This is a genomic window from Sphingobacterium sp. NPDC055431, assembly GCF_053644255.1.
Window position 1 is genome coordinate 1 of sequence record NZ_JBSHLH010000025.1, and the last position, 55744, is coordinate 55744.

The 55744-nt window shown below is 41.4% G+C and carries 50 protein-coding genes; 27 read left to right on the plus strand and 23 right to left on the minus strand.

All coding sequences use genetic code 11. From position 1 onward, the window contains the following. Positions 1 to 593: 593 nt before the first annotated feature. The gene (locus tag ACWIB3_RS16845; protein WP_454292196.1) at positions 594 to 1871 is read left to right on the plus strand and encodes a hypothetical protein; all 1278 of its coding nucleotides are present in this window, start codon (positions 594 to 596) and stop codon (positions 1869 to 1871) included. Here ACWIB3_RS16845 and ACWIB3_RS16850 read toward each other — a convergent pair whose 3' ends face one another. After that, entirely contained in the window at positions 1872 to 3023 is a 1152-nt protein-coding gene (locus ACWIB3_RS16850; RefSeq protein WP_454292197.1) for an acyl-CoA dehydrogenase family protein, read from the minus strand. A gap of 281 nt (positions 3024 to 3304) precedes the next feature. Here ACWIB3_RS16850 and amaB point away from each other — a divergent pair, with 281 nt between their 5' ends. The 6 genes from amaB to ACWIB3_RS16880 all read left to right on the plus strand — a co-directional run bounded on the left by amaB (position 3305) and on the right by ACWIB3_RS16880 (position 11873). After that, entirely contained in the window at positions 3305 to 4834 is a 1530-nt protein-coding gene (amaB, locus tag ACWIB3_RS16855; protein ID WP_454292198.1) for an L-piperidine-6-carboxylate dehydrogenase, read from the plus strand. Positions 4835 to 4854: 20 nt separating this feature from the next. After that, the gene (lat, locus tag ACWIB3_RS16860) at positions 4855 to 6147 is read left to right on the plus strand and encodes an L-lysine 6-transaminase (RefSeq protein WP_185217303.1); all 1293 of its coding nucleotides are present in this window, start codon (positions 4855 to 4857) and stop codon (positions 6145 to 6147) included. A 1136-nt stretch (positions 6148 to 7283) separates the two neighbouring features. After that, positions 7284 to 9149, plus strand: a complete 1866-nt coding sequence (mutL, locus tag ACWIB3_RS16865) for a DNA mismatch repair endonuclease MutL (RefSeq protein ID WP_185217305.1) — start codon at positions 7284 to 7286, stop codon at positions 9147 to 9149. Between the two features lie 15 nt (positions 9150 to 9164). Continuing rightward, positions 9165 to 9881 carry a rhomboid family intramembrane serine protease gene (locus ACWIB3_RS16870; protein ID WP_185213989.1) on the plus strand — a complete coding sequence of 239 codons (717 nt, stop codon included), beginning with the start codon at positions 9165 to 9167 and terminating at the stop codon, positions 9879 to 9881. A 16-nt stretch (positions 9882 to 9897) separates the two neighbouring features. Continuing rightward, positions 9898 to 10773 carry a rhomboid family intramembrane serine protease gene (locus ACWIB3_RS16875; protein ID WP_185213988.1) on the plus strand — a complete coding sequence of 292 codons (876 nt, stop codon included), beginning with the start codon at positions 9898 to 9900 and terminating at the stop codon, positions 10771 to 10773. After that, positions 10773 to 11873 (plus strand): endonuclease/exonuclease/phosphatase family protein, encoded by a 1101-nt coding sequence (locus ACWIB3_RS16880; protein ID WP_185213987.1) that lies wholly within the window; start codon positions 10773 to 10775, stop codon positions 11871 to 11873. Before ACWIB3_RS16875 ends, ACWIB3_RS16880 begins: the two co-directional genes overlap by 1 nt. On the opposite strand, the gene ACWIB3_RS16885 is transcribed toward ACWIB3_RS16880, so the two are convergent. After that, positions 11870 to 13474 carry a S41 family peptidase gene (locus ACWIB3_RS16885; RefSeq protein WP_185217307.1) on the minus strand — a complete coding sequence of 535 codons (1605 nt, stop codon included), beginning with the start codon at positions 13472 to 13474 and terminating at the stop codon, positions 11870 to 11872. The two genes, ACWIB3_RS16880 and ACWIB3_RS16885, sit on opposite strands and share 4 nt — an antisense overlap. A 137-nt stretch (positions 13475 to 13611) precedes the next feature. Between ACWIB3_RS16885 and ACWIB3_RS16890 the strand changes: the two genes are divergently transcribed. The 3 genes from ACWIB3_RS16890 (at position 13612) to ACWIB3_RS16900 (ending at position 16192) form a co-directional block, all read left to right on the plus strand. Then, complete coding sequence (locus ACWIB3_RS16890; protein ID WP_185213985.1) at positions 13612 to 14178, plus strand: hypothetical protein; 567 nt, start codon at positions 13612 to 13614, stop codon at positions 14176 to 14178. Between the two features lie 78 nt (positions 14179 to 14256). Beyond that, on the plus strand, positions 14257 to 15654 hold the full coding sequence (gene fumC, locus ACWIB3_RS16895) for a class II fumarate hydratase (RefSeq protein WP_454292199.1): 1398 nt from the start codon (positions 14257 to 14259) through the stop codon (positions 15652 to 15654). A gap of 4 nt (positions 15655 to 15658) precedes the next feature. After that, a complete protein-coding gene (locus ACWIB3_RS16900) occupies positions 15659 to 16192 on the plus strand; it encodes a fumarate hydratase (protein ID WP_454292200.1) in 534 nt (177 codons plus the stop codon). 52 nt (positions 16193 to 16244) lie between these two features. Here ACWIB3_RS16900 and ACWIB3_RS16905 read toward each other — a convergent pair whose 3' ends face one another. From ACWIB3_RS16905 to ACWIB3_RS16915, 3 genes are all read right to left on the minus strand, one after another. After that, positions 16245 to 17351 (minus strand): toxic anion resistance protein, encoded by a 1107-nt coding sequence (locus ACWIB3_RS16905; protein WP_185213983.1) that lies wholly within the window; start codon positions 17349 to 17351, stop codon positions 16245 to 16247. Between the two features lies 1 nt (position 17352). Then, positions 17353 to 18138: a hypothetical protein gene (locus ACWIB3_RS16910; RefSeq protein ID WP_185217309.1), complete on the minus strand. Its 786-nt coding sequence runs from the start codon at positions 18136 to 18138 to the stop codon at positions 17353 to 17355. Between the two features lie 99 nt (positions 18139 to 18237). Further along, a complete protein-coding gene (locus ACWIB3_RS16915; protein ID WP_454292201.1) occupies positions 18238 to 19755 on the minus strand; it encodes a hypothetical protein in 1518 nt (505 codons plus the stop codon). Between the two features lie 132 nt (positions 19756 to 19887). Between ACWIB3_RS16915 and yiaA the strand changes: the two genes are divergently transcribed. The 4 genes from yiaA to ACWIB3_RS16935 all read left to right on the plus strand — a co-directional run bounded on the left by yiaA (position 19888) and on the right by ACWIB3_RS16935 (position 22927). Then, the gene (gene yiaA, locus ACWIB3_RS16920) at positions 19888 to 20355 is read left to right on the plus strand and encodes an inner membrane protein YiaA (protein WP_185213980.1); all 468 of its coding nucleotides are present in this window, start codon (positions 19888 to 19890) and stop codon (positions 20353 to 20355) included. A gap of 89 nt (positions 20356 to 20444) precedes the next feature. Beyond that, entirely contained in the window at positions 20445 to 21395 is a 951-nt protein-coding gene (locus tag ACWIB3_RS16925) for a DUF2157 domain-containing protein (RefSeq protein WP_454292202.1), read from the plus strand. After that, positions 21385 to 22455 carry a DUF4401 domain-containing protein gene (locus tag ACWIB3_RS16930; RefSeq protein WP_454292203.1) on the plus strand — a complete coding sequence of 357 codons (1071 nt, stop codon included), beginning with the start codon at positions 21385 to 21387 and terminating at the stop codon, positions 22453 to 22455. The genes ACWIB3_RS16925 and ACWIB3_RS16930 overlap by 11 nt, the downstream gene beginning before the upstream one ends. After that, entirely contained in the window at positions 22442 to 22927 is a 486-nt protein-coding gene (locus ACWIB3_RS16935) for a GDYXXLXY domain-containing protein (protein WP_454292204.1), read from the plus strand. The genes ACWIB3_RS16930 and ACWIB3_RS16935 overlap by 14 nt, the downstream gene beginning before the upstream one ends. A gap of 206 nt (positions 22928 to 23133) precedes the next feature. Here the strand turns inward: ACWIB3_RS16935 and ACWIB3_RS16940 are convergent, their stop codons facing one another. Then, positions 23134 to 23508, minus strand: a complete 375-nt coding sequence (locus tag ACWIB3_RS16940; RefSeq protein WP_093101488.1) for a DUF3127 domain-containing protein — start codon at positions 23506 to 23508, stop codon at positions 23134 to 23136. Between the two features lie 65 nt (positions 23509 to 23573). On the opposite strand from ACWIB3_RS16940, the gene ACWIB3_RS16945 reads away from it, so the two are divergent. The 8 genes from ACWIB3_RS16945 (at position 23574) to ACWIB3_RS16980 (ending at position 32073) form a co-directional block, all read left to right on the plus strand. Continuing rightward, positions 23574 to 24737 carry a THUMP domain-containing class I SAM-dependent RNA methyltransferase gene (locus tag ACWIB3_RS16945; protein ID WP_454292205.1) on the plus strand — a complete coding sequence of 388 codons (1164 nt, stop codon included), beginning with the start codon at positions 23574 to 23576 and terminating at the stop codon, positions 24735 to 24737. Further along, entirely contained in the window at positions 24718 to 25386 is a 669-nt protein-coding gene (locus tag ACWIB3_RS16950) for an HD domain-containing protein (RefSeq protein WP_454292206.1), read from the plus strand. The genes ACWIB3_RS16945 and ACWIB3_RS16950 overlap by 20 nt, the downstream gene beginning before the upstream one ends. Positions 25387 to 25449: 63 nt before the next feature. Beyond that, positions 25450 to 26295, plus strand: a complete 846-nt coding sequence (locus tag ACWIB3_RS16955) for a phosphodiester glycosidase family protein (protein WP_313260363.1) — start codon at positions 25450 to 25452, stop codon at positions 26293 to 26295. A gap of 16 nt (positions 26296 to 26311) precedes the next feature. Then, positions 26312 to 27073, plus strand: coding sequence for a glycerophosphodiester phosphodiesterase (locus tag ACWIB3_RS16960; protein WP_185213973.1), 762 nt, complete (start codon positions 26312 to 26314; stop codon positions 27071 to 27073). A 1-nt stretch (position 27074) separates the two neighbouring features. Beyond that, positions 27075 to 27911 carry an endonuclease/exonuclease/phosphatase family protein gene (locus ACWIB3_RS16965; RefSeq protein WP_185217317.1) on the plus strand — a complete coding sequence of 279 codons (837 nt, stop codon included), beginning with the start codon at positions 27075 to 27077 and terminating at the stop codon, positions 27909 to 27911. Between the two features lie 194 nt (positions 27912 to 28105). Further along, the gene (locus tag ACWIB3_RS16970; protein WP_454292207.1) at positions 28106 to 28891 is read left to right on the plus strand and encodes a DUF4197 domain-containing protein; all 786 of its coding nucleotides are present in this window, start codon (positions 28106 to 28108) and stop codon (positions 28889 to 28891) included. Between the two features lie 1331 nt (positions 28892 to 30222). Continuing rightward, on the plus strand, positions 30223 to 31476 hold the full coding sequence (pepT, locus tag ACWIB3_RS16975; RefSeq protein WP_454292208.1) for a peptidase T: 1254 nt from the start codon (positions 30223 to 30225) through the stop codon (positions 31474 to 31476). A gap of 30 nt (positions 31477 to 31506) precedes the next feature. Then, complete coding sequence (locus ACWIB3_RS16980; protein WP_185213969.1) at positions 31507 to 32073, plus strand: nitroreductase family protein; 567 nt, start codon at positions 31507 to 31509, stop codon at positions 32071 to 32073. Between the two features lie 57 nt (positions 32074 to 32130). Here ACWIB3_RS16980 and ACWIB3_RS16985 read toward each other — a convergent pair whose 3' ends face one another. The 10 genes from ACWIB3_RS16985 to ACWIB3_RS17030 form a co-directional block, all read right to left on the minus strand. Next, positions 32131 to 32712 carry an energy transducer TonB gene (locus ACWIB3_RS16985; protein WP_185213968.1) on the minus strand — a complete coding sequence of 194 codons (582 nt, stop codon included), beginning with the start codon at positions 32710 to 32712 and terminating at the stop codon, positions 32131 to 32133. A 50-nt stretch (positions 32713 to 32762) separates the two neighbouring features. Beyond that, positions 32763 to 33299 (minus strand): RNA polymerase sigma factor, encoded by a 537-nt coding sequence (locus ACWIB3_RS16990; protein WP_454292209.1) that lies wholly within the window; start codon positions 33297 to 33299, stop codon positions 32763 to 32765. 136 nt (positions 33300 to 33435) lie between these two features. Then, positions 33436 to 34689: a YeiH family protein gene (locus ACWIB3_RS16995; RefSeq protein ID WP_185213966.1), complete on the minus strand. Its 1254-nt coding sequence runs from the start codon at positions 34687 to 34689 to the stop codon at positions 33436 to 33438. A 7-nt stretch (positions 34690 to 34696) separates the two neighbouring features. After that, positions 34697 to 35617, minus strand: coding sequence for an epimerase (locus tag ACWIB3_RS17000; protein WP_454292210.1), 921 nt, complete (start codon positions 35615 to 35617; stop codon positions 34697 to 34699). Between the two features lie 2 nt (positions 35618 to 35619). Then, the gene (locus ACWIB3_RS17005; RefSeq protein ID WP_454292211.1) at positions 35620 to 37053 is read right to left on the minus strand and encodes a phytoene desaturase family protein; all 1434 of its coding nucleotides are present in this window, start codon (positions 37051 to 37053) and stop codon (positions 35620 to 35622) included. Positions 37054 to 37168: 115 nt separating this feature from the next. After that, entirely contained in the window at positions 37169 to 38962 is a 1794-nt protein-coding gene (locus ACWIB3_RS17010; RefSeq protein ID WP_254529066.1) for an acyl-CoA dehydrogenase family protein, read from the minus strand. A gap of 70 nt (positions 38963 to 39032) precedes the next feature. Further along, positions 39033 to 40205, minus strand: coding sequence for an acetyl-CoA C-acyltransferase (locus tag ACWIB3_RS17015; RefSeq protein ID WP_185213962.1), 1173 nt, complete (start codon positions 40203 to 40205; stop codon positions 39033 to 39035). Between the two features lie 37 nt (positions 40206 to 40242). Then, positions 40243 to 40599: a four helix bundle protein gene (locus ACWIB3_RS17020; RefSeq protein ID WP_313260377.1), complete on the minus strand. Its 357-nt coding sequence runs from the start codon at positions 40597 to 40599 to the stop codon at positions 40243 to 40245. 137 nt (positions 40600 to 40736) lie between these two features. Continuing rightward, on the minus strand, positions 40737 to 43163 hold the full coding sequence (locus ACWIB3_RS17025) for a 3-hydroxyacyl-CoA dehydrogenase NAD-binding domain-containing protein (RefSeq protein WP_454292212.1): 2427 nt from the start codon (positions 43161 to 43163) through the stop codon (positions 40737 to 40739). Between the two features lie 22 nt (positions 43164 to 43185). Next, the gene (locus tag ACWIB3_RS17030) at positions 43186 to 43632 is read right to left on the minus strand and encodes a MarR family winged helix-turn-helix transcriptional regulator (RefSeq protein WP_185213959.1); all 447 of its coding nucleotides are present in this window, start codon (positions 43630 to 43632) and stop codon (positions 43186 to 43188) included. A gap of 268 nt (positions 43633 to 43900) precedes the next feature. Between ACWIB3_RS17030 and ACWIB3_RS17035 the strand changes: the two genes are divergently transcribed. Beyond that, positions 43901 to 44863 carry an isopenicillin N synthase family dioxygenase gene (locus tag ACWIB3_RS17035; RefSeq protein WP_454292213.1) on the plus strand — a complete coding sequence of 321 codons (963 nt, stop codon included), beginning with the start codon at positions 43901 to 43903 and terminating at the stop codon, positions 44861 to 44863. A 98-nt stretch (positions 44864 to 44961) separates the two neighbouring features. Here the strand turns inward: ACWIB3_RS17035 and ACWIB3_RS17040 are convergent, their stop codons facing one another. Both ACWIB3_RS17040 and ACWIB3_RS17045 read right to left on the minus strand, forming a co-directional pair. Beyond that, positions 44962 to 45693 carry a porin family protein gene (locus tag ACWIB3_RS17040; protein ID WP_313260381.1) on the minus strand — a complete coding sequence of 244 codons (732 nt, stop codon included), beginning with the start codon at positions 45691 to 45693 and terminating at the stop codon, positions 44962 to 44964. Between the two features lie 35 nt (positions 45694 to 45728). Then, positions 45729 to 46859, minus strand: coding sequence for a PCMD domain-containing protein (locus ACWIB3_RS17045; protein WP_454292214.1), 1131 nt, complete (start codon positions 46857 to 46859; stop codon positions 45729 to 45731). A gap of 240 nt (positions 46860 to 47099) precedes the next feature. Here ACWIB3_RS17045 and ACWIB3_RS17050 point away from each other — a divergent pair, with 240 nt between their 5' ends. Genes ACWIB3_RS17050 through ACWIB3_RS17060 form a run of 3 tightly spaced genes read left to right on the plus strand, consistent with a single transcriptional unit; the run spans position 47100 to position 49124 of the window. Then, positions 47100 to 47342 carry a hypothetical protein gene (locus tag ACWIB3_RS17050; protein WP_254529060.1) on the plus strand — a complete coding sequence of 81 codons (243 nt, stop codon included), beginning with the start codon at positions 47100 to 47102 and terminating at the stop codon, positions 47340 to 47342. Positions 47343 to 47377: 35 nt separating this feature from the next. After that, a complete protein-coding gene (locus tag ACWIB3_RS17055) occupies positions 47378 to 48448 on the plus strand; it encodes a sensor histidine kinase (RefSeq protein ID WP_185213954.1) in 1071 nt (356 codons plus the stop codon). Beyond that, entirely contained in the window at positions 48441 to 49124 is a 684-nt protein-coding gene (locus ACWIB3_RS17060; protein WP_185217328.1) for a LytR/AlgR family response regulator transcription factor, read from the plus strand. Before ACWIB3_RS17055 ends, ACWIB3_RS17060 begins: the two co-directional genes overlap by 8 nt. Here ACWIB3_RS17060 and ACWIB3_RS17065 read toward each other — a convergent pair. Both ACWIB3_RS17065 and dnaK read right to left on the minus strand, forming a co-directional pair. Beyond that, positions 49121 to 49477 carry an MmcQ/YjbR family DNA-binding protein gene (locus tag ACWIB3_RS17065; protein WP_254529058.1) on the minus strand — a complete coding sequence of 119 codons (357 nt, stop codon included), beginning with the start codon at positions 49475 to 49477 and terminating at the stop codon, positions 49121 to 49123. The genes ACWIB3_RS17060 and ACWIB3_RS17065 overlap by 4 nt on opposite strands. Positions 49478 to 49666: 189 nt before the next feature. Continuing rightward, positions 49667 to 51586, minus strand: coding sequence for a molecular chaperone DnaK (gene dnaK, locus ACWIB3_RS17070; RefSeq protein WP_313189466.1), 1920 nt, complete (start codon positions 51584 to 51586; stop codon positions 49667 to 49669). A 192-nt stretch (positions 51587 to 51778) separates the two neighbouring features. Between dnaK and ACWIB3_RS17075 the strand changes: the two genes are divergently transcribed. Continuing rightward, a complete protein-coding gene (locus ACWIB3_RS17075) occupies positions 51779 to 52336 on the plus strand; it encodes a thioredoxin family protein (protein WP_185213950.1) in 558 nt (185 codons plus the stop codon). A gap of 52 nt (positions 52337 to 52388) precedes the next feature. On the opposite strand, the gene ACWIB3_RS17080 is transcribed toward ACWIB3_RS17075, so the two are convergent. The 3 genes from ACWIB3_RS17080 to ACWIB3_RS17090 all read right to left on the minus strand — a co-directional run bounded on the left by ACWIB3_RS17080 (position 52389) and on the right by ACWIB3_RS17090 (position 55681). Further along, positions 52389 to 53075 carry a TIGR02117 family protein gene (locus ACWIB3_RS17080; RefSeq protein ID WP_237235641.1) on the minus strand — a complete coding sequence of 229 codons (687 nt, stop codon included), beginning with the start codon at positions 53073 to 53075 and terminating at the stop codon, positions 52389 to 52391. A 90-nt stretch (positions 53076 to 53165) separates the two neighbouring features. Then, a complete protein-coding gene (locus ACWIB3_RS17085) occupies positions 53166 to 54077 on the minus strand; it encodes a sugar phosphate nucleotidyltransferase (protein WP_313189469.1) in 912 nt (303 codons plus the stop codon). A 56-nt stretch (positions 54078 to 54133) separates the two neighbouring features. Continuing rightward, positions 54134 to 55681 (minus strand): helicase HerA-like domain-containing protein, encoded by a 1548-nt coding sequence (locus ACWIB3_RS17090; RefSeq protein ID WP_313189470.1) that lies wholly within the window; start codon positions 55679 to 55681, stop codon positions 54134 to 54136. Between the last annotated feature and the right edge of the window lie 63 nt (positions 55682 to 55744).

The following is a 55744-nucleotide window of genomic DNA, read 5'->3' on the forward strand; positions in this document are numbered from 1 at the left end:
AAGATAGGGACAAAATACGTTCACTTCCAAGGGGGAGGCCAAAGTATTTTTACCGCCGCCAGCTAACTCGCTGTAGCATTGCCAGATAATTTTTCGAAGGGAGGGTGAAAAAGGGGCAAAAGGGGGCAACCGGGAGGGTTCCCGGAACTTTCCATGGTCTTGGCCCATCCTCCAAACCTCCCCATCCCGGTTCGGCCCCAGATCTTGGCCCATCCTCCCATCCCCTTGATCCTGGTTCAAATACATGGGGCGGGCGAATTCAATTCGCCCCTGCCGTGGAAGGGAATCCTGGTTCCCCCCTCCTACCTTTCAGCCTGACCTCATTCGACCCACATTCCGAAAATTCGCAACGCAAGCAACCAAATCCCCCATGCGTCCTCGGGTACGCTCCGGCCGGTCTCCCTGTTCTCTCCGGACCATTCCCGAACATGCCCCGAACGAGTCCCGAAGGAGAGCCACAAAAAAACACCTCAATTTTGAATCAAAACAGACCAAAGGCCATGACCCACATTCGTTAAAAACACTTAAATAATACAGCAACAAAGGTGCCGCCACTCATAATTTCCTATATTTAAGAAACCAATGAATTCCTTATGGAGCAGACTAACCAGAAACAGCCGATTGAAGTATTCCCCAAAAACCCCATCCTATTTAGGTTTTGCTTTATATTAATAACCCTCTTTATCATATTGATAAATAACAACAGCTTCTTTTTCTTACTCTTCTTGGAGCGCATTCTCACTCCAGTCTTAACTGACCTCCTAAAATTCCTGGCTTCTGGGTTTGTGAAGTTCGATGGGAACATGCCCTTTAGGAGTGGAAGCGGAGACACCACCTTGCAATGGCTACTCCTATTATTGATCAGCATAGTATCTATTATAGGATGTATTATATGGACACTCATCGATCGGAAAAATAAGGTCTACCCAAGATTATACTATTGGCTCACGGTGCTGATCAGGTATTACATTGCTATTACGATGTTGATGTACGGATTCGTCAAAGTTTTCTCTCAGCAATTTCCAGCCCCAGATCTCATCAGACTGACTGAACCCCTATATAAGTTTTCACCGATGGGATTGGCATGGACCTTTTATGGAGCTTCGCCCGCCTACAATATATTTATAGGTATTGCCGAAATGTTAGGCGTCTTGCTGTTGTTCCGAAAGACGACCACCTTGGGCGCATTGATCATGCTGGGGGTCAGCATAAACGTAATGGCTACAAATTATTTCTATGATGTACCCGTCAAGATGGTTTCCACGGCCCTGGTTCTGTTCAGTCTTTTTCTGTTGGCGCCAAATATCAAAAGGTTCTATATGCTATTGATCAAACAGGAACCGGTCCAGCTCAGCAGACCGCCGCAGCCCACCTTCAGCAAACGCTGGAAACGAATTGCATTTATCTCCATAAAATACCTATTCATAATATTGACAATCGCCTCCCTGATTCCAAGGACTCATTCAACCAGAAAGTACATCGCTCAACTCCAGGGTAAAAAAAGCGAACTGTACGGCGCATATTATATACCCTTTAAGGAACATCTGAACCGAAAGAAAATAAACATGCCTGACCATTGGCACTACTTAATATTCACTAATGAAAACAGCTTAACGGTTCGGGATGAAAGTATGGACCTGATATACTATCAGCTTATCCCCACAAAAGACAGTAAGGAATTTAGAATCGTAGGGAAATACAATGAACCTTCGCTGGACCTGAAATACCGACTAAAGGAAGATGGATTGATACTTATGGAAACGGACAGCAAGGATTCCACATCTATCTTTTTGGAGAAGATAGATATGGAGAACATTGACCTGAAGACCCGGACTTTCCGCTGGGTGCAGGACTATCCTTATAATAGGTAGTTAAAAAGCATTGATGCCCGTGATGTCATTTCCGGTAATCAACAGATGTACATCGTGGGTACCTTCATAGGTAATGACCGATTCCAGGTTCATCATATGGCGCATGATCGGATAATCGCCGACAATACCCATAGCGCCTAATATCTGCCTGGCTTCACGGGCCACCTGCAAGGCCATATTCACATTGTTGCGTTTGGCCATGGATATCTGTGCAGGTGTTGCACGGTCCTCATTCTTCAACTGCCCTAACCGCCAGGACAGCAATTGTGCCTTGGTAATCTCCGTGACCATCTCTGCCAATTTCTTTTGCTGCAGTTGAAAAGAAGCAATGGGCTTCCCAAATTGTTTGCGTTCCTTGGCATATTGCAATGCCGTCTGATAACAATCCACTGCAGCACCGATGGCTCCCCAAGAAATACCATACCGTGCAGAATTTAGGCAGGACAATGGGCCTTTCATGGAACTGACTTCGGGAAGGACATTATCTTGCGGAATAAAAACCTGATCAAAGACCAGTTCACCTGTTTTTGAGGCCCGTAGCGACCATTTATTCAGGGTTTCAGGTGTACTGAATCCTTCAAAGTCCCTTTCAACGATCACCCCACGGATCTTTTTGTCCTCATCGCGTGCCCATACCACGGCGATATCACAGATTGGCGCATTGGTGATCCACATTTTGGAACCAGACAAGCGGTACCCCTCCCCGTCCTTTAGCAACTTGGTCTCCATACTTCCAGGGTCAGAGCCATGGTTAGGTTCGGTAAGGCCAAATGCGCCGATGAGTTCTCCCGTTGCCAAACGAGGCAAGAACCTATGTTTCTGTTCTTCCGAACCGAACTTATAGATCGGGAACATCACTAAGGAGGATTGCACCGAAGCAGCAGACCGAATGGCCGAGTCACCAAACTCCAGTTCCTGCATAATCAATCCATAGGACATATAGTCCAGTCCTACCCCACCATACTCTTCGGGAATAAATGGACCGAGTGCACCAATAGCACCCAATTTTTTCATCAAGCCCGGAATTTCCTTATGTTCCTGGGCATATTGATCGATGACCGGTAGGATTTCGAATTTTACAAATTCACGGATGGCATCCCGAACAAGGATCTGCTCAGGGGTCAAAAACTCTTCAATTTGGTAGTAGTCCATGGGTAATTTAGATTTATAGACATTAGCTAATAGGCAGACCTTAAATAGCCTGTGCTAAAAAGTCCTAATGCTTTTCGAATCTATCGCAAATAACCTGTTTGAAAAATGACTAAAATCACCATTACAACAAACAATTGTGAATAACATCTTCAAATCGCACCAGACATAGTCTACGGCCCATTATCTTATGTCCAAATTACAAAATAAATTCGACCAAATTCAGTTGACAACAAAATATATTCGCTATATTTATAGAAATTTCGAATAATATAAACCATATTATGACATCAAAAGAATTAAAAACACTTGGGATCGAGGCTGAAAACCTAGGTACATCGACAGGGAGCAAATGGTTTGCTCAGGGTGAGTTGATTGAATCTTATTCACCTACCAATGGCAAATTGATTGCTAAGGTAAAGAGTACGACCAGGAAAGAATACGAAAAAGTAATACAAGAGGCAGAGAAGGCGAAATTGGTTTGGCGCGATATCCCAGCACCAAAGCGTGGCGAGATTGTCCGTCAATTAGGAGAGAAACTTCGCGAGCTGAAACCTGTCCTAGGCAAGCTGGTTTCCTATGAAATGGGGAAATCCTACCAAGAAGGAATGGGTGAGGTTCAGGAGATGATCGATATCTGTGATTTTGCAGTGGGCCTATCCAGACAATTATATGGAAATACCATCCATTCAGAAAGACCAGGTCACCGCATGTACGACCAATACCATCCTTTAGGGATCGTGGGTATCATCACTGCTTTCAATTTTCCGGTAGCGGTCTGGTCATGGAATGCTGCCTTGGCCCTAGTTTGTGGAGACGTGGTAGTATGGAAGTCAAGTGAGAAAACACCATTGTGCGCAGTAGCCTGCCAGCATATCATAGCCGATATATTGAAAGCAAATAAGTTACCGGAAGGGATCTCTTCTATTATCGTCGGTGATGCCGAAGAAGGAAAATGGATTTCAGAAGACGAACGCATTCCTTTGGTATCTGCTACAGGCTCTACCCGTATGGGGAAAGAGGTTGCCACGGTTGTTGCCAAACGCTTGGGCAAATCTCTATTGGAACTAGGGGGTAACAATGCGATTATCGTCAGTCCAAGTGCAGATCTGAAAATGACCATTATAGGAGCCGTATTTGGAGCCGTAGGTACTGCTGGGCAACGTTGTACAAGTACCCGTCGATTGATCATCCACGAAAGCATCTATGACAAGGTGAAAAAGTCATTGGTAGATGCCTATAAGCAGATAAAAATCGGAGATCCATTGGACAGCAACAACCACATGGGACCTTTGATCGATACCGCAGCGGTGAACATGTACCTTGATGCTTTGAAAAAAATAAAATCGGAAGGCGGAAAGTTGTTGACCAAGGGTGAAGTACTGGAAGGTAAGGGCTATGAAAGCGGTTGTTATGTGACTCCGGTAATTGCTGAGGTGGAGAACCATTATGAAATCGTGCAACATGAAACCTTTGCCCCAATCCTTTATTTAATAAAATACAGCGGTGAAGTAGATGCGGCCATTGCCTTGCAAAATGGCGTTAAGCAAGGCCTTTCATCGGCTATCATGACCAATAGCTTGCGTGAGGCAGAACTGTTCTTAAGCCAGAATGGCTCGGATTGCGGTATTGCCAATGTCAACATAGGCACATCAGGCGCTGAGATCGGGGGAGCTTTCGGGGGAGAGAAAGACACAGGTGGCGGCCGTGAATCTGGTTCAGATGCATGGAAAGTATATATGCGCAGACAAACAAATACCATCAATTATACCACTAGCCTACCATTGGCACAGGGAATTAAATTTGATCTATAAAAACTAGATTATAAACGATTATGATAAGAGAAACACATAAAAGATTAGCAAAACATATCTTGGCAGATGGCCTTCCGGTTGTCATGGACCTTGAGAAATCCCACGGTTCATACATTGTAGACATCGACGGCAAGGAATATCTGGACATGTTCAGCATGTTCGCATCATCGCCTGTAGGCTATAACCATCCTTATATCCTGGCAAATGAAAAACAGTTGGAAAAGGTTTCCATCAATAAATTAGCGCTGTCGGATATCTATCCCGATGAGTATGCGGATTTCATGGATGTCTTTGAACGCGTAGGGATCCCGAAGGAACTAAGCTATTGTTTCTTTATCGACGGCGGTGGTCTGGCGGTTGAAAACGCCTTAAAAGCCGCATTCGACTGGAAAACCAGGCTGAACCTAGCCAATGGCATCGACCAGGAAGCGAGTCAGGTCATTCATTTCAAACAGGCATTCCATGGCAGGACCGGTTATACGCTTTCGCTGACCAACACCAAGGACCCTAGGAAATACATGTACTTCCCAAAATTCAATTGGCCAAGGATCAGCAATCCGAAATTGACCTTCCCATTAACGGAGGAGTCAGTTGCTGCGACCGTTGAGTTGGAAAAACAAGCTATTCAGGAGATCGAAGCCGCTATCGCCAATAATCCGAACGATATTGCCTGCTTGATCTTGGAGCCTATCCAAGCTGAAGGCGGGGACAACCATTTCCGTAAGGAATTCTTTGTGAAACTGAGAGAGATCTGTGACAAGAACGATATCATCTTGATCTTGGATGAGGTTCAGACAGGAATTGCCATGACCGGGAAAATGTGGTGTTACCAACATTACGGAATTGTTCCAGATGTAATATCCTTCGGAAAGAAAACACAGGTCTGTGGGATCTTGGCCAACAAAGAGAAGTTTGACCGTGTTGAAAAGAATGTTTTCCAAGAGTCTAGCCGGATCAATTCTACTTTTGGAGGCAACTTGGTTGACATGATCCGTTTCAAATTGATCTTGGAGATCATTGAAAAAGAAGGTCTGGTCAATAAAGCGGAGTCGTTAGGTGAGTATCTTCAGGTAAAATTGATGGAACTGGCTGAAAAACACCCTTCCATCAGCAATGTTCGCGGAAAGGGATTGTTGGTTGCTTTCGACCTTCCGACCCCAGAGGCAAGAGATAAGTTTGTTTCTGACGCGATGGCTGAAAATATGTTGATCTTAGGCTGTGGTGAAAAGAGCATTCGATTCAGACCGCACCTGACGGTGAACAAAGAAGATTTAGACAAAGCGATTGCTATCGTTGATAAAGTGGTTGATTAAATATAATTGAATATCCCGATCGAAAGGTCGGGATTTTTTTTGTTGATTGGTTTCTGGCAAATATGGGGTTGGAATAGGATTGAAAAATATTCCGGCCTATTCTGGGGTTTCATTTTCATGGTTCCATTTTTGGATAATATGTTAGGAAACCTATAAAACACCCTTTATTGATTTTGAAGGGAAACCCCCAGAGGCCAATATCATTAAGTTACTTTTGAAGCCCAAAAGTACCAAACCGACGAAGGAGCTCACGGATACCAAAAACAACTCGAATCCGTAACGCTTCGGCCCATTTAAGGTGGCTTTTCGCAGGGGCTCCCTCACATGGGTAGAATGCCTTGTTGTCGGGAATATCTTTCAATAGATCATCCCTTTTAATGGGATGATCTATTGAAAGCATTCCAAGGCCAATCCCATCGAGCAAGTCAACGGCATTCTATCCATTTTTCCGCCAAGGAAATGAGCCGGTTGCTAAAGGACTTCCTACGGAAGGATGGTTGCTTGTATAAATTAGGAACCTTGGAAGGGGTGACATCTTTATAGAAGATTAGGCCAATAAGCAGACCAACCCCTAGCAGGGGTGAAATATTTTTCTGCAATTTGTCTTGAAGAAATAAAATAGTTCGTTCGCTGTGCTCACGATGACAACGATTCTAAAAAAATACAACAATAGATTCTTCGCTGCGCTCTGAATCCCTCCCCAACCTATTTCCAATTCTGAAAGATTAGTGAAGAATCTGTACGTAAATGGCCCAAAACATCATTGTCATTTTCCATCGAAGATAGATAACCTGTAGGCCATTACTTTCAATGTTTGTATGGTTCCGAGCCCCTTCGTTCCTCAGGCTGACTCTGGAAAGGATGAATTTTCTGCAAAAAAACCTAGCCGGGCTGATATATTTTTCCATCGGAAAAACTAAACCTTCTTTTTAGTATCCTTAAACTCTTTCAGCACTCCAAACAGCTTGCTTCCTGGACTGCAACAGCCAAGAGATGCATCTTCCGGCCTTATTTCCAATAGGTTAGAATTCGATTTTTAAGTTGCTCAAGAAAGATCCAAAAATTGACAAAATTTAGCTGAAAGAGAAGGCCTGAAAACCCGAACGATTGGTGTCATTTTTGTACCTTTGTAGATTATGTCGGATATTATTCAATTGCTTCCAGATTCAGTAGCAAACCAAATCGCAGCGGGTGAAGTTGTTCAGCGACCAGCCTCAGCGATCAAGGAACTATTGGAGAATGCTATTGATGCAGGAGCAGATCATATAAAACTTATTATTAAGGATGCGGGCAAGTCATTGATCCAAGTGATCGACAATGGCTGTGGAATGAGTGTAACGGATGCGCGTCTATGTTTTGAACGTCATGCAACTTCGAAAATCCGAAAAGCTGAAGATCTTTTCGCGATCCGGACGATGGGCTTCCGTGGGGAGGCAATGGCATCGATTGCGGCCATCGCCCACGTGGAACTTAAGAGCAGACGCATTGAAGATGAGCTTGGTACAGTGATAGAAATTGAAGGCTCGGAGGTGATCCAACAATTCCCCGATCAGGCTCCAGCAGGGACCAGCATCTCGGTAAAAAACCTATTCTACAATATTCCTGCAAGAAGAAATTTCCTGAAGAGCAATTCTGTAGAATTAAGGCATATCATAGACGAGTTTCAACGTGTTGCACTAGCACATCCTGATATTTTCTTCACTTTCCACAGTGATGGCAATGAAATGTTCCATTTACCTAAGGAAACCCTGAAACAAAGGATCGTTCACCTTTTCGGCAACAACTATAATCAGCGACTGGTTCCAGTTGAAGAAACGACCAGCATCCTGAACATCAAAGGATTTATAGGAAAGCCGGAGTTTGCTAAGAAAACACGTGGTGAGCAGTTCTTTTTTGTCAATAACCGCTATATCAAGGACCCTTACCTGAACCATGCGGTGCTGAATGCCTATGAAGAGATCTTGCCCGCTGATACTTTCCCTTTATATGTGCTGTTCATTGATATCGATCCTTCGAAAATCGACATTAACGTGCACCCTACCAAAACGGAAATCAAGTATGAAGATGAGAAGGCGATCTATGCCATTCTGCGGTCTGCGGTAAAGCGTAGCATCGGGCGTTATAACATCGCTCCATCCTTGGATTTCGAGCAGGAGACTGGCTTTAATGAGCTGATCACGCCAAAACCATTGGATGAGATCCAGGTACCTACCATCAATTTCAATCCTAATTTCAATCCTTTTGATGATGGGATGCCGAAGCAACCGAGAAGGTATACCTATCCAGAGCAGATTGAAAGAAAGTCCAGCATCCCACAGAATTGGGACAGCCTGTATGAAATTACGGAAACGGAAGAAACAGAGCAATTAAGTCTATTGCCGGAGGATACCGAACTGAAATCTGAGGCCGAAATAATTCAGCCTTCTGACCAGCCGAAGAAGCAATTTTTTCAATTGCACAATCGTTATATAGTATCGCAAATCCATTCTGGATTTATGCTGATCGACCAGCAGGCAGCACATGAGCGCATCCTGTTTGAACAGTTTCAGCAACAATTGCAGCACAATCAAGGATCGAGTCAGCAAAGTCTGTTTCCACAGACCATTGAGTTGAATTCGGCTGATTTTGCTTTAGTTCAGGAAATTTTGCCGGAAATCCATGCATTGGGATTTCAGTTGCGACCATTCGGGAAAACTACGTATATTGTAGATGGAATTCCTGCGGATTTAGAAAACATTAATGAAGGGCAGATTATTGAAAAACTATTGGAGGATTTCAAAAACCAGAGTGATTTACGCCTAAACAAAAGAGAAAGGCTAGCAAAGAGCTTGGCTAAAAATGCCGCCATCAAACCGGGCACAAAACTGGAGAACGAAGGCATGGCAGAATTGATTGACAAACTGTTTGCCTGTGAATCTCCGAATATTTCGCTTTCTGGGAAGCCCGTCATCATCACATACACTTTGCAGGAGCTGGCAGAACGCTTTGGCAGGAATATTTAATTTTGAAATTATTATATGAATAACCTATTCGGCAATTTACCTACAGTGACTAAGAATCTATTGATCATCAATATCATCTGTTTTATTGGATCCATGATTTTCAGCCATGCCACGAATTTCTTTGGAGTATTTTATCCTGACTCCCCATTCTTTAAGATTTGGCAAGTCATCACCTACATGTTCATGCATGGAGGCTTTGCACATATATTTTTCAATATGTTTGCCTTGGTTATGTTTGGCGGTGTAATTGAGCGAATATTAGGCCCTAAAAAATTCTTGAACTACTATCTGATCTGCGGATTGGGCGCATTGGTGTTGCAATATGGCATCCAAGCCATTGAGGTTTATAATATCGCAGGTACGGTTAGGGCTTCACAATTCCTGAACTTTAACTTCACTACCGGAATGGTTTCGACCAATCTGCCGATAAGCCAGGATCAATTGGGCACCTTACTTTCCATTTATGGGACGCCATTGGTCGGTGCTTCTGGAGCGATCTACGGATTATTACTGGCTTATGGTTATCTATTCCCTAATGCGGAGATAATGTTGATCTTCTTGCCTATCCCAATCAAAGCAAAATACTTCATTCCTATCTTGATCGTTATCGAGATCTTTTTAGGTTTTTCAAATTCGGGCGGTTCAATTGCGCACTTAGCCCACGTCGGTGGAGCGTTATTTGGATTTATCCTTCTAAAAATCTGGGGCATCAGAAGAACAAATTATTATTAAGATTGTATCCTAAGATATGAAAAAGGAAAACGGCATAAAGATGTTCTTTAGGACAACCTACCAAACAGGTTCTCCTATCCCCTATATCATCTCCGTTCAGATATTTGTGTTTATCCTGATTCATATTGCCGACTTACTGGTTGACCTGGGTGTCATTAAGTTTCCATTGTACGATTGGTTGATCAGTAACCTGACTTTGCCCAATAGCTTTGCAGCATTTATCCAGAAGCCATGGACTTTAGTGACCTTTCCATTTGTATACATTGGACTGTTCAATATCGTATTTGACTGTCTATGGTTATATTGGATGGGAAGTACATTTTTGAATTTCCTGAACAAAAGACAGTTAATGACGGTCTTTGTAGGTGCTTTTGCCATTTCTGGAATTAGCTTCCTCGCGCTGTCTGAAATTGATTTCCTTGCAAAAGGACCAATCCCATATCTATTTTCAAATTCCATGGGACTTGCTGCCATTGTAGCTAGCCTATTGGTCCTGACCCCAAAGATGGAGATCAGGTTATTCCTGTTTGGAATCGTGAAGTTCCGGACCATAGCAATCGTTTTCTTGGCCTTGCAGTTCTTGTTCTACGTATTTGCGAACCGTGCTGCGGCGGCGGCATTTCCATTGGCCATTCTATGGGGAATCACATTTATGTACCAACTGCAGGCAGGTAGGGACTTCAGTAAATTATTTTTGTACCAACCAAAAAAGAAACTTCGCGTGCTACATACCGTTAAAAAAACTCCAACCTATAAAAGCTATAAAGGCGATTTACCCAACCAGGAAGTAATAGATGAAATTTTGGATAAAATTTCTCAAAATGGTTATGAAAGTCTATCTTCACGGGAAAAAGAAATACTGTTCAGGGTAAGTAGAGAAGAGCAAGAATAATGTTGATTAAAAAAAAGAATTTAGGTTTCTTTAGCAAGACCGTTATGCTGGCCAATCTGGCTGCCATAGCTGCCCTTTTTTTATGTTATTCTGCCTCCATCATCAACCCTAAATCCTTCTGGCCAATATCATTCCTTGGCTTGGGATATCTACCCATCTTATTGATCAATCTAGGGTTTATTTTCTACTGGATCCTTCGCAAACCGAAGTATTCCCTATTTTCCCTGATTGCCATCCTGATCGGCTGGAACCTGATGACCAAACATGTCACGTTCAACTCTCCTGACCCTGTGGTAAAGAATGACTCCTCCCTTCGTGTAATGACCTACAATGTGCATATGCTGGAACCGGTTGAGAAAACAGATAAACCGGCAAAAGATGAGTTCACGGAGGTTATCAAGGAGGTGAATCCCGATGTATTATGTTTGCAGGAGTTCAGCAGCACCATCAAAGGGAACAAAAGATTCAGTGAAAAGATCAAGTCAAAGATCAACTTCGACAGTTATTATTTTGCCCCTTCCCAACAGAACGAATACAACGCTTACGGGCAGGTCATCTTTTCTAAATTCCCGATCATCAACTCGGGTCTGATCAAGAAAAATGAATATGGGATCAACCGTGTAATCTATGTCGATATCGTCAAGAATAAGGATACTGTGCGTGTTTACAATGTACACCTACGTTCGTTTGGCCTGCAAAATGAGGATAAAGAATTCATCCAGAATCCTAAGACTGGCGATGGTACGGAAGAAACCAAGACCAAGCAGGTAGGCAGGAAGTTGAAATGGGCTTTTGAGCAGCGCAGCGACCAGGCAGAGTCCCTATATGACCATATGCAAGAGACCAAATTCCCTAAGATCGTCATGGGAGATTTCAATGATACGCCAATGTCCTATTCTGTCAACTTGATTGGCAAGGATATGAAGAATGCTTTTCAGGAAAAGGGAAATGGCTGGGGAGTTACCCATTTTGAGTTATTGCCCATCCTGCAAATTGATTATATCTTTTGTGAGAATAACTTTACGGTCAATAATTACAAGGTGGTCAAGAAGAAGTTATCAGACCACTACCCTATCTATGCAGACCTCAGGATTAACTAGGTTGTATTCCCTTCTATTTGTCCCAGTGCAGACTCTACAAAGGCATCATATCGGTTTTTGACCTTGTAATAGGCCTCTCTTCCAAAATAATACCTACCCAATAAAGCTTCAATATCACTTTGGATCAGATCGTGAAGGTCCCTTTGTTTGCTTGCTGAAATATTCCAGCCTCTATCTGTCAGGAACTTGATAAAACTATTGTATTCGGAATCTGGGAGGTTATACCCTTGCAAGAAATTTTCAATGGAGTAGGCTGGCAATTTCTTGGTGAACCGACTGTAAACAAACTGTTCGATCAAGCTGGATTGCACCAGATCCTTGTACAATAAGCTGACCTCATTTGAATCGACTGGGATAATGACGTCTGGCACAATACCGCCACCACTGAAGAGCTTTTTGCCTAATTTGGTTTGATAGGCCTGGGCATGGGCATATGTGGTATCCAAAGACCATAAGCCTTTGTACATATTGACATAGTCGTTCATGATTGTCCAATTAGGACTGTATTTCCGTTGAATGCTTCGGCCTAATGGCGTGTAGTACCTCGCAATGCTGAGGTTGATGGTAGATCCATCGGAGAAATCGAAAAGTTCCTGTACCGTAGCTTTACCATAGGTCCTTCTTCCGATAATGGTTCCACGGTCCCAATCCTGTACCGCTCCGGATACCACTTCGCTGGCAGAAGCCGTACGTTCATTGACCAACAGCACCAGTTTACCTTGGCTGTAGCTTCCATTTCCTTCTGAGAGATAATCCAGTCGATCTTCATGGGCTCCTTCGGTATAGACCATCAAACGTTGGTCGGGGAAGAATTCGCTGGCCATTTTAATGGCAATATGGAAATATCCGCCTCCATTATCACGTAGGTCAAGGATCAGGCTTTTTGCGCCTTGTTTTTTAAGATCAATAACTGCGTTTTTAAATTCTTCTGCTGTCTTTAGGGAAAACCTTCGGATACGGATAAAGCCAATGGTCGGTTTTATCATATAAGCGACATCCAGCGAGCTGACATTGATCTGGTCACGGATGGCCTTCAGTGGACCTGGCATTTTTATGGAATCTCGCTCGATTACCATGGAAACAACAGAACCACGCTTCCCGCGCATTAACTTTTCAACCTCATCCTTGCTGACCAAGGTACCGGCAACATCACGTTTACCAATCTTTAGGATCCGATCCCCTACTTTGAAACCACCTTTGTCCGCAGGACCATTGGTAATCACACCTACGACCAATAAGGTATCATTCAGACTGAAATACTCCATACCGATTCCTTCGAAGGTCCCTTCCAGGACTTCGCTCTGGTTCTTGGATTCATTCGGTGTCAGAAAGGTGGAATACGGGTCTAAGTGAGAGATAATATGGTTAATGGCTCCGTTTTGGACGGAATCCATATTGATGCTATCGACATAACGATTGGAAATCAGGTCTACGACCTGTTGGATCTTATAGGAATTATCAGAGAGACCAATAGGCACTAAGGATCCGCCGGTATTGAATCCTTGCTGATCAGAATAATTCTGGCCAAGTATCAATCCCAATAGCAGGGTGGCGGCATAAGTTGCTGCAACAAAAATATTTCGTTTTCTACCTTTTTGCATTTACGGTCTGGTCCGCAAAATTAATGAATAACCAATTGTTTAAAAGAAATTTATAATAATTATTTTATAACAATTAACAGTCCAAAAAGGACCTTGGAACATAATATCTCCGCAATTTTCAATAATTTTACAGTCAGATGCACGAATTGGAACCATATTACAACTGGCGAGACTATTATATAGCCTCAGAAGATGAACGTAGTCCATTTTTTGGGACTGTTTACAGCGAGTTTGAATACGATAAAAGAATCTATAATTACCTACTTCATCCGCAATGGGATTATTTTGGTTCCCAGACGCTTTACCTGAAGATCCTTTTTGCTGATTATGATAAAGGATACTGCATCATTGAGTTTATCGGCGAATGGAACGATGCCATTTACAACGATATCATGGTCCTGAAAAGGGAATTGATCGACCTATTGATCGAAGAGGGCATCAACAAGTTTATCCTGATCGGTGAAAACATCCTGAACTTCCATGCTTCGGATGATTCCTATTATGAGGAATGGTTCAATGATATCGAAGATGGATGGATCGCTGGAATCGACTTCAGGGAGCATGTGATCAAAGAATTTATGGACAACCATATCGACTACTATATCAATTTCGGAGAATACCTCAACAACTTTCCTTGGCGGACCTTAAAACCTAAACAGGTATATCATCATATCGAGGAACATATACAGAAGCGGTTATCCTAAAATATAGGGTAATAGGCTGGCTTATTTTAGCTTAATTCTCTATTTTTCCTTAGATTTGCCTATCAAAACATTGTAATTATGTCATTCAGAATAGAAAAAGACACCATGGGTGAAGTTCAGGTTCCAGCGGACAAATACTGGGGTGCACAAACTGAACGTTCTAGAAACAACTTTAAAATCGGACCGGCAGCTTCTATGCCTCATGAAATCATCGAAGGATTTGCTTACTTGAAAAAAGCAGCTGCTTATGCAAACTGTGAATTAGGAGTATTACCGCAAGAAAAACGTGATGCTATCGCTGCAGTATGTGATGAAATCCTTGCCGGTAAGCTTGATGATCAATTTCCTTTGGTAATCTGGCAAACAGGTTCGGGAACTCAATCCAACATGAATGTAAATGAAGTAGTTGCTAACCGTGCTCAGGTATTAGCTGGTGGAAAAATTGGTGAAGGTGACCCTGTATTGAAAGCTAATGACGATGTAAATAAATCACAATCTTCAAATGATACATTCCCAACAGGAATGCACATCGCTGCCTACAAAGCTGTTGTGGAAGTGACTATTCCAGGTGTTGAGAAATTACGCGATACCTTGAAGAAAAAATCTGAAGAGTTCATGAACGTTGTAAAAATCGGCCGCACACACTTAATGGATGCGACTCCTCTTACATTAGGTCAAGAACTTTCTGGATATGTTGCGCAATTGAACTACGGAATCAAAGCGGTTAAAAACACCTTAGCTCACCTATCTGAATTAGCTTTGGGGGGTACAGCTGTAGGTACCGGATTAAATACGCCAAAAGGATATGACGTATTGGTAGCAAAATATATCGCTCAGTTTACAGGATTGCCATTTGTGACTGCTGAAAATAAATTTGAAGCATTAGCTGCTCATGATGCAATCGTAGAAACGCACGGAGCATTGAAGCAATTGGCCGTTTCATTGAATAAGATCGCAAATGATATCCGTATGTTGGCTTCTGGCCCTCGGTCAGGAATCGGAGAGATCTTGATCCCGGAGAATGAACCAGGATCTTCTATCATGCCAGGAAAAGTAAACCCAACTCAATGTGAAGCATTGACAATGGTGGCCGCTCAGGTGATGGGTAATGATGTTGCTATTACCATTGGTGGTACTCAAGGACATTACGAATTGAACGTGTTCAAACCAGTTATGGCTGCAAACTTCTTACAGTCTGCTAGATTGATCGGTGATGCTTGTGTGTCTTTCGAAGAACATTGTGCAATCGGTATTGAACCAAACTACGATCGTATCAAACAATTAGTAGACAACTCATTGATGTTGGTTACTGCCTTGAACACCAAGATCGGTTACTATAAAGCTGCTGAGATTGCTCAAACAGCTCATAAAAACAATTCTACCTTGAAAGAAACAGCTATCAAATTAGGTTATGTAACTGCTGACGAATTTGACGAGTGGGTTAAACCTGAAGAGATGGTAGGTAGCTTAAAATAACATAGTGAATAAACAGAATAAAACATATTCTCAATTAAAAGCATACCTATCGATTGTGATAGGTATGCTTTTTATTTTCTCGAGTTGCCAAAGGCATTCTGATATGCAAGGCGAAGGTGAAAATTATCTGCAAGGTGTATGGGTGCAGGACAGTATCCCTGGACAAGAAGAGATGCTGAATTATACCTTACATGAGTTTAGATTCACTTGCGATTCGGTCTATACCATTATGCATGTCAAGAACGATGTCAAGAGCATCCCTGATAGTTGCTATAAAGATGGTAAATGGACTGAATACGCCAAAGCAGTGTACTCTGTCCGTGCTGACAGCATGATCGTTGAAGGGGTATACACCAAAGAAAACGGTAAACAGAAGATTTCTGGCTGCTACAAGCAAGGTCCTTATGTACCGAGGTACTTGATAAAGTCCAAAAGCAAGGATAGTTTGGTATTGGAAAATAAATTTGATAGCCGGCCTATCATATTGAGAAAAACAGCCGATATTACCTGTGTTCCCAAGAAACGTTGGGAATTATAGATAAAAGAAAAAGCCAAGGATTACCTTGGCTTTTTCTTTTATCTATTAAATCTTAATTGATCAACCTGTTATCATCAGAAGATTTTAAGATATGGTTCTTAAGTTCAGTTTCCGCAATCAATAATTCCCCTTCTGCTACCTTACGTTTCTCACGACCTTCACGCTGAATTCGCAATACCTCTTCGATGGTAGTGATGATATCGGTATTAGCTTTCTTAATGGTATCCATATCAATGATTCCTCTTTCTGTTTCTTTGGCAACATTGATAGTTGCTTCTTTCAACATTTCAGAGTTTCTCTTCAGCAATTCATTTGTAGCATCAGTAACAGCTCTTTGCGCCTCTAAGGCACTTTGTGCATGGGCAATACCTAGTGTAAGGACCATTTGGTTCTTCCACAAAGGAAGTGTATTGACGATACTTGATTGAATCTTTTCCATCAAGGAACTACTGTTGCTCTGAATCATCCTAATCTGCGGAGCTGTTTGTAGCACCACCATACGGGTAAGTTTCAGATCATGGACCTTACGTTCAAAACGCACAACATGTTGTTCCATGTCTTTATACTCTTGCACCTTATGCTGATCGCCAGTTGCTTCAGCTTCAGCTTTCAGAGCAGGCAAAGTCGTGGTCAGGACTTCATTTAGTTTTTCTTCCCCTGCTTGGATATGCAGAGAAAGGTCCTTGAAATACTGTTGATTTTGAACAAATAGCTTATCGAAGATATTGACATCCTTCGCTAAGTTTTTATAATGTCCTTCCAACTTCAGTTCAATGGAATGGATGTTCTTTTCCACGGAAGCATACTCAGTACGCATTCTCCCGATTTTCTTTTTGAGATTATCAAAGAATGGCAATAAAGGTTTTTTATTAACCCTTTCATCAAACTCACGGATTTCAGAACGTAGGTTAACCAAAATATCCTCGGCACCTCCTAAATCTTTTGTACGGACTTGTTTCAAGATCTCGTTCGAGAAGTTGCTCACATTACTTTGCGTACCTACTCCAAACTGAATGATGTCCGTAGTAGAGGTCAAATTAATCTTGTCTTTATATTGCTTAATCAATTGTTTTTCCTCTTCTGAGAAATTCACTTTCACCTCTGAGGGCTTATTCTGGTTTTGATCATCGTCCAGATGTGTCAAATCTAAATTTGCCATATTATTCTTTTAAAAGGTTTCTACTTTTTAAGGTCTGAATATATACATCGGTTTCAGCCGACACATCTAACATTCCCATTTTAAATTGATTTGTTACTTCTTCTTCTACAGCGACCGCAGCTTGGCGTATCACCTCTTCCAGCTTCTTCTTGGACTCATAGGTCACTGTATTGTTCAATCTTGCGTTTTCCAATTCATCATATTGCATCAGCACATTCACGATGGTGGAGTGTCGAACCAAAAACTTCTCTGCTTCCCGCTTATCCTTTTTCTCCAACAATTGAAATAACCGCAATATCTTGTCGATATCCTTATGGATGTTATTATTATCTATTTCTTTTCGCCAGTGCAATAGTCTTTCTACAAAAAATTGAGGTGTATCTATAGTTGGCGCGGATATTTCAAGACGTTTTTGAGAACCCATACTAGAAATCCAATACAGGTCACGGACTTCGGACAGTTCAAGTCTCTGTAAGTATGGCTTCGCTTGATTCAGCAGCAGGCCATTTCCAACTACATAAGACAATACCGATCCTCCCAATGTCAATAACATTGCCTGGCTTAGCGTCCCAAAAAACATAACGAAGGAAACAAGGAGTCCAATCTCGACTGCCAACAGCAGCCAAGCGGTAAACATCCAAGAACGCACCTTAGCTTTCTTTGCCTGCGACATCATCACCAAAGGATGCACGTGTATTGGCAAAGGAAGAAACATCAGGATGGATAAAAAGGTCCATACCAGCTGTCTAATCTCCCAAGGTCTACTTTTTTTCGTTGCCCAACCCATTCTTTAAATTTAAATATTATTTGTAAAAATACACCAATTCTTATTCCAATGATAGCAATCAGCCATAGTATTAGGTAATTGGCGGTAAATCACCTGCCATTACGTCATTTTTGTCGGTGAATTCCCCTCAAGGTTTTCTATCAGTGTTAACGTGATGTCGTATGGTTTTCGTTTTTCCCAACGAGAAATTAACCAAGAAATGAAACTCAGATTAAAAATGTCCTTGTTTTCATCCAAGTCCAGCATAGAATAAACAGTTTCCTGGAAACTTTGTTGAAAGACCAGATCAGGTTTCATCAAATATTTCTCGACCAAGCCTAGAAAATCCAATACCCGAGACTCTTTCACCTGAAGTAGATATTGCTTATACCTCCGCTTGAAACTCTTCAACCTTGACATGGCCAATTCAATATTCTCAAACTGTGCATGCAATAATATTTCCATCAAGTTCTTACGGATACTCCACAGCATCCCTAACTTCTTTTCATACCAAGCGTCAGTATGTGTCAATTTTGACAGGGTCCTTATAGCCTTAAGGTCATTCAACTGACCCAAGAACATCGTTTTACTTAATATCAGGTCATCGATGTCAGCCTGCGCACTTTGTTTCCCCAAATTATCTAATGTATCATCAATAACAATAGCCGCTTCCGCTGCCCTACCAGAAAAAAAATAGTTCAATGCATAGAGCAACTGTTTTCTGTTCCATAGCAACGCCCTATACTGTTTATGCTGTTCTGATAAATCATCCAACTGCTTTAGGTATTTCAGGCTTTCTTCAAAAGACCTGTTCCTTAAACTAAAATTAGCCAGATAGTAAAGAATATGTAAATGATAAAAAACCTGAAAAGGTTGATTCATCTTTTGGCTTTCAATGAACCGATGGCTCTTTACCAAATACCTTTCCACCAAACTATAGTTCTGGTTGATGGCGGCGTATTCATTGGCAATAAATAAAATTTGATAAAGTGATTTATAATTCATCAGATCCAACATATTGATCTGATATTGCCTGATGGTCTTCTCGATCAACTCCGTCAAGTTGATCACCTTGGCCTTCAAATGGATTTCATTCAATTCTTTCCGCAGTGCAGCATAGGCCAAACGCAACTTCGCCTCCCGCTGCATATGGTTCTGGTTGATCCGAAACTTTTCTGTCAGCTCATCCAGATTAACTGCAGCATCTAGATGCGAATATTGTAGCTTTAACAACAGGATCTCATTCAATAAACTAAACTGCTCCTGCGCAACCGCCAATCTTTCAGCCTTCTCCAATGACCTGAAACCGATCTTTTCCAGGTTGTTCTCAAGCAGATACCTCGCCACAACAAAATTCCGAAGGATATCATAGGATTCATCGGTACTGTTTTCAAAGGTTCTTTGTGAGAGGAACAGAAGCAGGCTATCGTGCAATCTTTTCCGCAAGGCATGGTATGCATCCCTGTTTTTAGAATTTTTATAAAGGCTTTCTATTGATTTTATATCGTCAGTTTCTATCAAATTGAACAATTTGATATTCTTCACATCATTCCTTTTATTTTTCTTTGTCAAATAACTCTTAAAATCACTTTTATCTTGATTATTCAACAATTTCATCAACTCATTAAGAGAATCCATGTACAAACATTTTTATTAAACCACAACATAAATTTACATTATATATCATCAGTTAACAACAATTATTTGGTTTCACAGGCAAAGTTTGAACCCGACCTTTGGGTCAGTATTAATCATAAAAACAAAAAAAAAATGGAACCGCTAAATAACAAAACTGAGGAGATGTTAACTCCATTAAAACACACAGACGAAAACAGAAAGTCTTTCAAACCAACGGCTGCCTTTGTAGGGGCCTCATGGATCGCCATGTTAACTGGCATCTTCGGTTACTGCATCGGACTATGGAATGCAACGATGGAGCTCAATGAAAAAGGCTACTACTTTGTCATCCTGCTTTTCGGACTATTCGCCGTCATATCCGTTCAAAAAAGCGTTCGGGACCGCGCAGAAGGTCTTGCAGTGACCGAGCTATATTACGGCATCAGTTGGTTTGCCACCTTGGCCTCTATAATTTTATTGATCATTGGCCTTTGGAATGCCGATCTATTCTTAAGTGAAAAGGGGTTTTACGCCATGTCGTTTATCCTGAGTGTTTTCTCAGCCATTGCTGTTCAGAAAAACACCCGTGACGCTAAATTATTTAAAGAAGAAAACATATAACTTAGCGGTTGCCCTGCAGTGTCCAGCATTGGCCTGCAGGGATTTTTACGCTAATTATTATCTTCACGTAAGCATAAAATGGATATCGCATGAAAGATCTAGAAAGAAAAGATCTAGAACTGCTCTCCGTTCATTCCGACATCAAGGAAAACGAACTCCAGCAGTCTCTGGAAGAACATATATACCCCAATCAGGACGCTTGGGCACGATTTATACAAATCGTCCTATTGGCTTTGGGGATCGGCTTTATGGCCGCAGGAATTGTCTTTTTCTTCGCCTACAATTGGGAAGACCTCGATAAATTCGTCAAATTGGGAATCGTACAGGGCTTAGTCATTATCACGACCGGCCTGAGCCTGACCCTAAAAACCAACAAGCTGTTCAAGGATATCATCTTAACTGCTGCTTCCCTCCTAGTCGGAGTGATGTTTGCCGTCTTCGGGCAGGTTTACCAAACGGGTGCCAATGCCTATGACTTCTTCCTTGCATGGACCATTTTCATCAGCCTCTGGGTGTGGATATCCAAATTCCCGCCACTCTGGCTCATGTATCTAGGCCTCATTAACCTCAGCATATTCCTCTATTACGAACAAGTGGCAAGGCATTGGGACTTTATTTACCTAACATCAGGCCTATTTATCTTAAACGCAGCCTTTCTATTAGTATGCATTTGGATCAACGAACAGAAAAAAGGAGAAATCCCATCCTATTTCAGTAATATCTTAGGCCTCGCTGCAGCAGTATGGTCCATCTATAGCAATATCTATTGGATTTGGGATGATCGCTATGCAGATATGCCAGTTATCCTTGGAGCGACGGCCCTTTTTTATGGCTTAGGCCTTTGGTATGGCAACAAAAAGAACAACCCATTCTATATGGGCATTATACCGTTCAGTATCATCATCATTTTCGCATCCGTACTGTTGAAGATCAACGACGGCATGCAGATGTATCTATTGATTTCAGTATATCTCATTGTCACCATTAGCCTTGTAATCTGGAACCTTATAAAAATGCAAAGGAGGAATCATGGAAAATAATCAAACCCGAGAAGCTCTTTTAAAAGTTCAGGGAACGATTGGAAGAGAACTGAACATAGATCAAGCGGCAATGGATAGTGACTTGCTAAAGGATAGGCATAGCCAATCCATCACCATCAAGGTACTGTCCGTTATTGGAGGCATCCTAGCTACAGGCGCATTTTTACTGTTTTTGGAGTTGGCACACTTCTCCTCCAATCACATTCCAATGTTCATCCTTTCCGGCATATTCTTTATTGCATCCCTCTGGATCAACAAAAAATACGATCGCGTCATATTCGATACACTATCTGTCTGCATCTATTTGCTCAGTTTCATCCTATTTGGGATAGGCTATAATAAATTCGATGGCTATACCGATGTGCCATTGTTCGTCTACCAAGGACTTGCTCTCATCACATTGCTCTTCAGCCGAAGCTATATTTTGACATTCTGTGCCATCCTCATTTCTACAGGAACTTTTTTGGCATACTTTGCTTATAAGGAAGTTCCAGAGATCAACAATGCCCTTTTGATTCTTGTGGCGGTCCTTTTCATTTATTTCACCTTCAACGAAGGAAAACTGATGAAACGCAAGCCAATCCAAGGAAAGCGTTATTTGGCAATCCGCACAGGCTTGGCATTCTCTTACTTGATCTGCCTATATTATTGTAGCCGGTCAAGCTATATGCCCAATGCATGGATAATAGATTGGGCAACCTCAGGCGTATTGATCGCCCTGATCCTGTGGCTCATCAACTGCCTGCTCAATCGATTCCTATGTGAAGAGTCCGGCAAGAAAATCTTTATTTTCTTGTTGGTACTGATCTGTTTAGGATTTACAGCGATGAACCCCGCCATTTCAGGATCTTTATTGCTCCTGTTGGTTAGCTTCAAGGTCAATTACAAGACCGGATTCGCCCTGGGTATCCTTGCTTTTATTTATTTCATCGGAATGTTTTACTACGACCTGAACATCAGCTTATTGCAGAAATCCATTGCCATGTTCGTCTCTGGCCTATTCTTTCTGTTGCTGTATCTCATGATCTTCAAAAAATCAAATTCACATGAAAAAGCTTAGCATTATTATCATAGTCATTAATCTGATCGCATTATTGATCTATTTCAATTACAGCATCCGACAAAAAGAAGATATCCTCAAAAATGGAAAGCTGGTCCTTTTGGAATTGGCGCCCGTTGATCCAAGGTCCCTGATGCAGGGTGATTACATGCGGCTGGCCTACGAGATACAGGATAACTTCGTCATAGACAGCATCCCTAAGCGCGGCTACGTTGTCTTAAAAGTTGACAACAACCAAGTAGGAAAAAGCATCCGTTGCCAGCCTAACAGAGAACCCCTGAACCCAGGCGAATTCCTGATCGAATACACCCGACCTAAATCTTGGCTGCTCAATATTGGCGCAGAATCCTACTTCTTCGAGGAAGGAACTGGGCAACGCTACGAAAAAGCCAAATACGGCGGCTTAAAGATCGACGAAAACGGAAACAGCCTGCTCGTTGGCCTGTATGATGAGAATAGGAAGGAGATGTAGGAATAGACAACAGACATAAGACAACAGACATAAGACAACCTAAATGACGGAGACCAAACAGCAGATACAAAAAGAAATAAGGAAGAACTATACTAATGAAGATAATTATAAACTTTACAGTTCTTATGTCTTATGTCTAGTGTCTCATATCTAAAACAAAGAAGGGGTTTCATCCTGAAACCCCTTCTTTGTTTTATCTGTAAACCTTAGAATGGCAAATCATCATCATCTGATGAATTTGCAGATATATCTACCGGTGGCATGTCTGCGTAACCTGGTGCTGGAGCAGCTTGAGCGGTATTCGCTACTTTCGTTACTCTCCATGCAACTAGGGAGTTAAAATAAGTTGTCACTCCATCCTTATTCGTCCAAGGACGACCACGTAGGTTGAAAGATACTTCTACTTCATCACCAACGGCTAGATTATCAAATATATTGACGCGGTCCTGTGTCGACTCGAAACGAATGTACTCTACAAACTGTGGGTTTTCAGCATAGGCAACGATCAAATCTCTCTTCTTGAAAGACTCTGTTACTTGTTGCGTCGCCCCTATCTCATGTACTTTTCCTCTTATTTCCATAACTTATTTATTAAACCGTAAAATTAAACATTTTTTGCTAAGAGAATAAGTAACTTTGCACAAATATGGCAGAAGTTTTCAACAAACAGAATAAGGTAATCGTTACTTGCAACCGTAGGTTGTCCCCTTATTTGGAACAGGAAATCCGTGAATTGGGATTTGATATCAAACGTGCATTCAATACTGGTGTAGAGCTACAAGCCTCTGTAAATGAATGCATCAAGTTAAACTTAAACTTACGTATTGCAAGTCAGGTTCTCTATGAATTGAAATCATTTAGAGCTAAAAATGCAGACGAACTTTATAAACAATTGGTGAGCATTCCTTGGGAAGATTTAATTCCGATTGATGGATACTTCTCGGTAACATCCCATGTTCACAATGAAACCATTACCACTCCTCTATTTGCGAACGTAAAGGTCAAGGATGCCATCGTAGACCGGATCAAGGATAAAAAAGGCATGCGTCCTAACTCAGGACCGGACCTAAACCGTGCTGTCATCCACCTTCATTGGATGGAAGACCGCGCAGAAATCTTCTTGGATACCTCTGGCGAAACCTTAGCTAAACACGGCTATAGAAAGCATCCCGGTAAGGCTCCTATGCTTGAGGCATTGGCTACAGCTACCATCATTGCCACCCAATGGGATGGCAAAACCCCATTCGTAAACCCAATGTGTGGTTCCGGTACCCTAGCGATTGAAGCAGCCTTGATGTGCCAAAACCGCAAACCCGGTTTGCAACGTATGAACTACTCCTTTATGCATTTCATTGGATACAATGAAGAGGTATTCTTCGAAGAACGCCGTATATTAAAGGATATCACCGACAAAACCAACCTTCCACATATCATTGCATCTGATATTTCTGAAGATGCTGTTGAAATTGCCAGACTCAATGCCCGCACCGCTGGGGTAGAACATTTGATCGAATTTGAAACCTGCGACTTTGCTGAAACTACAATTCCAGAGGGCGATGGTGTCATCATGTTCAATCCTGAATATGGCGAGCGACTAGGTGTACATAGCAAACTAGAAATCACCTATTCTCGAATCGGCGATTTCATGAAACAGAGCTGCAAAGGTTACCGAGGCTATATCTTCACCGGAAACCCAGACTTGGCCAAGAAAATTGGACTTAAAGCTTCCAGAAGATTCGAGTTTTTCAATGGTAAACTAGACTGTAGATTATTGCAATACGAATTGTACGATGGCTCAAAAGACAGATAAGCAAGAGCAACTCATCCAGAAAACAGCGGTATTTGTTGAAGAAAAACTGAAGGATGCTGAATCTGGCCACGATTGGTGGCATATCCTGCGCGTCTGGAACAATACCAAACTGATCCTGAAAGAAGAGGAAGCAGATGCCTTTGTCTGTGAATTGACTGCCTTATTGCATGATATCGCAGATAGCAAGTTCCATAATGGTGATGAAAGCATTGGCCCTCGGGTAGCTGGAGAATTCCTAAAATCCATTGAAGTAGACGATTCTACGATTGAACATGTGCAGAACATTATCTTGAACATGTCCTATAAAGCTTCCTTGGGGGAAGTCAGCTTCCACTCTAAAGAACTGGAAATCGTACAAGATGCTGACCGTCTCGATGCCATCGGTGCCATCGGCATCGCGCGCGCATTCAACTATGGCGGTTATAAAAACAGGGAAATCTATAATCCGGAAATCCCCGCTCTGGAAAACCAAAGCAAGGAAGCCTATAAAAACACAACGGCTCCAACCATCAACCATTTCTATGAAAAGCTGTTGTTGCTAAAAGATAAAATGAACAGCCCGACTGCCAAGAAAATCGCTCTGGGCAGGCACCAACACATGGAGTCATTTCTGCAACAATTTTATAGCGAATGGAACGGAGATCGATAAATTAATAATATCTTAATATTAATTGGGTAAATTCGGGACATGTTTCATAAAAACATGTCCCGAATGATTTTCAGACAGCTAATCCATATTACTGTATTCTACCTATTCTTACTCCCTAACCTAGTCTTCGCACAACAACAGGACTCTGTTCAGATTACCCATGCAAACTGGAACAAGACAGAAATAAAAAAGGGTGTCACTTGGTACCAAGGACATTTTGAAAACCTTTTCAATGCCGTACAAGAGATCAATTGGGTAGAAATCGATCTGCGCAAATACCACAAGAACATTCATATTGCCGCAGAACCCTCCAAATTAATTCCAACCTCCAGCTTTGCCGAACAAAATCAAGCCTTAGTAGCCATCAACGCATCCTTTTTTGATATGAAAAATGGAGGCTCTGTCGATTACCTCAAGGTCAATAACCAAATCCTTAGCGAAACGAAGGAGAAACCTAATGCTAGGGCAAATGCAGTCTTTAGCATTGCCAAAAAGAAACTGAGCATCCAAGCGAACAACCAAGAAAATACAGAAAACTCAAAAGCAGCTTCCATCATGGTTGCAGGACCTCTATTGCTACAGGATGCGCAATATGTGGAACTCGCCAATAATGCTTTCAATGACAACCGACATCCAAGAACCGCTATTGGCATCAGCACAAAACATAAATTGATCTTAATGGTTGTTGACGGTAGAAGCAATATGGCCAATGGAATGAACCTAAAGGAATTGAGCCAAGTATTGAAATGGATCGGAGCAAAAGATGCAATGAATCTAGATGGTGGCGGCAGTAGCACCCTTTACATCAAGGGAGTTGGCAATAATTCCATTGTGAATTATCCTTCGGACAACAAGAAATTTGACCATGAAGGTCAGCGTTCCGTTGCGAACATTATATATTTAAAATAAAATAGAACCAAATAAAATGAAAAAACAGGTATTTTTAGTAGCTATGACCATGATCATCCATGTAGGACTATTTGCACAGACTTCCATTATCGCTCACCGCGGTGCTTGGAAAAACAGCAAGGTTCCCCAAAATTCAATCGCATCCCTAGATGAAGCAATTTCTCAAGGAGCTTGGGGAAGCGAGTTTGATGTACACCTGACAAAAGATGATGTATTAGTCGTAAACCATGACCATGATTTCCATGGCCTAGAAATCGAAGACCTTACATACCAAGAGTTATTGGCAAAAAAACACGATAATGGAGAGTCTATCCCAACTGTGGAAGAATATTTAAAAGCTGGATTGAAACAAAAGGGAACCAAGTTAATCTACGAATTGAAAACCAGTAAGCTTGGTAAAGAAAGAACCATGAAAAACGTGGAACTTTCATTGGCCTTGGTCAAAAAACTTAAAGCCGAAAAAATGGTGGAATTCATTGCATTTGATTGGGACGCATGTCTGAAATTCAGGGAACTTGACAAAAAGATCAAGGTTCACTACTTAAATGGCGACAAATCTCCAGCAGAGGTAAAAGCAGCTAAACTAACAGGGGTAGATTACCACTTCAGCATTTTTCAAAAGAACCCGAACTTGATCAAGGAATTCAAGGCTTTGAAATTGAAAACCAATGCTTGGACCGTAAATAAAGAAGAAGACATGAAGTTCTTTATTGATCAAAAGATTGATTTTATCACGACAGACGAACCTGAACTATTAAAAACATTATTGAACAAATAAGATGAAAAAACTATTAATCAGCCTAAGCCTAGTGTTATGCATGGGACTCTCCTATGCACAGAAAATGAATGTTGCTACTTTCAATATCAGGATGAAAACCGACAGTGATGTAGGCAACTTGTGGAAAGACCGTTATTCGCACCTGACTGACCTGATCAAATTCCATGAATTTGAAATCTTCGGTGTTCAGGAAGCATTTAAAGAACAGTTGAATGATATGTCGGCTGATTTGCCTGACTTCAAATACATCGGTGTAGGTCGTGATGATGGTGCTGATAAAGGTGAACATTCCTCCATTTTCTATGATACAAAACGTTTCGAAGTGAGTAAAAGTGGAACATTCTGGTTATCCCCTACCGATACGGAAAAACCTAACAAAGGATGGGATGCTGCCTTACCTAGAATCTGTACTTGGGGTATTTTCAAGGACAAATCAAATGGCAAGAAATTCATCTTTATGAATACGCATTTTGATCACGTTGGAATTGAAGCACGTAGAGAAAGTGCTAAATTGATCCTTGCCAAAGCGAAGGAGTTTGCAAAAGACCTTCCATTGATCTTAACTGGGGATTTCAATATCGACGAGACCAATGAAGCATATTTCACCCTTGCAAAAAGCGGTGTTGTGCAAGACGTCTACGATTTGGCTAAGATTAAATACGAACCAAATTCATCCTTCAATGCTTGGGGCAAGAACATCCAAGAAAAAGCAAGAATTGACCATATCTTTATCACAAAACCATTTAAAGTGCGTAAATATGGTATCTTGACCGATACCTATATGGGTAAATTCCCTTCAGATCACTTCCCTGTCATCGCAGAATTGAACTGGAAATAAAAAATATTGAGCAAGAAAAGGGCTCTTCACTAAACTGAGGAGCCCTTTTTGTTTTCAATTCTTCTCTTTTTAAAGGATTTATGACCAAACGGCAGGCGTTACCGGATACATTTACACAATATTTCGGGCCGATACAACATATTCATCTCATAATTGTTATAACATTCTACTTATGAATTAGCTATTTTTGAATCATGAAACATTTCAAAAGCATAACCCTACTTGGCCTCTTTAGTGCCAGCCTTTTTATCAGTGGCTGTGAAACCTTGAACCAAGCAGGAATTACCCTTCCACCACAAGGAACAGGTTCTACAAACCCCAACACGGGCGGTTCTGGAAGTGGCCAAACTACTGGAACGATTACCCAAGCAGAAGCCACTACAGGTATCAAACAAGCCTTGAACAATGGTCTGCAACAAAGTATACAGACACTATCTGTAAAAAATGGTTTCCTAGGGGATGCCGCAGTAAAGATCTTGATGCCGGAGGAAGCAAGGAAAGTTGAATCTGCATTGCGCGCGGTAGGGATGAATAAATTATGTGATCAGTTTATCGCCAGCATGAACCATGCAGCAGAATCAGCTGTGAAAGAAGCTTCATCGGTATTTATAAATTCTCTGTCTAAAATGACAGTCAACGATGCTTTCAATATCCTATTGAGCGGACAACAAGATGCTGCTACCAATTATTTCAAAAAAACAACTTCCTCTGAATTGACAACCAAGTTTAGCCCCATCATTCAATCTGCAATGGGTAAAAACAATGTTTCAACATACTGGAATCAATTGACCAGCGCTTACAATAACCTACCATTAGGCAACAAGATCGAAACGGACCTGACTGCCTATGTAACCCAAAGAGCTATCGATGGCCTGTTCGTCAAGGTTGCTGACCAAGAGCTAAAAATCCGTAAAAACATTGGCGGGGCCAGAAACTCTGGTATCTTGGATAAGGTATTTGGATGGGTGGATAAGCAGTAAGGGAGATATGAGATGGGAGACCCTTTTTAGTTCCATTTCGTAGCGAAGAAAAAATAAAACAGGTAGAATGAGTATTCTACCTGTTTTATTTTTTCTGTATATCTTATTAAAAACCCCCAGCGGTCAATGTCATTAAGTTAAGAAAAAAACAAAATTTAGATTCTTCGTTACTTTTGAAGCCCAAAAGTAACCAAAAGGCTGCGGCCCATTTAAGGTGGCTTTTCGCACGGGCTCCCACACATGGATAGAATGCCTAGTTGTGGGGAATATCTTTCAATAGATCATCCCTTTTAATGGGATGATCTATTGAAAGCATTCCAAGGCCAATCCCTTCGCGCAAGTCAACGGCATTCTATCCATTTTTCCGCCACTGGAAATGAGCCGGTTGCTAAAGGACTTCCTGCGGAAGAATGGTTGTTTGTATAAATTGGAAACCCCTTCCAGGGGTGACATCTTTGTAGAATTTGGATGTTTGAAATGGCCAACCCACAGCGTGGGTGAAATATTTTTCAGAAAATCTTCTTTATAGGCATAAAACAATAAAAAAATAGTTTGCTCATCTTACGATTCGCAATAACAGCATCTTCCAAAAAAATAACAATAGATTCTTCGCGGTGCTCTGAATCCCTCTTTAGCGCATTTTGATTCTGAATGATTAGTGAAGAATCTGTACGGTTCTTCTCTTAAAGACTTTGTCATCCTGTACCTTCGGTACAGGAACTGTACGCCAATGCAATTATTTGTATGGTTCCGAGAACCTTCCTGCCTACCAATGATAAGTTTAATAGAAATGTGTTTCTAGCCATTAAGGAACATATTTGTTTTCCAAAAAAATCTCTTCTTTGCGACAAACTGCCCTAGAAGGGCAGAATTATTTTAGCATGGATGGTAAACAATATAGGGCTAATGCAAAAACGATGTTCGATTAATCGAACATCGTTTTTGCGCGACTTCCAGGCTAACGTGCCATGGCAGCTAAAATAATGGAAACCAAAAAGGGGTTCTATATTTAAAAAAATAAAAGAGCTAATTGATTTTCATTGCCAACTTGCTGTCATAACCTTCCAATAAATTCTGCGCAAGTTTTTACTTCTCAGGTTGACACTGGAAAGGATATCTTTAAAATTTTTCAGGAACATCCCTTCGAGACTCCTTTTACCATTATTCGAGGCATATTGCGAAAATTCCGAATGTGTCTCGAATAAGGTCAAAATGATCTCTAAAGAAAATTTAAAATTTTAGAAAAGTAAGCTCGCATGCATACAGCCATATATTACGATTTAATGGCAGTGATTTTAGTTAAGAGGGTAATAAATTTGTAGTTTTGTTAAATGGAAATTAATCAGATTCATGATTTTCAGGTTGCTGAAAATTTTATCAAATATGTTCAGGTTGACACCCAAGCTGACGCGCAATCAAGTACAGTACCTTCTACAGAAAAACAGAAAGACTTAAGCAGGATATTGGTCGAAGAATTAATAGCTATGGGCATTGAAGACGCTCATTTGGATGATTTAGGCTATGTTTATGCCACTATCCCTTCGAACACCGACAAACAGGTGCCTGTTATCTGTTTCTGTTCACATGTAGACACTTCTCCAGATTCTTCCGGAACCAATGTTAAACCTTTGGTCCACCAGAATTACCAAGGTCAAGACCTTGTTCTTCCCGATGATGAAAAAATCGTGATCCGCATGGCCGATCACCCTGATCTGAAGGAACAAATCGGAAATGATATCGTAACTGCCAGTGGAAAAACCCTGTTAGGTGCCGATGATAAAGCTGGAGTGGCAGAAATTATGGATGCTGCCCGCATCTTGATGAGCAACCCTGAAATTAAGCATGGCGATATCAAGATTTTATTTACCCCTGATGAAGAAATCGGACGTGGAGTAGACCATGTTGATTTGAAGAAATTAGGTGCTGAATATGCCTACACCATGGATGGGGAAAGAGCAGGAACCTTGGAAGATGAAACCTTCTCTGCTGATGGCGTGAAGATTAAGATTGATGGAATTTCCATTCACCCTGGTTATGCAAAAGGAAAAATGATCAATGCGATCAAGGTTGCTGCAGACATTGTAGATAGCCTTCCTATGGATCGTTTATCTCCAGAAACAACCCATGCTAAGCAAGGGTTTGTACATCCGACCAATATGGAAGGTACAGTAGAGGAGGCGACCTTGAACTTTATCATCCGTGACCACGACACCAAAAAATTAGCGGAACACGAGGCTGAATTGGAAGCAATCGTTAAGGAAGTCTTGTCCAAATATCCAGGAGCAAGCTATTCATTTCAAGTTAGCGAGCAATACCGCAACATGAAAGAGGTATTGGATAAGGATACGAAAGTGGTAGAGATCGCCATGATGGGGATCGAACGCGCAGGAATGAAGGTAGAAAAAAGAAGTATCCGTGGTGGTACAGATGGGTCTAGGTTATCCTTTATGGGACTGCCTTGTCCTAATATCTTTGCTGGTGGTCATGCCTTCCATGGCAAGCAGGAATGGGTTTCGATCCAGGACATGCAAAAGGCCGTATTGACCATCTTACACATCACTGCCCTTTGGGAAGAGCTTTCATAATAAAACAATAAAACTAGAAATTTAGACCATATGCTACAGAACGAAGTATTAAAGAACATAGAGTACAGAAGAGCGGTATTCCAGGCGAACTATACAGATCAAGAGGTTACCCGCGAGGAATTATTGACTATTTTGGAAGCGGCAAATGCAGCTCCTACGCATAAACGCACACAACCTTGGAGATTTGTGGTCTTCCGCAACGAAGGTTTGATCCGTTTGGGTGATGAATTAGCAAGAATCTACAAATCGGTAACGCCAGCTGAAAAATATACAGAGGCTACTGAACAGAATATGGCCAAAAAAGCGACCCAATCTAAGGCTGCTTTAGCTATTATCGTCGATTATTCTGGTGATCTTCCTGAATGGGAAGAATTAGCTGCTACGGCTTGTGCAGTAGAGAATATGTGGTTGGCAGCAGCATCTATCGGTATCGGTGGATATTGGGCTACTCCTGGATTGATCAATCATATCGGTCCATTCTTGAACCTCAAGGAAAATCAACGTTGTATCGGATTCTTCTACATGGGACACCATGAATCAGAACCGAGAGAGCCGGTTAGAAGCCCGATCGAGGATAAGATCCGTTGGGAAGAATAAGCAATAAAAAAGGTCAAGGAAAGTATCCTTGACCTTTTACTTATACCCATTACTATATTATTCAACCGCTATTGCCACGCCCCCATTTTCACCAGTCCATCTTACTTTTTGTTCAATAAACGTCGAGATAATCGCATCTAAATTTTTATTGCTAGAGGAGGTCACTCGGATATTTTGAGGTTTCCCATCGGTTACATCAAAAGTTACCTGCACATTCCCCCTGTCATGAATGTCCCTTAATTCGGAATTCAGTTCTTCATTGAATTTTTCCCAGCCTCCAATTGGTACTGCATCGGCATTTTCCATGAGCATAGACTGCACATGCATCTCATGTTCCATCAAAATAACTTCATTATTCCGTTCTGTTTTCTGATGGGTGATATATTTAAATAGGATCAGTGAGGATGCCACCAAGAATAAAACCGCAGCAGCCATCCCAACCGTCAACCTTTGCCAGTTATAGAATCTTCTCTTTTTATCCTCAGCTTTGGCTTCGATTTTCTTGGCCAATCGTTGCTGCAAAATGCTCAACTGATGGGAATCTACCCCTTGTTGGAGTTTATATCCATCGATAGCATCCTGTAAAAAAGGATCGTTCAAGGCTTCACGTTCCATCTCGTACATCTCTTCCTTACTCATGAGGCCCATGACGTAATTGTGAATCCGCGTTAATTGATAATTATTTTCCATTACTTTTTCTCCATACAAATTTTAAGATTCCGCCTGCCGTTCTGTATATAGCTCTTTACTTTGGCTATATCATGTCCCGTCTGTTCGGCGATATCTTTATAACATTTCTGTTCCAGATAAAACATTCGGATGCAAAGCTCCTGTTCTTGGTTCAGGCCCGTGATACAGGATTCCAATTTTTCAAAGTCTTGCTCCCCCCATTTCTTTTCATCATCATCGTTGAGCATCTTCTCCGATTCATAGAGGTTTTCCTCGATGTCAACCTTCGTAATCTGCTTGTTTTTCCTTAGCTGCATTAAGCAAAAATTGCGCGCATATACATAAACCCAACTCTTGAAATTATCCACCTCATACACGCGCAACTTATTTATTAGCTCATCGAAAATCTGCATGACCGCGTCTTGGCTTTGCTCGGCATCCTGAAGATACTTATAGCAAACACCATATAACAAGGACATGTATGGAGCATATAGCTTGCCTAGCGCATCCAAACTGCCTGTTTCTTTATAGTATTGCAACAACTGTTTTTCGTCCATGCTATTTTCTCTTCATGTATATGATGATTTCAGACCTGAATTTGCACAAATTATTTTAAATATTCCCATGGATAAACAGAAATAAAAAAGCCTCAAATCACGATGATTGAGGCTTGTATATTGTGGATTTCAAGGACTAACCAAACAAGGCGATGGCTAAGACCAGGGTTACAATGATATTGAAAGTTTGAGCAATCAAGAAAGCATACAGAGGTTTCTTATTGTCCTGTTTAAACAGATCTTTAAAGTTTGTTTCCAGACCGATAGAGGTAAAAGCAATGGCAAACCAAAGTCCTTGAACACTCTTTAAACTATCTTTGATGGATGCTGTGGTTTCGGGTGAAACCACAAAGGAGAACATCAAGGAAACAAATACAAAGCCAACCACGAATTTCGGGAACCTCTCCCAGATCAATTTCAAGGTTGGTTTTTCTCTTTTGGTTTTATCATCTACTGATTTGGAATAGGTCCAGTAGATACTGATGAAGAATGCCGCAATACCCAACAGTACATTCTGCGAGAATTTCACGATGGTACTGATCTTTAGCGCCTCCTCACCCACTAGGGTTCCAGAAGCGGCAACTGCTCCACTCGTATCGATACTACCACCTAACCAAGCTCCCGTAACCTCTTGGGATAGCCCCATAAGTTCAGCTAGATAAGGCATAAAGATCATCATCGGCACGGCAGTCACCAACACCAATGAGATGATATAAGATAGTTTTTTATTGTCACCTTCGATTGCTCCCGAAGTTGCGATCGCAGCGGATACCCCACAGATCGAAACTGCACTGGAAAGCATCAGGGACATTTCTTTATCGATCTTGAATTTCTTACAGATCCAGAATGCAAAGTACCAAACGGACACGACTACAACCAGAGCCTGGATAAGGCCTAATGAACCCGCTTTTAAGATATCGCCAAATATGACCGTTGTACCCAAAAGAACCAATCCGATCTTGACATACATCTCGGTATTCAGGGCTGCTTTGAACCAATCGGGCAACTTGAAGAAGTTGCTGATGATCAAACCGATAGCCAAACTGAATATCACTGCCTCTAGATTGAAACTCTTAACACCTGAATTTCCAGCCAATACCAAGGCAAAAAGGGTCAGGACATAGATAATCGGAAATACTATCAGCAATGCCTTGAGGCTTTTCTTGAGCAAGAGGGCTCCTAAGATAGCCGTTACGTAGACTAAGATGAATTGCAGGCCCATTGCTCCTAAATTGGATCCAGAAAGTACTTTTGAAGTGAGTTCAGTAGAGTTTGACCAGCCGAAAGATGGAACAGGTACGACGAAACCAAGCAGGGCAAGCCCAATGATTCCGAATCCCAAGATAACAACTACCCAATCCTCAGAGAGTTCAAATGTTTTGGCAGACATAAAATGTTTAAGTTGATGATTTAATTAATTGATCAAATGCGGGCTGAAGATAGGGAAAATTAAACTGAAAGCCATTTTTTAAAGTTAATAAAGTTGTTACCGGAACGCTTTCCAACAGGAGTGAAGAGTCCACTCCTTTTACGAATGCTCCCATCTTGGCCATGAAGGTTGGCAGGGGCAAACCAAACGAAACGCCTGATGTATGCCTTAATTTTTGCATAAACTCGGCATTGCTTACCGGATTAGGACTGCAGGCATGGTAAATATCGGCTCGATGGTCTGATTTGATGATCCAATCGATCATTCCCACAAAATCGGCTTCATGGATCCAAGCAATCATTTGCTTTCCATCTCCTACCTGTCCAGCCAAGCCCATCTTTGCCAATGGGTATAGCTCAGCAAACATACCTGACTTCTTCGTCAGGATCGGACTCATTCTCAAGATCAGTTTTTCTGTATTTGGCGTATGGGCAGCTAAGAAGGTTTTTTCCCAATCCTGCGCCAAGGAACCTAGGAAATCATTGGAATATTCCTTTGAAGTTTCATCTTTTAGAGATGTGCCGCCATTGAAAATGGAAACGCCCGAAAAATTGATCCAGAGTTTTACCGGATTTTCCAATTGCGATATCGCTTCACCTAACAACTTGGTTGGACCCAACCTCGAGCTGCGGAGCAACGCTTTGTTTTTTTTGGTAAACCTTCTATTGATGGAAAGTCCACAAAGGTTGATGAGCACATCGGCACCTTCCAGTTCTTTCTGCCAGGAATCAAGGTTTTCGCCATCCCAATATACAAAGTCTAGCTTTGGATGGTGCTTGACCATACGCTTCCGACTCAGCACGATGATTTCATGGTCCTGTTCCCTAAACATACTGATCAATAAATTGCCTAAATTCCCGGTGCCTCCCGCCAATACGATCTTTGCCATAATTAATTTTTTATTTTGATGTGGTAATGGTCCTTCAATGCAATTCGAGCAGCATGGTACCCACACATCCCGTGAACACCACCTGCAGGTGGCGTTGAAGAAGAACCGATATAAACATTGGGATTGGAAGTGCGGTAAGGTGTCAAGGATTTGGTTGGCCTAGTGAACAGCTGCATAATATCCATCTGACCAGCATTGATATCTCCACCGATGTAATTTGGATTGTATTGTTCCAGCTGCCCGGTATTCATAGATGACCTTGCCAGGACGGTATCCCTAAAACCCGGAGCAAACCTTTCAATCTGATTCTCGATAGCTTCACTGCGGTCTGCAAATGAACCATGGGGGACATGACAGTATGCCCAAGCTGTATGTTTTCCTTCCGGTGACCGGGTCGGATCAAATTTGCTTGGCTGCGCGAATAAGACAAATGGCCTGTCCACTAATTTGCCATTATAGGTATCCAATTCGTTTTTTGCAATTTCTGCATAGGTATTCCCAATATGTACCGTAGCCGCAAACTGGCTTCTACCATCAGTAAAGGGAGTAGGATCTGATAATGCCCAATCCATTTTAAAGACCCCCATGCCATAACGATAGGCTTCCAATTGCTTCCTATAGCCCTCCAGAAGATCTAAGCCTTTAATCTTTAATATCTGCAGTGGTGTGAGGTCAAGGATCAGCACCTTATGTTTTGGTAGATCACGTACATCTTCGAGCCAAAAATTGAGCTGCAGTTCTCCTCCCAGTGATTCGTAATAAGCCAACATGGAATCAGCAATTGCTTGGGATCCACCGACTGGAATTGGCCAGCCAACTTGATGCCCCAACGTCCCTAACACCATCCCAATTGCTGCGGTACTCAATTTATTGAAGGGTAAGATGCCATGGGCCACCAAGCCCGACCATAAGGCTTTAGCCTCAACGGTCTGGAATCGATCGGCAATGGCGTGCGCACTGCGTAATCCTGATAAACCGAACCTGGCCATCAACAAGGGATTGTCAGGAAACCTTAATGGTCCGAGAAGATCTTTTGAAAGGGAGTCCCAATTTTTGACAAATGGTGATAATAATGCCTGATAAGCATTATAATCTTGCCCTAGCTCCTGCTGCATCAGCTTCATGTCCTGATGTAACACAACGGCTCGACCAGAGTCTAAGGGTTGGGAAACCTGAAAATCCGCGATTTTGAATGCCAAGCCGAAATCCTCTAGTGGCAATGAGCGCATAAAAGGTGATCCAAGAGCCATGGGATGGATTGCCGAACAGACATCGTGCTTGAAACCTGGAAGGGTAAGTTCTTTGGTTCGCATCCCGCCTCCTACTGTATCGGCACCTTCTACAAGCAAGGTGCTTAACCCTTGTCTTTGTAGGGTGATGGCGGCAGCAAGTCCATTGGGTCCGGATCCTATAATGATGGCATCGTAACTTTTCAAATCATCGGTATGAATCTTAAAGTTAAGATAAAGCAATGTGAATTGCTAAAATGAGGGGCTATAAAAAAGAAAAAGCCCCATTGCTGGGGCTTTAATCATAATCAACCTTTAATACTTAGAAACAGTATTTATTTTCTTCAATCAATTTCTTCGCAATTCTCTGGCGAGCTTCTTTGACATTGAACGGTTGTGCTTTTGTAAAGCGACGAAGACCTACCAACATCATGTTCAGCTCATCCCCTTCTGCAAAGGAATTTAACGCTTCTTTACCGGCAGCATTGACTTTGTCAATCGCTCCATATAGATATACTTTAGCCATATCAGCTGCATAGTCTGCATGCTCTCCCGGTTGCGTATGCTGCAGTTTTTCTGCACGCAACAATACCGATTCTGCAACATATACATAGCCGATAATATCAGCAATATTCATCAGGATTTCTTGTTCTTTGGACAAGGACATCATCAGTTTTTGAACCGCAGCACCAGCAATCATTAATCCCGCTTTCTTCAAGTTGGCAACGATTTTCTTTTCTGCAGCAAAAGGAGTTTCATCTTCAGGACCAAAGTCAGGTATAGACATCAGTTCTCCTGCCACAGCTTGAGCAGGTCCCATTAAGTCTAACTCACCTTTCATCGCGCGCTTCAACAACATATCCACCACCAATAGTCTGTTGACTTCGTTCGTACCTTCAAAGATTCTGTTGATACGGGAGTCGCGGTAAGCTCTTTCCATAGGAGCTTCAGCGGAATAACCCATACCTCCATAGATCTGAACACCTTCGTCCACCACATAATCCAACATCTCTGAACACCATACCTTGATGATCGCACATTCAATGGCAAACAGCTCAACAGATTTTAATTTTGCTTTTGCTTCGTCCATTCCAGATGCGATCAATGCTTCATAAGCATCATCGATATTCTGTCCGGCACGGTATGCAGCCGATTCATTTGCGAATAGACGGGTAGCCATTTCTGCCAATTTATAACGGATGGCACCGAATTTTGAAATTGGCAAATTGAACTGTACACGTTCATTGGCATAATTGATCGCAGTGGTCAATACGGCACGTGAAGAACCGATGGTGGCTGCTCCAAGCTTGATACGACCAATGTTTAGGATATTCACCGCAATCTTGAATCCGTTCTCTCTATCAGAAAGCATGTTCTCTACTGGAACAGGACAGTCATTGAAGAAGATCTGACGGGTTGAAGACCCCTTGATCCCCAATTTATGCTCTTCAGGATTCATGGTGATACCACCGAAATCCTTTTCTACGATAAATGCCGTTAAGTTTTTATCATCATCAATCTTGGCAAAAACGATGAATACATCTGCGAATCCACCATTGGTGATCCACATCTTTTGTCCATTGATCAGGTAATGGGTTCCTTCAGCATTCAACTTCGCTGAGGTACGGCCAGAGTTTGCATCGGAACCTGAGTTAGGTTCTGTCAAACAATAAGCAGCTTTCCACTCTCCTGTTGCCAGTTTAGGGATATATTTATCTTTCTGCGCATCATTTCCGTAATACAGGATTGGTAAGGTTCCGATCCCTGTATGGGCAGATAAGGCCACGGCAAAGGAGAAACCTCCTCCAACAGCATCAGCCACTAACATGGACGTATTGAAATTCTTACCGAAACCACCGTATTGCTCTGGAATCGATACGCCCAACATACCCAGTTCTCCAGATTTGTCCATTAGGCTCTGCATCAATCCTTCCTCTTGGGCATCGATTCTTTCCAATTTATTGAGAACCTCTGTATCCAAGAAATCAATACAGGTTTGACGGATCATTTTCGCTTCCTCATCAAACTCTTCAGGAATGAAAATATCAGTGTACGGAGTTTCACGAATGACAAACTCACCACCTTTGATTGCTTTATTTTTTACTTCTTCGCTCATGATATTCTTTTTGATTTAGAATAAGTGAACAAGCACCTTCTTCTGTTTTATATTTTGTTAGTTTATTTGTCTACAGCAGTTCAAAAATACCTGCAGCTCCTTGTCCTGTTCCCACACACATGGTAACCATACCATATTTCTTGCCTCTGCGTTTCAGTTCATGCAGCACCTGAACGGTCAATTTAGCTCCGGTACATCCCAGTGGGTGACCCAATGCAATAGCTCCACCATTAACATTCACCTTTTCTTCATCCAATCCCAGTTCACGGATTACGGCCAGCGATTGAGAAGCAAATGCTTCGTTCAATTCAAAAAGGTCAATATCCTCTTGTTTCAAACCAGCCTGTTTCAATGCCTTTGGAATTGCATAGATGGGCCCAATACCCATGATACGCGGTGGCACACCAGCAACGGCAAACGATACAAGTTTAGCGATCGGCGTCAGGTTCAATTCCTTCATTTTCTTCTCAGAAACCACCAGTACAAAGGCTGCACCATCCGAAGTCTGTGAGGAGTTACCCGCAGTCACGGATCCCTTGGCGTCAAATACTGGTCTTAACTTAGCTAATGCTTCCAAAGAGGTATCAGCGCGTGGACCTTCATCTGTATCAACCACATATTCTTTTGTAGTGATCTTGCCGTCCTTCACAAAGTTGTCTTTCACCTTGATCGGAACGATTTCATCTTTAAACTTACCGGCTTTGATCGCGGCAACAGCTTTTTCATTTGACTTCAGGGCAAATTTATCTTGATCTTCCCTTGACACCTTATAATCTGTTGCAACTGCTTCCGCCGTAAGTCCCATTCCCCAGTACCAATCCGGATGTTCCTTAGCGACCACGGCGTTCGGTACGATCTTCCAGCCACCAAATGGCATTCCCGACATTACCTCTACTCCACCGGCAATGATCATATCCGCCATTCCAGTCTTGATCTTCGCCACTGCCGTAGCAATGGTTTCCAATCCCGAGGCGCAGTACCGGTTGACCGTCAATCCAGGAACCTTATCGGTATCCAAGCCCATCAGGGAGATAAAACGCCCAATATTAAGACCTTGCTCCGCCTCCGGCATTGCATTTCCAACGATTACATCGTCAATATCTTCTTTATTTACATTTGGAACCGATGCCATTAAATGCTTAATCACATCCGCTGCCAAATCATCCGCACGCATAAATCGAAATCCCCCTCTAGGAGCTTTCCCAACTGCTGTACGAAATCCTGCTACAATGTATGCTTCCATGTTTTAGTATTTAGTAGTTAGTATTTAGTAGTTAGACCTAGAGCTGCTTCAATTTCCTCTGAAGAACAAAACTCATTTTTTGTACTTCATATAGTTTGTTAATTAATCTGTCTAAATCGCTATCTAATAAATAACCTAAATTTTTTGATATTATTAACTGTGTTTCCAATTCATAAGTCGAACCATGGGCTATTGCCAAAAATTGAACAAATGACTTATTGGAATTTCTCCCTGCTCCTTCAGCAATATTTGAAGGAATTGAAATTGCTGCCCGTTGAATTTGATTCACTAAGTTATATTTCTCTCTATCTGGAAAATCAGAAGTTATTTTATAAACATCTGAAACCAATTCAATCGCCTTCACCCAGAGCTTCAATTCTTTATAATTATGCATTTCTTAGTATTAAGTATTAGTACTAAAAAAGGTATTCAACATTTATTAAAATAAGGATAAACGACATTTTATCAATTTGTTAACCTTAAATTAAGTATCTCGGCCTTGTCTAAATACTAAATACTTAATACTAAATACTAATTTCTAAGTGGTTTTCCCGTCGTCAACATCGCTTGGATTCTTTCTAGGGTTTTGCGGGTTGCGCAGAGCTCTAAGAAGGCTTTGCGTTCCATGTCTAGAAGGTATTGCTCGTCGACTTCGGTTGGTGCGGATAGATCTCCGCCACACATCACCCAGCCTAGTTTTTCGGAAATCAGTTTGTCGTGTTCGGAGATGTAGTGTCCTGCTTCCATTGAGGATGCACCAACATATACGATTCCGAGACCTTGATTTCCTAGTACTTTGATGTTCTTGCGGTGTGCTGGTTGAACATAGCCTGCGTTTGCTAATTCCAGCGCTTTGGCTTTGGCATCGGCTAACAGGCGGGCACGGTTCATCGTGATGGCATATTTACCTTCTTGTAGATAGCCCAATTCAAAGGCTTCCACTGCTGAGGTAGATACTTTTGCCTGGCCGATGGTCAAGAAGCGATCTTTCATGAAATTCTGATCGATTTGATCCGGACGGTAATCATCAGATGCTCTTAGGGCAAATTCCTTGGAACCACCGCCACCTGGGATCACGCCTACACCAAACTCAACCAAGCCCATGTACGTTTCGGCATGTAGCTGAACAAAGTCGGCATGCATGGAGAATTCACATCCACCACCCAATGCTAGTTGAAATGGTGCTGCAACTACTGGAATTGCGGAGTATCTCAAACGCATTGAAGTATCTTGAAACATCTTAACGGCCATGTTCAACTCATCGTAATCCTGCTCAACCGCCATCATAAAGATCATACCGATATTGGCACCAGCAGAGAAGTTCTTGCCATCATTGGAAATGACCAATCCGCGGTATTCTTTTTCCGCTAGGTCAATTGCTTTGTTCAAGCCTTGGATGACATCGCCACCGATAGTGTTCATTTTGGTATGGAATTCACAGTTGATGATTCCATCGCCTAGGTCGATGATGGAAACGCCAGAGTTTTTCCAAATGGTCTTAGCCTCACGGATGTGGTCTAATACGATCAACTCTTCTGTTCCAGGGATCGGTTTGTAGGATTTAGAAGCGATGTCATAATAATGACGGACTCCATTTTCTACTTTATAGAAACTATCAAATCCTGCATCCAGCATATCTTTTACCCATTGGGCAACTTCGCCAGATTGTCCAGGAAGACGTTTTTCTTCTTTTTTGATTTTTTCTAGGGTTTCTTTTACGCCGAGTGCATCCCATACCTCAAACGGACCGATCTCCCATCCAAATCCGGCACGCATGGCATCATCGATACGGAAGAAATCATCCGTGATTTCAGGCACGCGGTTAGAAACATATTCAAACAAAGGATAATGCATCGCTCTGAAAAGCTCTGCGGCCTTGTCTGTACCCTGCTCGTAAACTTTCATGCGCTTACGGATATCTTCAACGGGTTTAGTCGCTTCCAATGTGGAAGACTTTACTTTTTGCTGTGCACCATAGGTCAGGTCCTTCAAGTTAAGGGAAAGGATTTCAGAATTACCTTTGTCATCTTTTACCTTTTCATAGAAACCTTTTTTGGTCTTTTCGCCCAACCATTTATTTTCCACCATTTTGCTGATAAACTCAGGGAGTATAAAAACTCCTTTCGCTTCATCGTTAGGTGCATTCTGTTCCAGCCCTTTGGCTACATTCACTAGGGTATCCAAGCCAACAACATCCGCAGTACGGAAAGTTGCCGATTTAGGGTGCCCCATAGCAGGCCCGGTATATTTATCGACTTCCTCAACGGTAAGTCCTAATTTTTCGATAAGGTGTGTTACTGCCAACATGGAGTAAACGCCAATTCTATTGCCGATAAAGGCTGGAGTATCTTTACATAACACTACAGTTTTACCTAGCATTTTATCTCCATAAGCTACCAGGAAGTCTACAACCTCTTTTTTGGTATCCTTTGTAGGGATAATTTCCAATAAAGGGAGATAGCGTGGCGGATTGAAGAAGTGGGTACCACAGAAGTTCTCTTTGAAGTCTTGAGAACGGCCTTCTTCCATCAGATGGATCGGAATACCAGAAGTATTGGTTGTAATCAATGTCCCTGGTTTGCGGAACTGCTCTACTTTATCAAAAACTGATTTTTTGATATCCAAACGCTCAACAACTACCTCGATTACCCAATCTGCCTGAGCGATCGTGCTCATATCATCATCAAAGTTTCCTGTTGAAATACGCGTAGCAAAGGATTTGCTATATAAAGGTGCAGGGTTTGACTTGATTGCCGTATCCAAAGATTGGTTCACAATACGATTACGGACAGCAGGGCTTTCCAATGTTAAGCCTTTTGCTTCTTCTGCTGGCAACAGCTCTTTAGGAACAATGTCCAAAAGCAATACCTCTAAACCTATATTAGCAAAGTGGCAAGCAATTCGAGAACCCATTACTCCAGATCCCAATACAGCTACTTTTTTAATATTTCTATTCATATCACGTATATTTTCTAATTTCCTATGGTTCAATTTGTATTACTGGAGAGTAGTTTGTGGCTACTTCATTTATTTTCTTTAAAAACTTGACAAGGGTAGCTTTTTCCTTTTCGGAGAAAGATGTGTTTAAATGTTCGTTGAACTCCCGAACTACGTCCTTGGCTACCTTTCTCTTCTCTTGTCCCAGCTCTGTGAGGTATACCTTTACAGAACGTTTGTCGGTATCACTGGTCTCTCTATAGATAAAGCCCAGAGACTCCAAATTGTTTAGTACGCGAGATAAGGAGGTGGTCTTGACACCGGTAGAATTTGCGATCTGAGACACTGGCGTACCTTCCTTATGGATATTGATCAAAATATATCCAGCAGCTTGAGTGAAACCATGCTGAGAGGCGATTACATTGTACTTGTTGGCAACTGTTTGCCATGCCGTCTTTAAAAAATAGTCGATGGTATTGTCTTGGCTCATATTCGGGTTTTCTAACATTTATTATGCAAGCATAACAAATTTAAATTTTACAATTGATAAATCAAACTGTTTTGTGATTTTTTAATAAATACTTGACACAAATAGATTATTAAAATTCATATTCGGGAATCTGGAACTAAAAATGAGAAATGTTGATAACTTTTAAAAACTGTAACTCAAGGTATTACAAATATTACAAAATAGGTTATAAACACTTTTTACTCTTCAATATTATTATTACATTAACTTTGCATCAAACAAAACAGACATGGCATTAGTAAATATTCCAAGATTAGACTTGACGCACTATACTGAGGGCAGTGCTGAACAACGCGAACAATTTGTGGCGGATATTGGCAAGGCATTCAACGAAACGGGATTCGTCACCATCGCCAACCATGGCCTTTCACACGAACTGATCGATGAGCTATATAAAGTGGTCAAGGAATTCTTTGACCAACCTTCGGAAATCAAGGACAAATATGAATTCCCTGAACTGGCAGGACAGCGTGGATATACTTCCAAAGGGAAGGAAAAAGCGAAGGACTCTAAAACGCCAGACTTGAAGGAATTTTGGCAAAGAGGACAGACCATCGTAGGTGAGGAATATTCGAAAGTGGATTTTCCAGATAACCCAGAGGTGAACGAACTACCTAGATTCAATGCTGTAACAGCAGAAATCTATAAAAAACTGGAGGATGCTGGCCGTAATTTGCTAAAAGCCATTGCAACTTATTTGGAATTACCTGAAAATTACTTTGAAAAATTCGTGATCAATGGTAACTCTATTTTACGTGCCATCCATTACTTCCCAATCGAAAACCCTGATGCTATTCCAGCGGACGCTGTGCGTGCGGGAGCTCATGAGGACATCAACCTGATTACCTTATTGATTGGTGCTAGCGCAGATGGATTAGAGGTGTTGACCAAAGATGGAGAATGGTTTGCTATCAAGGCTAAAGGTGAGGACATTGTTGTAAATGTGGGTGATATGTTGCAAAGATTGACCAACAACAAATTAAAATCGACTACCCACCGTGTGGTAAACCCTCCTAGAGAACTGATGAAGACATCAAGATATTCGGTTCCTTTCTTCTTGCATCCTAAATCAAGCATGAACTTGGCTTCATTAGATTCATGTATCGATGCAGAACATCCAAAAGCTTACGAAGATTATACCGCCGGCGAATATTTGGATGAACGATTGAGAGAGATTGGCCTTAAAATGTAAGGAAAGATATGAGTATTGAGATATTAGAAATGGTCATACCTAAAAAGAGTTGACCGTTTTCTATCTCAATACTCATATCTCATATCTATTAATCTCTTCTAAAAAACCCTCACACCTACACCAATATTCATAAAGATATTGTGCATATTGAAACTGATGCTTTCAAAGCCAGTTTTCATGATGCTATTGAAACCGTAATCAAATTGGGCAGTAGCATAGTAGCGTTTTGCGAAGTCATATTTTCCTGCTACGCTCATTCCAACATCTACTTTTCTGATCTGGCTTTTGAAATCATAAGCGGCATCTACGATCCCTACCTTTTCTCCTGTTGGTTCTTCATCACGGATATAGCCATCTGTTGCCATACCGTAGAATTTACGTTGTACAGCCATGGAAACATAAGGTCCGGCCTGAAGGCTCCAACTTGGATTTAATTGATAGGTCGCCATGACAGGAATGGTGAAGTAAAGATTCTCCACATTGGTCGTGATATCACCGTAATAATAGCCCCTAACATTTTGTGATGGATCTTCATCAGCATTAAAAGATGTTTTATATCCTTTAACCGTTGCTTCAGTCTTCATCCCTTTACCTTCAAAGATCAGTCCTGAGCGAACGCCCCATTTGTCATCGATGCCATAGGCCACTTTAACCCCTACGAAAAAAGGCAAAGCTGGTTTGAAACCATTGATCTTGCGAATTTCTACGGGCAATCCCAACGGAGAAGCTCCACCGATCTTAGTCCCTACTTCAGCATCTACTCTAAATTTCCCTTGTTCTAAAGCCTGTGCGTTTAGGTTCAAGGCAAAAAACAAACCAAATACACTCATTAGAGCGTATTTTATCTCGATTTTAATTAATCTCATTATCTTACATTGATTTTCACTTCATCTACAATTAACTTACTTCCAACAGCACCTTGGAATATTGCTCCATTCTTGCTGGAAGAAAGCACTACGGCAATGCTATAACGGTACGCGTCGGCATCTAACTGGCTATATTCTTTCTTGAATACAAATGGCAGATCGAACTTCACTAAGCCATCTCCTTTTGTTGCAGAAGTTTCCTTCAATTGAGCAAGGGCTATGATATGCGGGCTATTCAACACATCTTTGTCGTTCAGCCAGGTTCTTCCTGCATCCTCTTTATCGTTTGCTGTAGCTTGCATCAACGCAACGCGATCAAATAATACAGCATAGATGTCACATTCATCCGTAACATTGACTTCTTTACCATTCATATCGATTACCTTTTTACCGGGTTCATATTTATAATAACCGGTCATGGAAACAGGGATTTTATTGAATGGGAGGCCAAAACGTGTCTGGATGTCTATGATACTTTTGGTAAACATGGAGCCAATGAACAGATTACCAGCCGCAATAGGCTTCTTCACTAAAGAACCTAAGAAACCAGTGGATTTAGTCTCCAGGTAAGCTGCATATTTTCCTGATTTCACCAATTTTGGATCATCGGTAGCTTGGGTTGGATAAGCTTTTTCGGTAGGATTAGAACCGGCTGTCAAGGCAAAGCCCGAGTTTCCGGAAGCCCATAGCTCTTGCTGAACGCCCTCTACCTCTTCATAGAAATAGATCCAGTTTTTCTTCTCGTCATGTTTGAACAGTTCGAAATCAAACATTTCAGGAACGGAGGATTCCAGTAAAGTCACGGAATATTGTTTTTTGTACTGTCCATCTTCAGAAGTGACCTCATAAAATACAGGGGCAGAAAAATCTTGGACCGAACCTGAGGCAGGAACCGAAGTTGCTCCAGGCGTTAAGTCAAAATCAAGGGCGAATTCTTTCAAATCCACTTTCCCTGGTTTGACATAGATAACAACGTTTCTGTTGTTGATGATAGGTTTGACATTAATCAAACTATCGGCGATGGAGACCTGAGTAATATCAGCTTCCATGTTTTTCGCCTCGTCTTTAATACAGCTAGAAATAAAGAACACGACCCCCAAAAGGGCCCAAATAAATTTTGATTGCGGCATGTTTTTAACTTACTTATAGTAGATATTCAAATGGGTAGATCTCCAAATGATTGGCAAAGATAGGATTATTTGACCCGTTTCGATTATTTCTGCCAATCATATTCTCTTTTGATTCAGCTTTTTTACATTAAAAACATGATTCATCATTTCCTTCCATAGGTTCATCACAAAAATTTAGGGGCCATCAAATTCTTCAATATTATTGTGTCAGGAATAAACAAAGGCAGAAAATTGAAAGTTATGATGTTTTATTATCTAATCCGATTCTTGACCAGCATATTCGAAACGAACTACCAAAACCAGTTGCAAGATCAACTCCTACATCCCATTGAATCATACTTCAACTTGCAGGAGGAGTATCCACATGGAACCATTCATCTCATTGATCACTTTCAGGAAACCTTGATGAACCAGGATCCCGATTTTCTAGGCTTTCCGATTCTTCCCTTCAATTATCCTCAAGAAAAATCCGCTTTAGGCTAATACTATTTTCTTTTTTATAATTTTATAACTCGATTATGAATTTAAGCAGCACTAGATCAAACCATAAAATGACCTTCAGGAGATTCATTACTGAATTCCTCTTCATTATCGGCATGTCATTGATTTTCTTTGTGATTTCCATGTCCATACACCGACATTTGGCCATTTTATTCCTCTATGCTCCTTTTGGCTACCTGCTATATGCCTTAAATAACTTTTCGCTCTTGGAGCTATTGGTCAAAAAGAAGATCACCAAAGTGGAGTACATCTTGATCAGCATATTGAGTGCAATCCTTATTTTTATCCCTTTCCTGATCCTTGTCCAACTTATACATGGACGATATAGTGACAAAATCATATTTGTAGGCGCCTTATTTGCTTCTGTTGTGATCTTGGCGACCTACTTTTACTTTTTCAGGTACCGAGCTGACAAAAAGACCATCGACTTCTTGAGAAAAGACTTGGGCAAGACCGCAGCGGAATATAAACTGATGCAATCTCAGGTAAACCCGCACTTTCTGTTCAATGTCATGAACAGCATCTATGGAATTGCCCTGCAGGAGAATGCAAGCCGCACTGCAGATTCGGTTCAACGGCTGAGCCAAATGATGCGTTTCCTGATCTTTGAAAACCAACAGGATCAAATCCCTCTTTCCAGAGATTTAAGTTACCTAAAAGAATATATCGCTATTCAGAGCTTAAGGACTGAGAGTGTTCCTAACGTCAAGATTGAACATGAAATCATAGATAGCTTGGATAGCCTGTACATTGCACCGATGCTCCTGATTCCCTTTGTTGAAAATGCTTTCAAACATGGCATCAGTATGAGCAAACCTTCCTGGATCAAGGTGAATGCAGATGTGGTCGATGGACAGTTGAAATTTTCCGTTTACAACAGCATTCACAAAAGCACCGGGACCGACCTGGAAAGAACGAAATCAGGAATCGGGCTGGAAAATGTAAGGTCTAGGCTGGACCTGACCTACCCTGACCGCTATATGCTGGTTATGGAACAAAACCAACAGGAGTATTTTGTTTTTCTGACCATTGACCTCGATGAAGTCCCTCATTCGGAGATAGCATCCAAAATGAACGAAAATGATTAAAGCCATTGCCATAGATGATGAACCGATAGCACTGGATATCATCAGGAGATACGCCGAACAAATTCCTTACCTAAATCTGGAAAAACAGTTCCTGAATGGTCTTGAGGCAAAGGAATATCTGCAACATAATGAGGTTCAATTGCTGTTCTTAGATGTGCGCATGCCAGACATCAATGGAATTGACCTATTCAAGGGCCTGGAAGAAAAACCACTCGTGATTTTCTCTACCGCCTATTCTGAATATGCCCTATCTGGCTTTGAACTGGAGGCATTGGATTATCTCCTAAAACCCTACACATTTGACCGCTTTGAAAAGGCAGTGATTAGGGCTAAGGAATTATTGGAACTAAAAGGTGTGATAGACAATAACCCAAGCTTATTCGTGAAGGACGGGTATCAAATGATAAAGATTGATTTGAAAGAGGTCTTGGCCCTTCAAGCCGTTGGCAATTATATTCGGTTCATTCTAGAAGGCCGTGAGGTATTGGCAAGGATGACCATCAAAGAATTTCTATCGGAGTGGGCAGATGATTCTTTTTTGCAGGTCCATCGTTCCTATATTATCAACACGAACAAAATCAATAAGCTAGACAGGCATTCCATCTGGATAGAGGATATGGAAATTCCCATTGGCGGAAGCTATTTAGAAGAGGTAAAGGAAAAGTTTAAACTTTAAGATAGTTTCTCACGTTCCTTCTTCGGTAAGCCTTGAACAATCAGCTCATAACTATGGTCTATTAACTCAAAGAGTTTTTGGTCGTTCAACTGCCTGTTAGCATGTACCGTATTCCAATGCTTTTTGTTCATATGGTAACCAGGCAAGACAGTATGTTCATATTTCTCCCTTAATTCAACGGCATACTCAGGATCACATTTCACATTAAAAGAAAGTTGGTCCACCTGGTCTAATCCTACCAGAAGAAAGACTTTCCCCAATACCTTAAACACTAAAGTGTCTGGACCAAATGGTGTCTCCTCTGTACTTTCCTTTTTTGCGATGCAATAATCCCGAAGCTCTTCGATGTTCATGAGTTGTAGTATTTAGTATTTAGTATTTAGTATTTAGTATTTAGTATTTAGATAAACAAAATAATGATTTATATCCATAATTAAACAGCCCCAAGGTCTAAATACTAAATACTCATTACTAAATACTAAAAAAGGAGTTGCCCATTTCCAGGCAACTCCTTTTCAATATAAGGGGGTAAACTTAATGTTTTATTTAACCTCTTCGAAATCTACGTCTTGCACGTCATCAGCGCCACCACCTTGGTTTCCGCCATTGTTTGCTTGACCAGCATCACCTTGAGCTTGTTGTTGACCGGCTCCTTGTTGCGATGCAGCGTACATTTCTTCAGATGCAGCACTCCATGCAGCATTCAATTCAGTAGATGCAGTCTCGATATCTGCGAAGTTTTTGTCAGCATGTGCTTTTTTCAACTTCTCTAGACCAGATTCGATAGGACCTTTTTTATCTGCAGAGATTTTATCGCCATATTCTTTCAATTGTTTTTCAGTTGAGAAGATCAACGCATCAGCAGAGTTCAATTTATCTACTTCCTCTTTTACTTTTTTATCAGCTTCTGCATTGGCTTCAGCTTCTTGTTTCATTTTCTTAACCTCTTCGTCAGATAGACCTGAAGAAGCTTCGATACGGATGTTTTGCTCTTTACCTGTAGCTTTGTCGATTGCTGACACTTTGATAATACCGTTAGCATCGATATCAAATACTACTTCAATTTGAGGGATTCCACGAGGTGCAGGAGGAATGTCTGTCAATTGGAAACGTCCTAACGTACGGTTCTGAGCAGCCATTGGTCTCTCACCTTGTAATACATGGATCTCAACAGATGGTTGATTATCCGAAGCGGTAGAGAAAACTTCCGATTTACGCGTAGGGATAGTTGTGTTGGCCTCAATTAATTTGGTCATTACACCACCCATGGTTTCAATACCTAAAGAAAGTGGAGTTACGTCTAATAACAACACGTCTTTTACTTCACCAGTCAATACACCACCTTGGATTGCAGCACCTAATGCTACTACCTCATCAGGGTTAACACCTTTTGAAGGCTCTTTTCCGAAGAATTTCTTAACAGCATCTTGGATTGCTGGGATACGAGTAGAACCACCTACAAGGATTACTTCGTCGATATCTGAAGTACTGAATCCTGCATTTTTCAATGCTGTACGGCAAGGCTCGATAGTACGTTCGATAAGTGGACCTACTAAGCTTTCGAATTTAGCACGTGATAAAGAACGAACTAAGTGCTTAGGACCAGATCCATCTGCAGTGATATATGGTAAGTTGATCTCAGTAGAAGTTGTGCTTGACAACTCGATTTTCGCTTTCTCAGCAGCATCTTTCAAACGTTGCAATGCCATTGGGTCTTTTCTCAAGTCCAATCCACCGTTTTCGTCTGCAAACTCGTCAGCTAACCAGTTAATGATAGCGTTATCAAAGTCATCACCACCTAAGTGCGTATCACCATCAGTAGATTTTACTTCAAACACACCGTCACCTAATTCCAATACTGAAACGTCATGAGTACCACCACCACAGTCAAAAACTACGATTTTCATGTCTTTGTCTGCTTTCTCAAGACCATATGCTAATGCTGCGGCAGTAGGTTCGTTGATGATACGTTCTACTTTCAAGCCTGCGATTTCACCAGCTTCTTTCGTTGCCTGACGTTGTGCGTCATTAAAATAAGCAGGTACTGTAATTACGGCACGAGTTACTTCTTGTCCTAAGTAATCTTCTGCAGTTTTCTTCATTTTTTGAAGGATCATTGCTGAGATTTCTTGAGGAGTATATTTACGGTCGCCAATCTCCACACGTGGTGTATCATTGTCGCCTTTTACTACTTTATAAGGAACTTTGTCGATTTCGCCTTTTGCCTCATTGTATGTAACCCCCATAAAACGCTTGATCGAGTAGATCGTGTTCTGTGGATTAGTGATGGCTTGACGTTTTGCTGGATCTCCAACCTTGCGTTCCCCGCCTGCTACGAATGCAACAACAGAAGGTGTAGTACGCTTTCCTTCGTTATTTGCAATAACTACCGGCTCATTACCTTCCATAACGGCTACACATGAGTTGGTAGTTCCTAAGTCGATTCCTATAATTTTTGACATATCTTGTTGTGTTTTCTTTAATGTTTAATGATTACTTATTCTCTATTAACAACGCTTATGCCAAACAGTTTTATCTGACTTTGTCATTCCAAAGTCGGAAAAATCTGCAAGGAATTGTCATTTGAGCGTGACATTCTGTCATTTTTTCTCAAATATTGGAATAATATGTATTTTTGGAAAAATTAATCCAACATGACTTTTGACGAATACCAGAGTTACTTCGAGGATATCTTAAACAATACCGAAAAACACGAAGCATACTCATCAAACCCTGACTATTTAAGTTACGCTAAACTCAATTGGTCCAGAATGAACAGATGGTTGAAAAAATTTGAACCATCAGCAGAAATGAAAGTATGCATTGAAAACATCAAAGATCCACAACACTGGATCTTAATCACAGAACCTTGGTGTGGGGATGCAGGGCACTCCGTTGCTCAGATCTATAAAATCGTAAAGGACAATCCTTTTATCGATCTTGATATTCAACTTCGCGACACTGAACCTTTTTTAATCGACGATTACTTGACCAATGGTGGAAAATCAATCCCGAAATTGATCATCCGTAATGATGTAGGACATGATAAAGTGGTATGGGGACCACGTCCAGATGCACTACAGGAAATCTTCGAAACTGAAAGAGCGGAAGGAAAACCCATGGAGGAAATCAAAGAAAACATCCAAAGATGGTATAACGAAGATAAAGGGGCAGAAATCCAAAAAGAATTGACAAAATTATTATCTGAATAAAAAAAAGCTGCAAATGCAGCTTTTTTTTATTCAGATATATTCCAATATAACCTTAATCCCTATAATGCCTTAAAATCCCCTTATCAAAAACCGTCCAAACTCCAGATGGCATATTTGCCTTTTTCAAAGCAGCATTAGACCAAGTATTACAGGAATAAAACAAACTGTAAGCTCCCTTAGCCTCATAGAATGCATCATCAGGACCATATTGCGCATTCGTCTCAATCAAAATAGGTTTACCATCCTCCCCCATATCCAAGGAATTCAGGATATAACTTTTCAGGACATTATACTGATTGCTATCGATATGAACTTTATAGCAAAGGTCATTTTCTTCCATCCGTTTATAGTAAGTGACATGCAGGGCAGTTTCACCAATACCCAAACCAGCTACCAAAGCAGTCTTTAAGGTCAGGTCCTTCCACTCAGGGGTATTCAGGTAAAAGCCTTTATCACCCCAACCAATAGAAACATATTGTTGATTCAAATCTTTTCCTTTATTGTTTTCAATGGGAAATACCTCTGTCCAGTCCTGTAATTCATTCCGAATGGGAAGCACGATATCGGTATGTACATCATTGGATAGCACATAAACCGTGATATTTTTAGGTTTTCCCTCTTTATCGGGCTTATCGGCAGAAATCCTTGACAAGACAGAATCTGCCGCAAAGTATAGACCTGCAAACACGATTAATCCAATAAACACATAGAGAAGGGCCATCATAACTTTCTTCATCATAGATCGATTAAAGAAATAAAGATATCAATATTGTGGAAAAACAAATGGCAGGACTATGCCTGCCATTCGATATATTTTTAAAACTTGGTATTAAAATAATTTCTGAGGGTATTCTCCATCAGCTACCAATTTTGAGATACTTTCCTGTACAATTGGTTTATCTTCCATATAAGTAACACCAAACCATTTCGAAGACGTTGGAATTACTTTAAAGTCAGCCTGTCCTTTTTTTACCATGTAATCAGGAACAGAAGGGATAAAGAATTCTGATTTAGGATTATCACCATTTTCTTCAACAAACTTAGGGAACATCTCCATCGCCACTTCAAAGATTTTAGGAGTAAAGCCCCAGAAGTTCATCGATACGCGTGCATCTGCTGGTAATTCATTTTTTACACCGTTCTCTTCAAAGACGATTTTCTTGTCGCCTTCAGTTTTATCATAATAGATGTTTGTTCTTTCCGTAACGGAAGCCATATGACCTTCAGGAGTCACCTCACATACACCACGAGAAACATAGCCATAGTCGGACATGGTATTGCCCAATGCAAATCCCATCAAAGACATGTGCTTATCATCCGCTTCATTGCTTAGGAAATCAGCCATTTTCTTAAAGGCATCAAAACCATAAAAATCATCAGCATTGATTACACAGAAAGGTCCATCAACTTCATCCTTCGCACTCATCACAGCATGAGCTGTACCCCAAGGTTTAGCACGTTCAATATCTTTATCGATTCCGAATTTTCTCAAGTTAAAATCTTGGAAAGCATAAGCTACCTCGATCTTACCTGCAAGCTTGGCGTCAAATTTCTCACGCATTACTGCTTCAAATTCTTCACGGATAATGAAAACTACTTTTCCAAAACCGGCACGGATCGCATCAAAAATGGAATAATCAATAATTGTTTCCCCATGTGGACCAAATCCATCCACTTGTTTTAATGAACCATAACGGCTAGCCATTCCCGCTGCTAGAACCACCAAAGTTGGTTTTCCCATAATGTAATTTTTTGTTTAGTACTCGATTTTCGTTTGCAAATATAATGTTTTATATATTATCTCTTTTTGAAGATAGAGTTAAGAATGCCATTGGCAATCTTCCCTAATAATTTCGCGCCCTCTCTCGCCAAAGTCCGGCTCGCCTGCGTCTGCGCCGCCTCCAAAGGCGTCTGTCTCCTAGATCCAGAGGACCTCGTTTTTCCTGCTGCTTTCTCTACCTCTTTCTGTGCCGCTTCGGCCTCTTTCTTTGCTTCAAAAGACTTCATGCGCTCCTCAATGATTTCCGATGCAGTCTGTCTTTCCACTCGTTCCTGATATTTCGAACGGTAATCCGAATTCTGAACCAATTCCTCATACAACTGAGGGCTACATGGCCCCATTACGGCTCTTGCAGGCACTAAATGCGTGGCTACCACTTCTGTGGGAATACCCTTATCATTCAAGACCGTCACTAAGGCCTGACCAGTTCCTAAGGATGTCAAAACCTTATCGATTTCGTAAAACTCCGATGTAGGATAGGTCTTCACTGTTTTCCTGAGGTTGTCGGCATCGTTCGGGGTAAATGCTCTCAAAGCATGTTGGACCCTATTTCCCAATTGTCCTAATACAGATTCAGGAATATCCGTTGCCGCCTGTGTACAGAAAAATACCCCTACTCCTTTTGAACGGATCAATCGAACGATTTGCTCGATCTGCGTCAGGAAAGCCTTCGATGCTCCATTAAACAATAAGTGTGCCTCATCAAAGAAAAACACCAATTTAGGTTTATCTAAATCGCCAACTTCGGGCAATTTCTTGAATAATTGGGCCAAAAGGCTCAATAAAAATGTGGAAAATAATAAGGGTTGGTCTTGGATATCGGAAATGTTCAACAAGGTGATCACCCCTTTTCCATCCACTTTTCCAAACAGGTCCTGTATATCAAATTCTTTTTCACCAAAGATATGGGCAAGGCCCTGTTGTTCGATGGCGACAATTTTCCTTAAGATCGTATTGGCACTTGCTGTCGAGATCTTACCATAATCATTCTTGATTTCCTCAGCGCCGGGCCCATCAGATAGGTAACTCAGCAACTTTTTGAGATCCGGAAAATCGACGATAGGCAACTGCGTATCATCTGCATATTTAAAAATTGCACTCAATACACCGGCCTGGGTATCGTTTAGGTCCAAGATACGGGCCAGTAGCACCGGACCAAAATCCTCGACCGTAACGCGCATTGGTGCTCCTAATTTTCCGGAAAGAGAGAACAATTCTATAGGGAAACTTGCGGGTTCAAAAGGAATTCCAACTGCATTTCCACGTTCTATCAGGGCATCATTGGTTTTTCCAGGTTCCGCTAATCCCGATAAATCCCCTTTTACATCCAACATGAAAACCGGCACACCGGCATCCGATAGTTGTTCTGCAGTCAACTGCAGGGTCCGGGTCTTACCTGTTCCGGTCGCTCCTGCAATCAGACCATGTCGGTTCATCATCTTTAAAGCGAGGTTTACCTTAGCTGCTGTTACAATCTCCCCATCAAGGATACCAGAACCTAATTGTATAAATGGCCCCTTGGGATTATAAGAGGCGGTTATCTTTTCAATAAATTGTTCTTTCATAAGTTATAGCCTTAATATGCTAATTGAATTAATAAATAAAGATATTATTATTCAAATTAAGAT

Coding starts and splice junctions, on each gene's coding strand:
- mutL (WP_185217305.1), top strand. CDS start 7,284: ATGTCGGATATTATTCAATTGCTTCCAGATTCAGTAGCAAACCAAATC.
- ACWIB3_RS16850 (WP_454292197.1), bottom strand. CDS start 3,023: ATGGACTACTACCAAATTGAAGAGTTTTTGACCCCTGAGCAGATCCTT.
- yiaA (WP_185213980.1), top strand. CDS start 19,888: ATGGAACCGCTAAATAACAAAACTGAGGAGATGTTAACTCCATTAAAA.
- ACWIB3_RS16955 (WP_313260363.1), top strand. CDS start 25,450: ATGATTTTCAGACAGCTAATCCATATTACTGTATTCTACCTATTCTTA.
- ACWIB3_RS17020 (WP_313260377.1), bottom strand. CDS start 40,599: ATGCATAATTATAAAGAATTGAAGCTCTGGGTGAAGGCGATTGAATTG.
- ACWIB3_RS17015 (WP_185213962.1), bottom strand. CDS start 40,205: ATGGAAGCATACATTGTAGCAGGATTTCGTACAGCAGTTGGGAAAGCT.
- ACWIB3_RS16965 (WP_185217317.1), top strand. CDS start 27,075: ATGAAAAAACTATTAATCAGCCTAAGCCTAGTGTTATGCATGGGACTC.
- ACWIB3_RS17090 (WP_313189470.1), bottom strand. CDS start 55,681: ATGAAAGAACAATTTATTGAAAAGATAACCGCCTCTTATAATCCCAAG.
- ACWIB3_RS16980 (WP_185213969.1), top strand. CDS start 31,507: ATGCTACAGAACGAAGTATTAAAGAACATAGAGTACAGAAGAGCGGTA.
- ACWIB3_RS17075 (WP_185213950.1), top strand. CDS start 51,779: ATGACTTTTGACGAATACCAGAGTTACTTCGAGGATATCTTAAACAAT.
- ACWIB3_RS16910 (WP_185217309.1), bottom strand. CDS start 18,138: ATGGGTTGGGCAACGAAAAAAAGTAGACCTTGGGAGATTAGACAGCTG.
- ACWIB3_RS17050 (WP_254529060.1), top strand. CDS start 47,100: ATGATGTTTTATTATCTAATCCGATTCTTGACCAGCATATTCGAAACG.
- fumC (WP_454292199.1), top strand. CDS start 14,257: ATGTCATTCAGAATAGAAAAAGACACCATGGGTGAAGTTCAGGTTCCA.
- ACWIB3_RS17045 (WP_454292214.1), bottom strand. CDS start 46,859: ATGCCGCAATCAAAATTTATTTGGGCCCTTTTGGGGGTCGTGTTCTTT.
- ACWIB3_RS17065 (WP_254529058.1), bottom strand. CDS start 49,477: ATGAACATCGAAGAGCTTCGGGATTATTGCATCGCAAAAAAGGAAAGT.
- amaB (WP_454292198.1), top strand. CDS start 3,305: ATGACATCAAAAGAATTAAAAACACTTGGGATCGAGGCTGAAAACCTA.
- ACWIB3_RS16940 (WP_093101488.1), bottom strand. CDS start 23,508: ATGGAAATAAGAGGAAAAGTACATGAGATAGGGGCGACGCAACAAGTA.
- lat (WP_185217303.1), top strand. CDS start 4,855: ATGATAAGAGAAACACATAAAAGATTAGCAAAACATATCTTGGCAGAT.
- ACWIB3_RS17010 (WP_254529066.1), bottom strand. CDS start 38,962: ATGAGCGAAGAAGTAAAAAATAAAGCAATCAAAGGTGGTGAGTTTGTC.
- dnaK (WP_313189466.1), bottom strand. CDS start 51,586: ATGTCAAAAATTATAGGAATCGACTTAGGAACTACCAACTCATGTGTA.
- ACWIB3_RS16870 (WP_185213989.1), top strand. CDS start 9,165: ATGAATAACCTATTCGGCAATTTACCTACAGTGACTAAGAATCTATTG.
- ACWIB3_RS17030 (WP_185213959.1), bottom strand. CDS start 43,632: ATGAGCCAAGACAATACCATCGACTATTTTTTAAAGACGGCATGGCAA.
- ACWIB3_RS17000 (WP_454292210.1), bottom strand. CDS start 35,617: ATGGCAAAGATCGTATTGGCGGGAGGCACCGGGAATTTAGGCAATTTA.
- ACWIB3_RS17055 (WP_185213954.1), top strand. CDS start 47,378: ATGAATTTAAGCAGCACTAGATCAAACCATAAAATGACCTTCAGGAGA.
- ACWIB3_RS16915 (WP_454292201.1), bottom strand. CDS start 19,755: ATGGATTCTCTTAATGAGTTGATGAAATTGTTGAATAATCAAGATAAA.
- pepT (WP_454292208.1), top strand. CDS start 30,223: ATGGAAATTAATCAGATTCATGATTTTCAGGTTGCTGAAAATTTTATC.
- ACWIB3_RS16995 (WP_185213966.1), bottom strand. CDS start 34,689: ATGTCTGCCAAAACATTTGAACTCTCTGAGGATTGGGTAGTTGTTATC.
- ACWIB3_RS16960 (WP_185213973.1), top strand. CDS start 26,312: ATGAAAAAACAGGTATTTTTAGTAGCTATGACCATGATCATCCATGTA.
- ACWIB3_RS16875 (WP_185213988.1), top strand. CDS start 9,898: ATGAAAAAGGAAAACGGCATAAAGATGTTCTTTAGGACAACCTACCAA.
- ACWIB3_RS16985 (WP_185213968.1), bottom strand. CDS start 32,712: ATGAGTAAGGAAGAGATGTACGAGATGGAACGTGAAGCCTTGAACGAT.
- ACWIB3_RS16925 (WP_454292202.1), top strand. CDS start 20,445: ATGAAAGATCTAGAAAGAAAAGATCTAGAACTGCTCTCCGTTCATTCC.
- ACWIB3_RS16880 (WP_185213987.1), top strand. CDS start 10,773: ATGTTGATTAAAAAAAAGAATTTAGGTTTCTTTAGCAAGACCGTTATG.
- ACWIB3_RS17035 (WP_454292213.1), top strand. CDS start 43,901: ATGGCATTAGTAAATATTCCAAGATTAGACTTGACGCACTATACTGAG.
- ACWIB3_RS17025 (WP_454292212.1), bottom strand. CDS start 43,163: ATGAATAGAAATATTAAAAAAGTAGCTGTATTGGGATCTGGAGTAATG.
- ACWIB3_RS16885 (WP_185217307.1), bottom strand. CDS start 13,474: ATGCAAAAAGGTAGAAAACGAAATATTTTTGTTGCAGCAACTTATGCC.
- ACWIB3_RS16950 (WP_454292206.1), top strand. CDS start 24,718: ATGGCTCAAAAGACAGATAAGCAAGAGCAACTCATCCAGAAAACAGCG.
- ACWIB3_RS16945 (WP_454292205.1), top strand. CDS start 23,574: ATGGCAGAAGTTTTCAACAAACAGAATAAGGTAATCGTTACTTGCAAC.
- ACWIB3_RS16935 (WP_454292204.1), top strand. CDS start 22,442: ATGAAAAAGCTTAGCATTATTATCATAGTCATTAATCTGATCGCATTA.
- ACWIB3_RS17085 (WP_313189469.1), bottom strand. CDS start 54,077: ATGGGAAAACCAACTTTGGTGGTTCTAGCAGCGGGAATGGCTAGCCGT.
- ACWIB3_RS17060 (WP_185217328.1), top strand. CDS start 48,441: ATGATTAAAGCCATTGCCATAGATGATGAACCGATAGCACTGGATATC.
- ACWIB3_RS16990 (WP_454292209.1), bottom strand. CDS start 33,299: ATGGACGAAAAACAGTTGTTGCAATACTATAAAGAAACAGGCAGTTTG.
- ACWIB3_RS17080 (WP_237235641.1), bottom strand. CDS start 53,075: ATGATGAAGAAAGTTATGATGGCCCTTCTCTATGTGTTTATTGGATTA.
- ACWIB3_RS16845 (WP_454292196.1), top strand. CDS start 594: ATGGAGCAGACTAACCAGAAACAGCCGATTGAAGTATTCCCCAAAAAC.
- ACWIB3_RS16970 (WP_454292207.1), top strand. CDS start 28,106: ATGAAACATTTCAAAAGCATAACCCTACTTGGCCTCTTTAGTGCCAGC.
- ACWIB3_RS17040 (WP_313260381.1), bottom strand. CDS start 45,693: ATGAGTGTATTTGGTTTGTTTTTTGCCTTGAACCTAAACGCACAGGCT.
- ACWIB3_RS16905 (WP_185213983.1), bottom strand. CDS start 17,351: ATGGCAAATTTAGATTTGACACATCTGGACGATGATCAAAACCAGAAT.
- ACWIB3_RS16890 (WP_185213985.1), top strand. CDS start 13,612: ATGCACGAATTGGAACCATATTACAACTGGCGAGACTATTATATAGCC.
- ACWIB3_RS16930 (WP_454292203.1), top strand. CDS start 21,385: ATGGAAAATAATCAAACCCGAGAAGCTCTTTTAAAAGTTCAGGGAACG.